General features: G+C 67.3%; 42 protein-coding genes and 1 tRNA gene (2 of these 43 only partly in view). 27 read left to right on the top strand and 16 right to left on the bottom strand.

Annotation, left to right across the window (positions count from 1 at the left end; all coding sequences use genetic code 11):
* Positions 1-621: the 3' portion of a M23 family metallopeptidase gene (locus ASG07_RS11660; RefSeq protein WP_236694654.1), read on the top strand. Its footprint begins 174 nt before the window's first position; the window shows 621 of its 795 coding nt (coding positions 175-795); its start codon lies off the left edge, out of view; its stop codon occupies positions 619-621.
* 257 nt (positions 622-878) lie between these two features.
* Complete coding sequence (locus tag ASG07_RS11655) at positions 879-4109, top strand: TonB-dependent receptor (protein WP_055846448.1); 3231 nt, start codon at positions 879-881, stop codon at positions 4107-4109.
* 86 nt (positions 4110-4195) lie between these two features.
* On the opposite strand, the gene ygfZ is transcribed toward ASG07_RS11655, so the two are convergent.
* On the bottom strand, positions 4196-4891 hold the full coding sequence (gene ygfZ, locus ASG07_RS11650) for a CAF17-like 4Fe-4S cluster assembly/insertion protein YgfZ (protein ID WP_055846445.1): 696 nt from the start codon (positions 4889-4891) through the stop codon (positions 4196-4198).
* A gap of 56 nt (positions 4892-4947) precedes the next feature.
* Between ygfZ and ASG07_RS11645 the strand changes: the two genes are divergently transcribed.
* Entirely contained in the window at positions 4948-6300 is a 1353-nt protein-coding gene (locus tag ASG07_RS11645; protein ID WP_055846442.1) for a dihydroorotase, read from the top strand.
* Positions 6301-6644: 344 nt separating this feature from the next.
* On the opposite strand, the gene ASG07_RS11640 is transcribed toward ASG07_RS11645, so the two are convergent.
* Together ASG07_RS11640 and ASG07_RS11635 are read right to left on the bottom strand one after the other, a co-directional pair.
* Positions 6645-7373, bottom strand: a complete 729-nt coding sequence (locus tag ASG07_RS11640; protein ID WP_055846439.1) for a ParA family protein — start codon at positions 7371-7373, stop codon at positions 6645-6647.
* Positions 7374-7451: 78 nt separating this feature from the next.
* On the bottom strand, positions 7452-8207 hold the full coding sequence (locus ASG07_RS11635) for a DUF1134 domain-containing protein (RefSeq protein ID WP_156361858.1): 756 nt from the start codon (positions 8205-8207) through the stop codon (positions 7452-7454).
* 137 nt (positions 8208-8344) lie between these two features.
* Here ASG07_RS11635 and ASG07_RS11630 point away from each other — a divergent pair.
* Positions 8345-8434: transfer RNA gene (locus ASG07_RS11630), tRNA-Ser, on the top strand.
* Positions 8435-8592: 158 nt separating this feature from the next.
* Positions 8593-8787, top strand: a complete 195-nt coding sequence (locus ASG07_RS11625) for a hypothetical protein (protein WP_055846432.1) — start codon at positions 8593-8595, stop codon at positions 8785-8787.
* 3 nt (positions 8788-8790) lie between these two features.
* Here ASG07_RS11625 and ASG07_RS11620 read toward each other — a convergent pair whose 3' ends face one another.
* The 4 genes from ASG07_RS11620 to ASG07_RS11605 form a co-directional block, all read right to left on the bottom strand.
* Complete coding sequence (locus ASG07_RS11620) at positions 8791-9141, bottom strand: response regulator (protein WP_055846427.1); 351 nt, start codon at positions 9139-9141, stop codon at positions 8791-8793.
* A gap of 90 nt (positions 9142-9231) precedes the next feature.
* Entirely contained in the window at positions 9232-10641 is a 1410-nt protein-coding gene (locus tag ASG07_RS11615) for an HWE histidine kinase domain-containing protein (RefSeq protein ID WP_236694653.1), read from the bottom strand.
* Positions 10642-10835: 194 nt separating this feature from the next.
* Complete coding sequence (locus tag ASG07_RS11610) at positions 10836-11288, bottom strand: response regulator (protein ID WP_055846421.1); 453 nt, start codon at positions 11286-11288, stop codon at positions 10836-10838.
* Positions 11288-12388, bottom strand: coding sequence for a histidine kinase dimerization/phosphoacceptor domain -containing protein (locus ASG07_RS11605; protein WP_055846418.1), 1101 nt, complete (start codon positions 12386-12388; stop codon positions 11288-11290). The genes ASG07_RS11610 and ASG07_RS11605 overlap by 1 nt, the downstream gene beginning before the upstream one ends.
* Positions 12389-12659: 271 nt before the next feature.
* Between ASG07_RS11605 and ASG07_RS11600 the strand changes: the two genes are divergently transcribed.
* The 8 genes from ASG07_RS11600 (at position 12660) to ASG07_RS17890 (ending at position 21531) form a co-directional block, all read left to right on the top strand.
* Positions 12660-14663 carry an HAD-IIB family hydrolase gene (locus ASG07_RS11600; protein WP_236694673.1) on the top strand — a complete coding sequence of 668 codons (2004 nt, stop codon included), beginning with the start codon at positions 12660-12662 and terminating at the stop codon, positions 14661-14663.
* On the top strand, positions 14660-15808 hold the full coding sequence (locus ASG07_RS11595) for a glycosyltransferase (RefSeq protein WP_055846412.1): 1149 nt from the start codon (positions 14660-14662) through the stop codon (positions 15806-15808). The genes ASG07_RS11600 and ASG07_RS11595 overlap by 4 nt, the downstream gene beginning before the upstream one ends.
* A gap of 13 nt (positions 15809-15821) precedes the next feature.
* Positions 15822-16742, top strand: coding sequence for a galactosyltransferase-related protein (locus ASG07_RS11590; RefSeq protein ID WP_055846409.1), 921 nt, complete (start codon positions 15822-15824; stop codon positions 16740-16742).
* A complete protein-coding gene (locus ASG07_RS11585) occupies positions 16739-17809 on the top strand; it encodes a glycosyltransferase (RefSeq protein ID WP_055846406.1) in 1071 nt (356 codons plus the stop codon). Before ASG07_RS11590 ends, ASG07_RS11585 begins: the two co-directional genes overlap by 4 nt.
* The gene (locus ASG07_RS11580) at positions 17806-18711 is read left to right on the top strand and encodes a polysaccharide pyruvyl transferase family protein (protein ID WP_055846403.1); all 906 of its coding nucleotides are present in this window, start codon (positions 17806-17808) and stop codon (positions 18709-18711) included. The genes ASG07_RS11585 and ASG07_RS11580 overlap by 4 nt, the downstream gene beginning before the upstream one ends.
* Positions 18708-19619, top strand: coding sequence for a glycosyltransferase family 2 protein (locus ASG07_RS11575; RefSeq protein ID WP_055846400.1), 912 nt, complete (start codon positions 18708-18710; stop codon positions 19617-19619). The genes ASG07_RS11580 and ASG07_RS11575 overlap by 4 nt, the downstream gene beginning before the upstream one ends.
* A 218-nt stretch (positions 19620-19837) precedes the next feature.
* Positions 19838-20527 (top strand): hypothetical protein, encoded by a 690-nt coding sequence (locus tag ASG07_RS11570; RefSeq protein WP_055846397.1) that lies wholly within the window; start codon positions 19838-19840, stop codon positions 20525-20527.
* Positions 20528-20895: 368 nt separating this feature from the next.
* Positions 20896-21531: a PEPxxWA-CTERM sorting domain-containing protein gene (locus ASG07_RS17890; protein WP_236694652.1), complete on the top strand. Its 636-nt coding sequence runs from the start codon at positions 20896-20898 to the stop codon at positions 21529-21531.
* 67 nt (positions 21532-21598) lie between these two features.
* Here the strand turns inward: ASG07_RS17890 and ASG07_RS11560 are convergent, their stop codons facing one another.
* On the bottom strand, positions 21599-22774 hold the full coding sequence (locus tag ASG07_RS11560; RefSeq protein ID WP_055847034.1) for an alpha-hydroxy acid oxidase: 1176 nt from the start codon (positions 22772-22774) through the stop codon (positions 21599-21601).
* A gap of 135 nt (positions 22775-22909) precedes the next feature.
* Here ASG07_RS11560 and ASG07_RS11555 point away from each other — a divergent pair, with 135 nt between their 5' ends.
* Genes ASG07_RS11555 through ASG07_RS11545 form a run of 3 tightly spaced genes read left to right on the top strand, consistent with a single transcriptional unit; the run spans position 22910 to position 25490 of the window.
* Positions 22910-24643, top strand: coding sequence for a tryptophan-rich sensory protein (locus tag ASG07_RS11555; RefSeq protein ID WP_082474758.1), 1734 nt, complete (start codon positions 22910-22912; stop codon positions 24641-24643).
* The gene (locus ASG07_RS11550) at positions 24640-24999 is read left to right on the top strand and encodes a thiol-disulfide oxidoreductase DCC family protein (RefSeq protein WP_055846389.1); all 360 of its coding nucleotides are present in this window, start codon (positions 24640-24642) and stop codon (positions 24997-24999) included. The genes ASG07_RS11555 and ASG07_RS11550 overlap by 4 nt, the downstream gene beginning before the upstream one ends.
* Positions 24996-25490, top strand: a complete 495-nt coding sequence (locus tag ASG07_RS11545; protein ID WP_055846386.1) for a DUF427 domain-containing protein — start codon at positions 24996-24998, stop codon at positions 25488-25490. Before ASG07_RS11550 ends, ASG07_RS11545 begins: the two co-directional genes overlap by 4 nt.
* A gap of 146 nt (positions 25491-25636) precedes the next feature.
* Here the strand turns inward: ASG07_RS11545 and ASG07_RS11540 are convergent, their stop codons facing one another.
* Positions 25637-28432, bottom strand: a complete 2796-nt coding sequence (locus tag ASG07_RS11540) for a TonB-dependent receptor (protein ID WP_082474757.1) — start codon at positions 28430-28432, stop codon at positions 25637-25639.
* Positions 28433-28664: 232 nt separating this feature from the next.
* Between ASG07_RS11540 and ASG07_RS11535 the strand changes: the two genes are divergently transcribed.
* The gene (locus ASG07_RS11535) at positions 28665-29567 is read left to right on the top strand and encodes a glycoside hydrolase (RefSeq protein ID WP_236694651.1); all 903 of its coding nucleotides are present in this window, start codon (positions 28665-28667) and stop codon (positions 29565-29567) included.
* A 113-nt stretch (positions 29568-29680) separates the two neighbouring features.
* On the opposite strand, the gene ASG07_RS11530 is transcribed toward ASG07_RS11535, so the two are convergent.
* A complete protein-coding gene (locus tag ASG07_RS11530) occupies positions 29681-31231 on the bottom strand; it encodes a family 43 glycosylhydrolase (protein WP_055846376.1) in 1551 nt (516 codons plus the stop codon).
* Positions 31228-33582: a glycoside hydrolase family 127 protein gene (locus tag ASG07_RS11525; protein ID WP_236694650.1), complete on the bottom strand. Its 2355-nt coding sequence runs from the start codon at positions 33580-33582 to the stop codon at positions 31228-31230. Before ASG07_RS11525 ends, ASG07_RS11530 begins: the two co-directional genes overlap by 4 nt.
* Before the next feature lie 177 nt (positions 33583-33759).
* Between ASG07_RS11525 and ASG07_RS11520 the strand changes: the two genes are divergently transcribed.
* Positions 33760-36606, top strand: a complete 2847-nt coding sequence (locus ASG07_RS11520; RefSeq protein ID WP_055846370.1) for a glycoside hydrolase family 127 protein — start codon at positions 33760-33762, stop codon at positions 36604-36606.
* 163 nt (positions 36607-36769) lie between these two features.
* Here ASG07_RS11520 and ASG07_RS11515 read toward each other — a convergent pair whose 3' ends face one another.
* From ASG07_RS11515 to ASG07_RS11500, 4 genes are all read right to left on the bottom strand, one after another.
* Positions 36770-38380 carry an FAD-dependent oxidoreductase gene (locus ASG07_RS11515; RefSeq protein WP_055847030.1) on the bottom strand — a complete coding sequence of 537 codons (1611 nt, stop codon included), beginning with the start codon at positions 38378-38380 and terminating at the stop codon, positions 36770-36772.
* 124 nt (positions 38381-38504) lie between these two features.
* Complete coding sequence (locus ASG07_RS11510; protein WP_201781014.1) at positions 38505-40148, bottom strand: Na+/H+ antiporter; 1644 nt, start codon at positions 40146-40148, stop codon at positions 38505-38507.
* Positions 40149-40184: 36 nt separating this feature from the next.
* The gene (locus ASG07_RS11505) at positions 40185-41186 is read right to left on the bottom strand and encodes a lysylphosphatidylglycerol synthase domain-containing protein (protein ID WP_055846367.1); all 1002 of its coding nucleotides are present in this window, start codon (positions 41184-41186) and stop codon (positions 40185-40187) included.
* 117 nt (positions 41187-41303) lie between these two features.
* The gene (locus ASG07_RS11500) at positions 41304-42041 is read right to left on the bottom strand and encodes a FadR/GntR family transcriptional regulator (RefSeq protein WP_082474784.1); all 738 of its coding nucleotides are present in this window, start codon (positions 42039-42041) and stop codon (positions 41304-41306) included.
* Between the two features lie 176 nt (positions 42042-42217).
* Here ASG07_RS11500 and ASG07_RS11495 point away from each other — a divergent pair, with 176 nt between their 5' ends.
* The 6 genes from ASG07_RS11495 (at position 42218) to pcaF (ending at position 51418) form a co-directional block, all read left to right on the top strand.
* On the top strand, positions 42218-44956 hold the full coding sequence (locus ASG07_RS11495; RefSeq protein ID WP_082474755.1) for a TonB-dependent receptor: 2739 nt from the start codon (positions 42218-42220) through the stop codon (positions 44954-44956).
* A gap of 26 nt (positions 44957-44982) precedes the next feature.
* Positions 44983-46677, top strand: coding sequence for a GH39 family glycosyl hydrolase (locus tag ASG07_RS11490; RefSeq protein WP_055846365.1), 1695 nt, complete (start codon positions 44983-44985; stop codon positions 46675-46677).
* Entirely contained in the window at positions 46667-47968 is a 1302-nt protein-coding gene (locus tag ASG07_RS11485; RefSeq protein ID WP_082474754.1) for an MFS transporter, read from the top strand. Before ASG07_RS11490 ends, ASG07_RS11485 begins: the two co-directional genes overlap by 11 nt.
* Entirely contained in the window at positions 47965-49143 is a 1179-nt protein-coding gene (locus tag ASG07_RS11480; protein WP_055846362.1) for an L-rhamnonate dehydratase, read from the top strand. The genes ASG07_RS11485 and ASG07_RS11480 overlap by 4 nt, the downstream gene beginning before the upstream one ends.
* Positions 49143-50078 (top strand): NAD(P)-dependent oxidoreductase, encoded by a 936-nt coding sequence (locus ASG07_RS11475; RefSeq protein WP_082474783.1) that lies wholly within the window; start codon positions 49143-49145, stop codon positions 50076-50078. Before ASG07_RS11480 ends, ASG07_RS11475 begins: the two co-directional genes overlap by 1 nt.
* Positions 50079-50209: 131 nt before the next feature.
* The gene (pcaF, locus tag ASG07_RS11470; protein ID WP_055846359.1) at positions 50210-51418 is read left to right on the top strand and encodes a 3-oxoadipyl-CoA thiolase; all 1209 of its coding nucleotides are present in this window, start codon (positions 50210-50212) and stop codon (positions 51416-51418) included.
* A 12-nt stretch (positions 51419-51430) separates the two neighbouring features.
* Here pcaF and ASG07_RS11465 read toward each other — a convergent pair whose 3' ends face one another.
* Positions 51431-52342: an NADP-dependent oxidoreductase gene (locus ASG07_RS11465; protein ID WP_055847014.1), complete on the bottom strand. Its 912-nt coding sequence runs from the start codon at positions 52340-52342 to the stop codon at positions 51431-51433.
* A 146-nt stretch (positions 52343-52488) separates the two neighbouring features.
* Between ASG07_RS11465 and ASG07_RS11460 the strand changes: the two genes are divergently transcribed.
* From ASG07_RS11460 to argF, 3 genes are all read left to right on the top strand, one after another.
* Positions 52489-55923 carry an amidohydrolase family protein gene (locus ASG07_RS11460; protein WP_055846355.1) on the top strand — a complete coding sequence of 1145 codons (3435 nt, stop codon included), beginning with the start codon at positions 52489-52491 and terminating at the stop codon, positions 55921-55923.
* 313 nt (positions 55924-56236) lie between these two features.
* Positions 56237-57427: an aspartate aminotransferase family protein gene (locus ASG07_RS11455; RefSeq protein WP_055847011.1), complete on the top strand. Its 1191-nt coding sequence runs from the start codon at positions 56237-56239 to the stop codon at positions 57425-57427.
* Between the two features lie 129 nt (positions 57428-57556).
* Positions 57557-57671: the 5' portion of an ornithine carbamoyltransferase gene (argF, locus tag ASG07_RS11450; protein ID WP_055846352.1), read on the top strand. The gene runs 803 nt beyond the window's last position; 115 of the gene's 918 nt are visible here — the first part of the coding sequence; the start codon lies at positions 57557-57559; its stop codon lies off the right edge, out of view.

Raw genomic sequence — 57671 nt, 5'->3', positions numbered from 1 at the left:
GGACCCTCGGCTCTGCTGGTCCTGACCGCATCCAACGGCACGCGCGCCGAGCGGCCGTTGGCCGTCGCCCCGCGCGACTGGCCGATCGAGCGTGTCGATGCCCCGTACCGGGCCGGCAAGACCGATGCCGAGTTCGCCGCGCTGCGTCCCGCCGAACTCGCGCAGATCGTCGCGGCGCGGGCGAAGGTCAGCGATGCGGCCGGCTGGCGGCAGGACCTGCGCTGGCCCGCCGTGGGGCGGCTGTCCGGCCGGTTCGGAGCGCAGCGCGTGTATCAGGGCAAGCCCGGCAGCTATCACTCCGGCGCGGACGTCGCGGTGCCCACCGGCACCGTCGTCACCGCTCCTGCGGACGGCGTCGTGATCCTAGCAGCGGCGCGGCCCTTCACGCTGGAGGGAAATCTGTTGATGCTGGACCACGGGGGCGGGCTGAACAGCGCGCTGCTGCATCTGTCGCGCATCGACGTGGTCGTCGGGCAACATGTCCGCCAGGGCCAGCCGATCGCCCTGTCCGGGGCGACCGGCCGGGCGACCGGTCCGCACGTCCACTGGAGCCTGCAATGGCAGGGCGCGAAGCTCGATCCACTGCTGGTCGCTGGTGTGCCTGTAGAAAATGCCCGTTGAACGGGCACAATGTTTTCCGATGATCGCGGCATAGGCAGGGAACCAGCCCCTTTGACGGGTGTTTGTGGCTTTCGCGTTACACCCGATCCTAATCTTGAACCTCTTATGAATGCCGACCTTTACAGGCGGCATACCGCCCCGCATTGCTATCGCCATGCCCTAATTCATGCCGTTGATGCACGGCTGAGGAGGGGCGCTCAGGGATGACCCGGACTGTAAAGCAGCCGTTGTCGTCGCAGCTAAGGGGATGGCTTCACGTGACCAACAGCTTAAATTTCGCGCGCAAGATGCTGCGCGGCGGCACGGCGCTTCACGCGCTGGCGCTGCTCGGTGCCGGTGTCGGCGCGATGGGTTTCGTCGCTCCGGCGGCGGCGCAGGACTTCACGAACGTTAATGCAACCGGTCGCGTTCAGGGTACGAATGGTCAGCCGATCGCCGGCGCCACGGTGACGGTCACGTCCAACGATCAGGGTTTCACGCGCAACGTCACGACAAGCAACGACGGCAGCTTTCGCGTCGCCGCGTTGCCGCAGGGCACGTACACGTTCACGATCGAGGCCCCCGGCTTCGACACGCTGAACGACAACAGCGTCGTGCTGACGCAGGGCAACTCCGCCAACCAGTTCACGCTGGCGGTCGAGGGTGCCTCGGCCGGCGGCGACATCGTCGTCACCGCGGGTCGCGTGCAGACGTCGGACTTCGATCGTAACACGGTCGGCGCGGTCATCCCCATCGGTGAGCTCGCCACGCGCGTTCCCGTCGCCCGTGACCTGACCTCGGTCGTGCTGCTGGCACCCGGCGCCCTTGCCGGCGATACCACTTTCGGCAACCTGCCTTCGGTCGCTGGCTCGTCGGTGTCGGAAAACGCGTTCTTCATCAACGGTCTGAACGTCACCAACCAGCGCAACGGCCTCGGCGCCGCGCTGGTGCCGTTCGAATTCTACAACACCGTTGAAACGAAGATCGGTTCGATCCCGGCTGAATATGGCCGCTTCACCGGTGCGTTTATCAACGCAACGACGAAGTCGGGCGGTAACGAATTCCACGGCGGCATGCTCTTTAACTGGGAGAATGACGACCTGCGCGAAGACGAGAGGAACACGCTGTACGCGTGGAACGCTGACGACGTTCGCGATCGCAAGCAGTCGGTGTTCTACCTGTCGGGTCCGATCATCAAGGATCACCTGTTCTTCTATGGTTTCTACCAGACGAACAACTACAAGACTGCCGACACCGGTCTCGCCGCCAACGCCAACACCATCCTGACGATCCGCAACGCATCGGGCGCGATCACCGGGACGCAGGCTGTGCCGCCGTTCAGCACTGGTACGTTCCGCACGGTAACCACGAACAACTCGCCCTTCTACGGAGGCAAGGTGGACGCGGTGATCGTCGATGGGCAGCGTCTGGAGTTCACCTACTTCAATACGAACGACCGCACCGTCACGAACCGCTTCAACGTCGTCGACGCTCAGGGCGGCGGGTATGACAGCCGCGTCGATCCAGCCGGTCCGCGTACCGGCAGCTTCGCCGGACAGGGCGTCGGGCTTGGCGGCGGTGAGAGCTATGTCGGTCGTTACACGGGTCAGTTCACCGACTGGCTGACGTTGTCGGGCGCGTACGGCAAGACCAAGACGCGGGACATCGGCCTGCCGGCGGACACTGTCAACCCGGGCATCAGCGATCAGAGCGGCAACTTCACGCCAGTGCTGATCGGCAATCCGAACACAACGATCAACAACAATACCGACACGCGCGAATTCTACCGCGCCGATGCCGATATCTACGTCAACCTGCTCGGCCAGCATCACTTTCGCGGTGGTTACGATCGGGAGAATCTGAAAACCGTCGCACAGACGAACTACACTGGCGACGTGTTCTGGACGTACAACAACTCTGGTCCGGCGGGCGATGCACGCGTCAGCACGCCGAACACGCTGTACGTGGCCGGTCGTACGTACATCACCGGTGGTTCGTTCAAGTCGATGAACGAGGCTTTCTATGTGCAGGACGCATGGTCGCTGTTCAGCAATCGCCTGAACATGAACTTGGGCGTTCGTAACGATCGTTTCACGAACGACAACATCAATGGCGTCACCTACTACAAGACCGGCAACCAGTGGGCGCCGCGTCTTAGCGTGTCGTTCGATCCGATCGGCGATCAGCGTACCAAGGTTTACGGCTTCTTCGGTCGCTACTACCTGCCGGTGCCGACCAACACGAACATCCGCCTCGCGGGTGCCGAGCTCGATTACACCGCCTATTATCTTGTGAATGGTACGCAGGCCAACAATGCGCCGATCCTCGGCGCGCCGGTGATCTTCAGCGGCAGCATCGCGTGTCCCGGACCGACGCCGGGTTCGACCGGCACGACCAACAACTGCGAAGTCAACGCAGATGGTGTCGCCGCTTCGACCGAGTCCACGGTGGCGAAGAACCTGAAATCGCAGTCGATGGATGAGTACGTCGTGGGCTACGAGCAGCGGATTGGTAGCCGCTGGCGCGTTGGCGCTTTCGGCATCTACCGTAAGCTGAACGAATCGCTGGAAGACATCGCGATCGATGCGGCGGTGAACACCTATTGTGCCCAGAACAATCTGGACTGCACCAAGGCGACGCCGACGACCGCCAACCCGAACCTGCGCGGTCCGATCTGGGATGGCTTCCACCAGTATGTGCTGGCCAATCCGGGCTCGAATTCGACGATCACGCTGTCCGACCCGGTCAATGGCGAGTCGACGGCGCGCACCATCGACTTCACGGGCGCACAGCTTGGCTATCCGAAGGCAGAGCGCATCTACAAGGCGGTGACGCTGACGGTCGATCGCGAGTTTGACGGTGTGTGGAGCTTCAGCGGCAACTACACCTACGCCAAGAGCTACGGTAACATCGAAGGCGGTGTCCGCTCGGACAACGGCCAGACCGACTCCGGCCTGACCACCTCGTTCGATCAGCCGGGCCTAGTCAACGGTCAGTACGGGTATCTGCCAAACGATCGTCGTCACAACATCAAGGCGTACGGTTCGTATCAGGTCAACGACTGGTTCACGTTCGGTGCGAACTTCGCCGCTTCGTCGCCGCGTCGTTATGGCTGTATCGGCCGCGTTCCGAGCCGGGTCGATGTGTTCGCGGGCGGATACGGCGCAGCCGGCGCTTACTGTAACGTCGTCAATGGCCAGATCATCAGCGATCCGACCGCCGGCACCGGAACCCCGGCGCAGAGCAACCTGCAGCTCGTCCGTCGTGGTACGGCGTTCAAGTCCGACTGGGTTACGCAGACGAACATCAGCCTCGTCTTCCGCGTCCCTGCCGACACGTTCAGCGGAACGCTTCGCCTCGACGTGTTCAACCTGTTCAAGGAAAGCGCGGAGACCGACTTTAACGAGACGGGTACGCAGGCAAATGGCAACCCGCGCGGCGACTATGGCTATGTGTCGCAGTATCAGCAGCCGCGGTACATTCGTCTTCAGCTCGGCTTCGACTTCTAGGTCGACCGACTTGTACTTCAGGAGGGGTCGGGAAACCGGCCCCTCTTTTTTTGCGTCGAAGGCTCGACCTTTGTGGATCGGCTCCGTTATCCGGACGTGGCATCCGCCTCCACTCGCCGATGCTCCACCATCCAGCACAAGTCGGCATACACCGCCCGCGTCCGCTCCCCGGCCTCGCTCAGCGGCACCACCACCAGATGCCGGTTCACCTTGCCCCGATGGTGCATCCGCGCGGTATTCTCCTGACCGACATAGCAGCCCTTGGTGAAGCTCACGCCGTTCCGTTCGCGGGCGTTGCATTCCAGCCATAATGTCTCGCCGTTACCGAGTTCGGCGACGCCCTCCGTCACGCCCAGCGCGAGGCGATGCGCGTGCCAACCTTTCGCCGGCCCGCCCGGTTCATCCAGCCAGCGGCCACCCAGTGCCGCCAGCCGCGGATCGGGTACGCCGCGGTCGCCGTCCAACGACCACCACACCGCCAGCGGCGAGCGTTCGATCGTGATCGCCCGGCGCAACCGGTACATGGTCAGGCGCTTCGCCAGCGCATCCGCCTGCGCCGCCTCGCAGTCGATCAGCACCGACCCGTCATTGCCGCCATCCCACAGGATGAAATCGAACAGCGCCTTGCCCTGCGGCGTCAGCAGGCCTGCCCAGACCGGTCGATCTGGCGCGAGCGCCGCGACGTCGTTCGTCACCAGCCCCTGCAAAAAGCCGCGCACATCTTCGCCGGCGATGCGCAGCACGACGCGATCCTCCAGCATCCCCGGGGTGGTGTCTGTCATGTCCCCAAGGTAGGAAGCCGGCACCGCAAGCGAAACACCCGAAGGAGCCTGCCGCGATGGCGACGATCGACCTGAAGCTGTCCGGTGGCACCGTCCATCTGCCCGGTGGCCCCGCACGGGTCGATGTCGGCGTGACCGATGGGCGCATCGTCGCGATCGGCAGCATCGGCGACGCGGGCCGCACGATCGACTGTACCGGGCTGGACGTGCTGCCCGGCGTGATCGACACGCAGGTCCATTTCCGCGAGCCCGGGCTGACGCACAAGGAGGACCTTGCGAGCGGCAGCCGCGCGGCAGTGCTGGGCGGCGTGACTGCGGTGTTCGAGATGCCGAACACCAAGCCCAATACCGACAGCGCGGCGGCGATCGCCGACAAGCTGGCGCGTGCGGCCGGTGCGCCGGGCTCCGGGTCGGTCGGCGGCGCAATGTGGTGCGATCATGCTTTCTATGTCGGCGCGACGAACGCCAATGCGGCCGATCTGGCGGAGCTGGAGCGGCTGCCCGGCACCGCGGGCGTCAAGATCTTCATGGGCGCATCGACGGGCGACCTGCTGGTCTCCGAAGACGCGTCGCTGGCGGACGTGCTGGCATCCGGCCACCGTCGCGTGGCGATCCATGCCGAGGACGAGGCGCGGATGCAGGCGCGCATCGATCAGCGGGTGACGGGCGATGCCTCGTCGCACCCGGTTTGGCGCGACGACGAAAGCGCGTTGCTGGCGACGCGGCGCATTCTGGCGCTGGCGCGGGCCGCGCGGCGGCGCATCCATGTTCTGCATGTGACGACGCCCGCCGAACTCGCGTTGCTCGGCCAGAACAAGGACATCGCGACGTGCGAGGTCACGCCGCAGCATCTGACGATGGCGGGCGAGGAGGTCTATCCGCGGCTCGGCACGCTGGCGCAGATGAACCCGCCGATCCGGTCGGGCGCGCACCGCGACGGGCTGTGGGCGTGGTTGAACCAGGGCGTGCCCGATGTGATCGGATCCGATCATGCGCCGCACACGCTGGAGGAGAAGGCGAACGAATATCCCAACTCGCCCAGCGGCATGCCCGGCGTGCAGACGCTGTTGCCGCTGCTGCTGGATCATGTCGCGGCGGGGCGGATGACGCTGCAACGCCTGATCGAGCTGACCAGCGCGGGCGCGCAGCGCGTGTTCGGCATCACCGGCAAGGGGCGGATCGTGGTCGGCTATGACGCCGACTTCACCGTGGTCGACCTGAAGAAGCAGTGGACGGTCGAGGAGCCGTGGCTGGCGTCGAAGGCGGGCTGGTCGCCGTTCACGGGCATGACGCTGACCGGCAAGCCCGTCGGCACGATCGTCCGTGGCGAAACGGCGATGTGGGAGGACGAACTGGGCGCGGCCCCCGCCGGCAAGCCGATCCGGTTCGATGCGGTCGAGTTCGGCTGAACGCAACGGTCCCGTTGGTCAGGCTGTCACATCGGACGGCAGGGTGAGTGATCTGCGAGCAGGCGCGACCGCCGGCTCGCTTCGGCGCAAACGGCATATCACCGGACCAGGTGGCATCGGCGCGGTGTCGAAACACGTTCGTTTTCGGCCTCACCGGATCGGAAGGTCAGGCCAGGGCTAGTCCAACGACGCTGTTAAGGCAGGCGAGCACCTTCGGCATCGTTGGTCGGGCGATACGAAGAGCAGCTCGGGTGAACATCGGTCCGGTCGGACGGGTCGAAGCCTTTGACAGGTGCGCCGTGTAGAACAGCGGCCGTCGCATTTTGTCGGGCGCTTGTAGCGCGTTACGCCGCCAGCCGTCGCTCGATCGCGGTCCAGAGATTCGCTACCGCGCGTGCGGGCGGGCTGGACGGTGCGAACGCGCCCAGCGGCTGGCGACGGGTCGCCATCGCCTCGACCATGCTCGCCATCGGGATGACGGGCCAGTCGGGATCGGCGGCGATCGCTGCATTGTGGACGCTGCGGCGACGATCGGCCATGCCGAACACCGGCAGCATCGCCGGCCGTCGCCCGCCGCCGCGATCCAGATGGCGCACCATCTCGTCGAACGCGCGCCGCGACAGGGGGGAGGGGATGACCGGCGCGATGATGAGGGCGGCGGCGCGCACCACCTGCTCCGCGGTTTCCGTCAAACCCGGCGGGCAGTCGAGGATCACCCGGTCGTACCGATCTGCCAGCGCCTCCAGCAACCGGTTCAGCCGCCTGCGTTTTCCCAGCCCGTGCAACAGCAGATCGAGGCCACGCAGCGACGTATCCGCCGGCAGCAGATCGAGCCGATCGATCCCCGTCGCGACGATCAGCTTGTCCGCCGCCACGTCGCGTGCGAACACCGCGCGCGCCTGTCCATCCAGCGCACGGTCATGGCCGAGCAGGAAGGTCGACGCACCCTGCGGATCGAGGTCCCACAACAGGGTCCGTCGCGCCGACAGCGTCGCTGCGCACCATGCCAGGTTGACCGACAAGGTGGTCTTTCCCACGCCGCCCTTGGGGCTGTAGACCGCGATCGCCTGCATCGCGGCAAGCCTAGCCCGACGGAGCGTGCTCCGCCAGTGTCATGACGGCAGCGTCACGACCTTCGCGACCGCGACGCGTTAGAAGGGCAGCCAGCGGCTCTTGTGCGTGAAGTTCATGTAGCCGACGTTGACGCCCGCGCGCCAGCCGACGCCCAGCCGGATCGGGATCAGTACGACGTTGCCGCGCCGCAGGTACGTCGCTGCGAATCCCCCCACCAGATAGAGCCGTCCCTCCGCGCCGGGGAAGCGATGGAACAGCTCTTCGGTGTCGTAGAGATTGTAGACGAGCACGAAGACCTTGTTCGCGTCGCCGCCGACATCGAAGCCGACCGACGGGCCGGTCCAGTAGACGGGCTGTTGCCCCTCCACCTTGTGCGTCATCACGCCCGAGCCATAGCGGACGCCGACGACGAACGCGCCGGAGGCTTCGCGTCCGGCGATATAGGCGTTGGGCCGCCCCTGGTCCTTCAGGACCTTCTCCAGGATCCCCGCCAGCCCCTCCGCTCCCTTGCCGAACACGCCTTCGCCGGCGGCGAGCAGGTCGTCGCGCTCATAGGTGTCGGCGGCGCGCGTCGTCGCCTCCTTGCGCGCTTCCGCGGCGACCTGGGCGTCCGCCGGGATGGCGGGTGACGCGGACTGAACGGGGGTGGGGGCCGGGCTCGCCGGTCGGACGGGCGAGGGACGCGATGCGGCGGGGGCGCCGGGCGCGCCGGGGGCGAGGTCGCTGTCGATCGCGCTGTTCGGATCGATCGTCCGCACCTGCGCCGCGACGGGCCCCGCCCCCAGCGACAGCGCCGCCGCCACCGCCGCCATGATGATCCCGCCGCCCCGCATAACCCGAACCCCTGTCGCCATAGCGGCCACGTTAACCAACCCGCGGCTTGCCACGCAATGAACGAGTCGCCGAACCGATGCGCCAAACGGTTGATCGCCGCCGCGACGCTGGCTATAGCCACCCGACTGCCGCATCCGGAGACGTGGGTGAGTGGCTGAAACCAACGCTTTGCTAAAGCGTCGTACGGGAAACCGTACCGAGGGTTCGAATCCCTCCGTCTCCGCCAGCAGAGTTTCTCATGCCGGACTGCCCAGTATCAGGGGCACCGTCTTGCGAGACATTTGAGGCGCTTCCGCGTCCCATCCTGTCGCAGCGTGTTTCATCCAACCGGAACTCCTCCGGGGGGTATATGGGGGCACCCGGCTTCATCGGGTGTGGGCACTGATGCCGGATGAAGCAGAGCGGGAAACGCGCGACGAAGGCGCTGGAAAAGTACGGGATCGTCCCCGCACGAACTATCCGCAGGTTCCGCCCTGGGTCGAACAGTCGTTGAGCGGCATCGGTCTGGCGCTCAGCCCCTCGATCGAAGCCCTGATCGACCGGGCCTTCATGCGGCGTCAGGCCGAGGGTAGCGGCTGACCGTCAATGCGGTGCCAGGCGGCGAAAGGTGTCGATCAGCAGACGTTCGTTGATCGGCTTTTCGAGGATCACCATCGGCGCATGGCAGGGGTGGCACGCACCGGGGGTTCCCGTCACGAAGATCACCGGCATCGCGCCCTGTTCGGCGATGATCGCGCGCACCGCATGCGGGCCCGTGCCGGCGCTTAACGTGACGTCGGACATGATGAAGGCGGGGGGGCGCAAACGGGCTTCCGCGATCGCCTCGTCCTGTGATCCCGCCTGCGCGAACGACGTCGCGCCAGCCGTTTCGATCAACTGGATGATGTGATCGGCGATGAGGAAATCATCCTCGATGACGAGCACATGACACATGATGTTGATCCCGGTTAAGTCGCTTCAACCAGCGACAGGGACCGATGGGTCCATCAGCAACCGTAATTGGTATGGAAATCCGGATCGAGGTCAGATCGGCGCCTTGATTTCGAAGCGCACACCTTCGGGCAAATAACTGATCTCGGCCTTGCCTCTCACGTGCCGTGACAACACGCGCTCGATCATCCGCGTACCGAACCCGACGCGGGTCGGCGGCACTACCGCGGGACCGCCGAGTTCGGCCCAGGAGAAGCTGAACCGACGCTGCGCTTCGCCGCCTTCGACAGCCCACCGGATCGTCACCTGACCGTCCGGCACGGACAGCGCGCCGTACTTGATCGCATTGGTGGCGAGTTCGTGCAGCGCCATGGAGAGTGCCAGCGTCACTTCCGGGGTAAGCCGGACCGTCGGACCGTTCGCCGAAAAGCGTGTTCCGCCGCTGTCCATGAAAGGGTCCAGCACGCGTTTGACGATGTCTCCGATCGCGGCGCCCTCTATCTCGTCCTTCAGCAGCAATTCGTGCGCGGATGCCAGGCTGGCGATTCGCCCGGACACCGCCTTACGCGCGGCATCCAGCGATGCCGCGTCGCGCAGGGTCTGACTGACCACAGCACCGACCGTCGCGAGCGTGTTCTTCACGCGGTGGGTCAGTTCCTGTGCCAGCACCCCCCGTTGTTCCTCCGCGAACTTGCGCGCCGAAATATTGCTGGAGAACCCCGAGATCGCCAACGGTGATCCATCCGCCCGGCGTTGCAGCGACCCTTGCGAGTGGATCCAGCGCTGTTCTCCCGCTGGTGTCAGGATGCGATACTCGATGTCATATCGAACATCCTGCTCGATCGCAGCATTCAGCGATGCCGTCACCAGCTCCCGGTCGCTCGGGTGGACGCATGCCAGCATGCCCTCCATCGACAGGACCTCACCGGCCGGTCGCCCGAAATTGACGAGACTGCTCGGCGAATAGCTGAGCCGCCATGCGGGCAGGTCGATCGTCCAGGTCCCGAGGCCGCCGGCTTCCAGCGCCAGCGCCAGCCGCGCTTCCCGTTCCGCCAGCGCCACCTCCCGCCTGGCGACTTCGGCGCTCAGGCTGTCGCGGTCGCGTTCCAGTTGCTGCAGCCGGTGGCGCTCCAGCGTGACGTCAAGTTGCGACGCGACGAAATAGCGCAATTCACCGGCGCGGTCGAACACCGGTGCGACCATCAGCCGGTTCCAGAACGGGGTGCCGTCGCGGTGATGATTGAGCAGATCGACGTCGATCCGCTCCCGACGCGCGATAGCAAGACGCATCCTGTCCACATCGGCCTTCTCGGTCAGGGGGCCCTGCATGAAGCGACAGTTGCGGCCGACCACATCCGCCGACGAGAAGCCGGTCAATCGCTCGAACGCCTGATTGACGTACACCAGGGGATTGTCGGGAAGCGTGGGATCGCTGACGACCATCGGCGTGATGCAATGATCGAATGCGGCGACGAACGGATCACTGTCGTCCAGATCGCGCACGAACGCTTCCACCGCTCGTTGCACGACAGGCGGTGCGACAAATGGCCTGCTCGGCGCGAAGGGGAGTGACTTCCGGTCCAAATCGGGAACGGGCCTAGCGGTAAGTCGTTGATCGGGCAACACGACACCGCAGCTCCGGCGGACCGGCAGGTGCGGAACCCGGATGCCGTCCGTCGCCGTCGGATATCACCGGATCACGACCATGACGCGGCAAAGGCGGGGGCGGCGATGAAGCTGGCCGGTTGCGGCGACAGCGGCGGGGGGTCGCAAACGCCCTCCTCGATGAAGCGCATCGCGGACATCAGACCGTTGCGGGAAAACGGCTTGGGGATCACCCCGTGCCCGCCGGCGAAGTCGGCAGGAATCTTGAGCGGATTGGCGGTAACGAACACGACGATCGCGTCCGTCCAGCGTCGCCGGATCACCGCGCAAACGTCCAGTCCGCTGGTGCCCTTTGCAAGCTGGATATCCACGAACGCCAGATCGGGACGGAGGTGTCCGGGCAACCCCTCGACATCGTAGAGCGACGCCGCTTCGCCGACGACCCGGTGCCCCGCATCCTCGACCATCGCCTCGATATCCATGGCAAGCAGCGCCTCATCCTCGACGATCAGGACGCTGAGGGGCGCATGCGGATGGTTCGACATCAGTCTGTCACCGGGAAGGAGACGGTCACGCGCGCGCCGGGGACAGCGTCCGACCAGCGGACATCGGCGGTGACCTGCCTTGCCAGCCGGGCGATCAGCGTCTTGCCCATTCCATCCGGCCTGGCTTGCTCCGACGCCAGACCATGACCATCGTCGCTGATTTCGACGACGGCATCGCACCCTTGCAGGCTGGCCCGGATCGTGATCGTCCCGGCCCTTCCGTCGACGAAGGCGTGCTTGATCGCGTTGGTCGTGATTTCATTGAGGATCAGACCCAATGCCGCGGCCTTGCTGGACGGCACCTCGATCGGGGTGACGTCGGTTTCGATCGCGATGTCCGTGCGGCCGCTGGCACCGACGACATCCGAAACGAGGTTCTCCACGAACGCGCCGAGGTCGAACCGGGTGACGTCTTCGGATTGATACAGGCGGCGGTGTACCGTGGCCAGCGCATCGACGCGTTCGAGCATGGTCTCCAGCTTCGACGTGATCGCAGGATCGGCGATGCTGCGCGCCTGAAGGCGGAGCAACGACCCGATCATCGTCAGGTTGTTCTTGACCCGATGATCCACCTCGTGGAGCAGCAGCGTCTTGGCTTCGAGGGCCGCTTTCAGGTCGGCCGTCCGCGCCTCGACCTCGCGCTCCACGGCCGTTTTCTCACCGGCGATCGTGATCTGCGCCTGAACCCGCTCGGTAACGTCGAGCTGTGACGCAAAGAAGAATACGACGTCCCCGGCATCGTTGCGCACCGGGCTGAGATACAGGGCGTTCCAGAAGGTGGAGCCATCCTTGCGATAGTTCAGCAAGTCGACGGCGATGTCCGCCTGCGCTGCTACCGCTGTACGCACCCTCGCGACGTCATCCCGGCTCGTGTCGGGCCCCTGCAGAAAGCGGCAATTGCGCCCGATGATCTCGTCGCGATCATAACCGGTCAGCTTCTGGAACGCTTCGTTGCAGAACACGATCGGGTTGTCGGGCTCCGAAGGGTCGGTGATGACCATCGGCATGCGGGTCGCCCGGACAGCGGCTGCAAACGGGTCGGCGCGCCCATGCTCGTAGTCGAGCGCCTCCGTCAGGTGCCAATCGTCTCGCTGGTTCATTCACGCCTCCCCGGAGACGTGCTGGTAAGCCGAACTCCCGTCCGCAACCTAAACTATGACATGGGTCGCCGTGTTCCCCGCCTGCCGCTTCGGCGTCGGACGTCGGGTCTTGGTAGCCCCGGGCCGCTGCCGATCGCTTGGAAAGGCAGCCGGGACTGATAGCCGGACAAAATCACATAGATTAAAAAACGTGCGAAATCAGCGGAAACATGCCCGATCCGGATCGTTACGGCTCGCTAACGGTCACGGGGGCAGCTTGTTCATATTGCACATGGCGCTGGGCGGATGTCTGAAGGCACCGCCGCTGGATTTCGGCATTACCGCCGATTCCGGAGGGCACCTGGCCTATGTAATGGAAGCCGCACAGGCCCAGGCCGAAATTTCAGAATCGTCGCACGTGACCATCGTCACCCGCCGGTTCGCCGAGGCGCATCTGCCGGCGAACCACGATCTCGATCGGGAGCAGGTCGGCGACCGCGTGGTGATCCACCGGATCGCGACATCCAGCAGCCGCTACCTCGAAAAGGAAGCACTCGCGGCGGAAATACCGGATTTCACCCGCACCTTCTGCCGTTATCTGGCATCGCTCGCGACGCTGCCCGATGTCATCCACGCGCACTTCGCCGACGCAGTGCAGGTTGCGATCGAGGCCCGGCGCCGGTTCGGCATCCCCTTCGTCTACACCCCGCATGCGCTGGGCATCGACAAGCGGGATCAGGGGCTCGATGACGGCGCACTCGATGCGCGGATCGTCGCGGAGTGCGCGGCCATTGCGGAGGCGGACGCGTTGATCGTCTCGACCCGCGACGAAGCGGACCGGCAGGTGCGGGCATATGGTGTCGAGGCGAGCGACCGCATCCACTGCATCGCGCCCGGCGTGCCGCAGCGTCGGTGTGATCTCACCGCACGCAGCCTCGTCGATCGCCTCGGCGAGGTACTGGATCGGCCGGACCTGCCGATCGTTCTGGCGATCGCCCGCCCCGTCGCCAAGAAGAACCTGGCGGGGCTGGTGCGTGCGTTTGCCGCGCATCCCCGTTTGTACGAACACGCCAATCTGGTGATCCTGGCCGGACAGGACGACGGCCGGTCTTCTCCGGAAGAAGACGCCGTGCGCCGGGAATTGCGCGACCTGTGCGATACGCCGTCGCTGCGCCGGCGCGTCGCGTTGCCCCCGCATCATGACGCGGGCGATGTCGCCGCGCTGTACCGGCGCGCGGCGCTCGGTGGCGTGTTCGTGAATCCCGCTCTGCACGAACCGTTCGGGTTGACCCTGATCGAGGCGGCGGAGGCAGGCGTGCCCGTCGTGGCGACGCGGCACGGCGGCCCCACCGAAATCGTTGCGGCGATCGGCCACGGCATCCTGATCGATCCGCGCGACCCGTCGGCCATCGCGGACGCATGCAGCGCGGTGATCGAAGATGCCGCGCTCCACGCCCGGTTCCAGGCCGCGGCCCGCGCGCACCACGGCCAGTACGACTGGACCCGCTATGCGAGGCGCTCCATCGCCGTTTATGCGGGATTGGACAGGGGGATGCGCCGTCGACCGGCACTGCTCGCATGCGATATCGATCACACGCTGACCGGCTGTATCCGCGGGGCCGAGGCATTCTTGCGGTGGCGTCGCTCCGGGAACATGCCCTTCGTCGTTGCGACCGGTCGCTCCTTCGCCGATGCCCGCCGGGTGCTGGTCCAGTGGCGACTTCCGGAGCCGGACGCGTTCATCACCGATGTCGGCACCCGGATCATGCGCCGCGATGCGAGCGGTGACTGGGGGGCCTGCGCGGATTTTGCCGCCACGCTGGACATCGGCTGGGATCTGGCCGCCGTTCGTGCGGCGCTCGCGCCGCTCGACGTCGTATCGCAACCCGACGCTACCGCCGGGCTGCACAAGCTTAGCTTCTTCGGCACGGCCCGGGATGCCGAGGCGATCCGCGATACGTTGCGCATCGCAGGTCTGTCCGCGCATGTGATCTTTTCGCACGGGCGACTGATCGACGTTCTGGCTCCCGGCGGCGGCAAGGCGGCGGCGATCGATGCCTATGCGCGCAGCATCGGGCTGACGCTGGCCGATTGCGTCGCGGCCGGCGACAGCGGCAACGATCTGGACATGCTCGAACGGTGCGGCGCGGCGATCGTGGTCGGCAATGCCGGTTCCGAACTCGCGGCGCTGACGCCCCGGCCCGGCCTCTATCGTGCCGGGCGACACCATGCGGCGGGCGTGCTGGAGGGGCTGGAACGGCTGGGGATCACGACCGACACGAAGATCGCGGCATGACGCGCCCCTTCGGCTATTTCGTGCATCATCAGGGGCGTGGTCACGCGGAACGCTGCGCCGCGATCGCCCATGCGCTGCCGGTCGATCGGCCGCTGACGATCTTCTCCGCGCGGGACGACATTTTCCCGACGCTGCCGGCCCGCGCCACCGTCGTGCGCATTCCATCGTTGTTCGAGCCGTCCGGGAATGAAGCCACGACGGCGGACTGGGTGCCGACACCCTCCACGCTCCACTGCGCGCCCCTGGGTTGGCCCGGCATTCGGATGGCGATGGCAACGATGACGCGGTGGTTCGCGGACGCGGACCCGGCCCTGATGATCTGCGACGTTTCGGCGGAGGTCGCACAGCTCGCCCGCATCTGCAGCGTTCCGCACGTCAAAATCCTGCAACATGGCGATCGGAGCGATGCCGGCCACCGGGCCGCCTATGACGGCGCGGCGGGACTGCTCGCCCCCTTTCACGCCGATCTGGCGCAGCCCGAATGGGACGGCGCGATGCTGTCGCGGACCTGTTTCGCGGGTGGTCTGGGGGTCGACACCCGCATCCCGGAACGGGAGCTTGCGCGCCAACGGATCGGCGTCGCGGCGGATGAGGAGATGATCCTGGTCATGGCCGGCGGTGGCGGCAGCGGCTTCGCGCAGGCACCGCTCGGCGTCGGTGCGCGCAGCCGTCCCGCCGCGCGCTGGATCACGATCGGACCGGTCGTGCGCGACTGGCACGCGACCGAGCCCGCCAACATCGAACATCGCGGCTGGGTGGACGATGCCGCCGACTATGTCGCGGCCGCGGATCTGGTGATCGCCTCCACCGGCAACACGACCTGCCAGCAGATCCTCGCCGCGGCACGCCCCTGGCTGGCGGTGCCGGAGTGGCGGTATTTCGACGAGCAGCATCGCAAAGCACAGGCTTTGGCCGCGGCGGGCGTCGCCTGCGTTCGGCCGCATCTGCCGTCGTCCGCCGACGCCTGGATGCAGGCGATCGGCGAGGCCCTCGCGATGCACCGGCCCGCTCGCCAGCGGGCGATGATCGCCGATGCGCCCGCCACCGAGGCCGCGTTATGGCTGGAAGAGCTGGCGGCGCGACTATGGCCGCCGATACCCGTCGCCGCCGATCCGGTTGCGACCGATCCGTTTCCATCGATCTGACCGGAGCCTGCCCATGACAATTTCCGTCGTTACGCTGGCCGGCGGCCGGCCCGATCACCTTCGCAATCTGGTCATCGGCCTGACCCGCCAGACCCTTTTGCCGGTCGAACTGATCGTCGCGGTGATGCAGGACACCGTCTATGATCTGCCGGCGGCACCGTTCCCGGTGCGCCAGTTGATGATCGCCGGCGCGGACCTGCCGCTCGCGATGGCGCGCAACGCCGCCGCGCGTGACGCGACCGGCGATCAGCTCGTCTTTCTGGACATGGATTGCATTCCGGCCCCGTCACTGATCGCCGATTATGCGCGCCGCCTGCAGGAACTCGACGGGCTATTGATGGGCGAAGTCCTGTACCTGCCCGGCGGCGCCAACACCGGCGACTGGCGCAGCGAGGATTTCGACGCCGTCGCCGTCCGTCATTCGGACCGGCGCGGCCCGCCCGCCGATGGTATCGAACTTTGTAACGACTATCGCTGCTTCTGGTCGCTCAACTTCGCGATGACCCGCGCCACCTTCGCCGCCGTGGGCGGCTTCCACGAAGGGTATCGCGGATATGGGGGAGAGGATACCGATTTCGGCAAGGTCCTTGACACGGCCGGCGTGCCGATCGCGTGGATCAAGGGCGGACTGGCGCATCACCAATATCACCCGCACCATATGCCACCGGTGCATCACCTCGACAGCGTCGTCCGCAACGCCGAGCTGTTCGAGGCGCGCTGGGGCTACCGGACGATGGGGCATTGGCTGTACGCCTTTCGCCTGATGGGCCTGATCGACGATACTGAGGGTCTTCCCATCCGGATCCTGCGCCGGCCCGATGCCGGGGACTTCGCGCTGACGGGGCAGCAGAGCCATCAACCCTATGCCAACACCGCCAGCGTCATTCGCGTGCTGGAGGCGCGACCGGCGTCGTCGGAGCGTGTCGCCGCGTGAGGATCGCGCTGCTCGCCCATGTCCGCCAGCGTATCGCGCAACCGTTCATGGGCGGCATGGAGTCGCACAGCTGGTATCTCGCCGACGGCCTCATGGCCCGCGGACACGAGGTCGTGCTGTTCGCGTCGGGCGACAGCGATCGGCGCTTCACGCTCGATCCGGTCCTCGACGAACATTACGAGCGCACCTTTCCGTGGGCGGAGCATCGCGGGTCGGCACCGCTGATCGCGCATGTCGACGCCGGCTACGCCGCCGCGTGCGACCGGATCGCGCGCGGCGGCTTCGACGTCGTTCACAACAACAGCCTGCATCGTTTTCCGATCGAGCCGGCCCGCACCGCACGCGTTCCGACCGTCACCTCGCTGCACGTCCCGCCCTATGACGCGCTGCACTGGTTCGTGAAGGCCAGCCCGACGTCGACACACCGGCTGACCGTGACGTCGCACACCCAGTTGCGGGCCTGGTTTCCGGACGGTGCGCCGCCGCAGGTGTCGGTGCTGCATAACGGGATCGATCCCGCGGCATGGCCCTTTGGCGACGGTGGCGGCGGCGCGATCTGGTGCGGCCGGATCACCCCGAACAAGGGCACGCACCTTGCCGCGAAGGCGGCGTTGCGCGCCGGCGTGCCGCTCCTGCTGTTCGGTTCGATCGAGGATCGCGATTACTGGGCCGCGGAAGTCGAGCCGCTGCTCGGGCCGACGATCGTCTATGGCGGTCACCTGCAGGGGGAGGCACTGGCCGCCGAACTCGGTCGGGCGGCGGTGTTCCTCTTCACGCCGTGCTGGGACGAGCCCTTCGGTCTCGTGGCGATCGAGGCGATGGCCTGCGGCCTGCCCGTCGCCGCGTTCGATCGCGGCGCAGCGCGGGAGGTCGTGGGCGACGCCGGCCGTTTCGCGCCTCCGGACGAATGGGAAGCGCTAGCCGACGTCATCGCCGACGCCGTGGCGATACCGCGAACCGTGCCACGGAACCGGATGGAGCGGCTGTTCACCCGCGACCGGTGGCTCGACCGTTGCGAAGATCTCTACCGGGAGGTCGGTTCCACCCGCACCGCCTCCGCGGCATGAGCGGAACCGACGTCGTCGCGACGCAGCAGGCTGCCCTGCTGGCCCTGTATCGCCGTCATGTGGGGCTCGGCGATCGCTATGCGCTGATCGACTTTCCGGATCATGCCAACGTCGGTGACAGTGCGATCTGGCTCGGCGAGATGCGGATGCTGCGCACGGTCACCGGCCGCGATCCGGATTACGTCGCGACCTGGGACGGATTCGATCCGGACGCGTTCCGGGCGGCCAGCCCCGCGGGGGTGCTGTTCCTGCATGGCGGTGGCAATCTCGGCGACATCTGGCCCCATCACCAGCGCTTCCGCGAACGCGTGCTGCGCGATGTCCGCGACCGGAGCATCGTGCAACTTCCGCAGTCGATCCACTTTCGGGCCCCGGACGGGGTTGCGGCCTTCGCAGAGGTCGTTGCCGCGCACCCCGACTTCCACCTCTATGTTCGTGATCGACCGAGCCTGACTATCGCCCAGGGTCACTGGCGCTGCCCGACCGATCTCGCGCCGGACAGCGCCTTCGCGCTAGGGCCACAGTCGCGGATGGAGGCGGACTGCGACGTGCTGATGCTGATGCGGACGGACGATGAACGGGTGACGCACGACCCTGCGACTGTTGGCGACTGCGACGATCGGGTGGTCGTCGACTGGCTCGACGACGGAGTGCTGCCGCTTGCCCGAGCGGGAGAAACGCGCTCCGACCATTACCGCGCCATGGCTATCGCCAGGGTCGAGCGCGGTCTGGCGACCCTGTCGAGGGGGCGTCGTATCGTGACCGATCGCCTGCACGCTCACATTCTCGCGATCCTGCTCGATATCCCGCACGTCGCGCTCGACAACGAATACGGGAAACTGTCCGCCTATATCGACGCGTGGACCGCGGAAGCGCCGCAGTTGATGCGCGGAGTGCGATGATCCGCGTCAGCCTGCTCGTCTGTACGCGGGATCGCGGCGCATCGCTGGACCGCACGCTGGCTTCGATCACGCGGGCGGCGGCCGGGTTCAATGTCCTCGAAGTGATCGTCGTCGACAACGGATCGTCCGACGACACGCCCCTGCGACTGGCGACGTGGCGATCCCGGCAGGCTTTTCCGGTGACGGTCGTCGACGAACCTCAAGCCGGACTGGCACGCGCCCGCAATGCCGGATTGTCGCGCGCGCGCGGAGACATCGTCGCGATGACGGACGACGACTGCGTGCTCGACGCAGGGTACTTCGCGATGCTGGTCGCGCGTTTCGCCTTGAACCCGGCGCCGGTCGTTATCGGCGGCCGTATCCTGCTCGGCGATCCGGACGACCTCCCCGTGACGATCAAGCTGGAGGATCACGTCATGGATGCCCCGCACGACAGCTTTCCGCATGGCTTCGTGATGGGTGCGAACCTCGCCTTCACGCGTGACGTCGTGGATCGCATCGGCCGTTTCGACGAGCGCTTCGGCGCAGGTGCACGCTTCCGGGCCGCGGAGGACACGGACTTCGTCCTGCGCGCCTTGGACTGTCAGATACCGGTGCGCTACGATCCCTATATCGTGGTCTCGCATCATCATGGGCGACGATCTGCCGACACGCTCCGCCGGTTGCTGGCCGGTTATGCGTTCGGTGACGGCGCCCTCTATGCCAAGCATCTGTTTGGAGGTTCCCGCATCGCCAGAGCGATATGGCGCGACGTTTGCGACGCGATCGCGGAATGCGGCGGCGGCGAAAGGCCATTCGCGTCCATCCGCTTCTTCCATGCCTTCCGCCTCGGGGGGGTGGTCAAAGGTTTCGCGAAGTTCGCGTTGACGGCTCGCCTCAAAAACCAGTCCGGCTGGCGCGGCAGGTAAATATATCGGGATAGATTGTCATTCTATTACAGCATCATAACTGATAATCGACGCGTTTCCCCTGTCTGTCGACTATCGGGCAGGATGGGTATGGCTGGTGAAAGCCGGCGGCTTCGCTAAAGCGGGTTGCGATCAAATCGCTGGATTGGTCTTCTATTCGAGGGGCTTGGCCAAGCGTCCTTGGTGCTGATCCACCAGCAGGCGCAAAGGACTTTCCCGTGCACGGACTCAACACCAGTTTCGCCACCGATCCCGCGAGCTTTCTCGCCGCCCGCCCGGTGAATGTGTCCGCCATCCTGCCGCGCACGATCGCGGCTGGCGGCGCCGTCTCGACCTCGCCGATGATCGACACCATCAAATATGGCGCGTTCGACCTCAGCGCGGACGGCGGTCAGGCGTGGTTGCGGGAGGCGTCGCTCACCGCCGCGACCGGTGGCGATCAGGCGCTCGTCGCCTATTGGTGCCCGTTCGCCCAATCCAACGGGAAAGCCGGCTTCGTCGATATCCCGAAGACCAAGCCGACGACGGATTACGTCTTCACCGCGGCGATGAACGGTTGCTCGCTGATCGTGACGGCGTCCGACAAGCCCGACTGCTTCCGCCTGCACCATCATCAGCATCCCAGCGGCGTGTCGCGCGCGATCGTCAACGCCGCGAGCGGGATCACGGAACGCGCGATCGTCTTCGAATTCGCGGAGGTGGATTATAACACCCCGGCCACCGCCGGGACCTTCTTCCAGACGTTCAACTTCCTCCGGTTCGAGGCGGGGAAGTGGAAACTCTATTCGCAATATACCAAGCTGACGCTGGCAGCCGGCGGCACCACAAAGGTGCGTACCGTCATCTCCACGGCGTTGCTCGACCCCGCGCATCCGCTGATCGTGCGTGACGTGCCGATGCCCGGCTGACCCATCTTCGGAATGACGGATACCGCCAAAGCCTGAGGATCTGTGCGGGAGCCGTCGCTCGGCGGCTCCTGCATCCGCACTGATGCGTCGCCTTCGCCACGAACGTCGATCGCCCTCCAAACCGCTGCCCGTCGCGGCCGCTGCCGACGGCCCCGCTCCGGTCTGGCGACATCGCGCCCGCGTGCCGGCCCGCGCTCCCTTCGCCGCGGCCGCCGAACGGATTGACAAGCCACTGAATTAGAACGAGCTTTGTCCCAGATTTCACGGCTGCGGATTTGCGGGCGACCGCCGCGTGGCACGATGAAGACTCGGCGGAGAGGATGGTTGTTGGCGTGATGTCACCCGTTCTCCGGACGAGAGGAACAATGATGATCGAAAAGATTTCGCTGGCCGTTGCGACCGCCCTTCTGACGACATCGGCGCAGGCGGAAACCATCGACTTCGAGGCTGAGGCCGGGGGCTATTATTACTTCCCCTACAGCTTCGTCGAAGATGGCTTCCGGGTCCGCTACGAACCGATCAGTCCGTTCGGTTTCACCCTGATCGACGATCCGGCGGACAATCTCGGCCAGTGCAATCCCCGGTGCGCGTCCAACGGAACGATCGCCCTCTACGCGTTCAACGAGAGCAGCGTGACGTTCGATCTGGAGAATGGCGGCCTGTTCTCGTTGACCTCCCTCGACGCCGCGCAGACGCTGACGGGCAACGACCGGCCCCTGACCCTGACGTTGACCGGATCGGGAACCGGTGGCGTCGTGACCACCACGATCGTCGTCGGTGCGCAGGAGGCGGAGAGTTTCACGAACTTCACGTTCGCGGACTTCACGAACCTGTCGTCTCTGACGATCACGGGCGGACCGGAGTTTCCGGAGTTCGCGATCGACAACGTCGTCTTGTCGGCGACGGCGGTTCCGGAACCAGCGTCCTGGGCGATGCTGATCGCCGGGTTCGGCGCTGTCGGCGGCGTGGTCCGCCGTCGGCGGGCGACGGTCCGCCTCGCCTGACGAAGGAGCCCGGCCGGCGGCGGCGGCCGGGCTGCGTATCGCCGCGGCGTTCGCTCGCGCGGGGCGATTACCCTGCACGATCCGACCGTCCTGGCCGATGGCGGACGTGGCGGCGCGACACGGCTGCGACATCGTTGATCCCCGCCAGCGTCAGCGTGCGCTCGAACTCCTCGCGGAGCAGCGTCAGGAGACGATCGACGCCCGCTTCGCCACCCGCCGCCAGCCCATAGAGATACGGCCTTCCGATCGAGCAGGCGGTCGCCCCCAGCGCCAGCGCCTTAACCACGTCCGACCCGCGCCGGATGCCGCCGTCGCAGATCACATCCGGGCCATCGCCGACCGCGTTCCGCACCGCCTCGATCTGATCGACGGGGGCGGGGGCGCCGTCCAGCTGTCGCCCGCCATGGTTGGAGATCATGACCCCGGTCGCACCCGACCCGATCGATCGGCGGGCGTCCTCCGGGGTCATTACGCCCTTGATCGCGAGTGGCCCGTTCCATTCGCGGGCGAGCCATTCGACATCGCGCCAGCCGACCGAACGGTCGAACTGGCCGCCGATATAGTCGAACAGGCTCATCGGCCCGGATGCCAGCGCATCGACCTTGTGGCTGACATTGGCGAGATCGAACTTCGATCCCGTTAGCGCGGGCAGGGACCACGAAGGATGAAGCGCGAAGCTGAGCAGCGACCGGAGCGTCAGCTTCGGCGGCAGCGAGAGGCCGCTGACCCGGTCGCGCTCCCGGTTGCCCGCGACCGGCGTGTCGACCGTCAGGGCGAGGCCGTGAAAGCCGGCTTCCCGGCACCGCGCCACGAATTCGGCGGTCAGGCCGCGATCCTTGAAGATGTAGATCTGGAAGACCTTCGGTCCGGCGAACGCCTGCGCGAGATCCTCCAGCCGCGTCGTGCCCATGGTCGACAGGCTGTAGAGAAGCCCGTGTCGCGCCGCCGCGCGGGCCACGGCGAGTTCGGCCTCGCCATGGAACATCCGCGTCAGGCCGGTCGGCGACAGCATCAGCGGCCAGCGCGACGATTGCCCGAAGATCCGGGTTTCCGTCCGGATGTCCGACACGTCGTTGAGGACGTCGGGGACCAGCTCATAGTCGGCGAACGCGGCGGTATTCCGGCGCAGCGACACTTCGTCGTCCGCCCCGCCGTCGATATAGTCGAAGATCGGCCGCGGCAGCGTGCTGCGCGCCATCAGACGCAGGTCGGCCACGTTGTTCGCACGTTCTAGTCGCGTCATCATGCCTGTGTACCGGCAAGCCCGAAGCCCGTCGACGTTCCTCGATCGGGCGGGATCGCGACGGAGACGTCATCGACAGCCGGCCGGCGACCTTCCGCCCCATCAATCGTTGGACGACGCGAGGAGAGTGTTTCCATGTCCCGTCATATCCTGATTACCGGGGCCAGCGTCGCCGGCAATACCGCCGCGTGGTGGCTCGGCCGCGCCGGCTTCGCCGTGACCGTCGTGGAGCGTGCGCCCGCCTTTCGTGACGGCGGCCAGAATATCGACGTGCGCGGAGCGGGGCGCGAGGTGCTGCGGCGCATGGGTCTGGAACAGGCGGCGCTGGATCAGGGTACCGGCGAGGAAGGAACGGCGTGGGTCGATGAGGCCGGGCGGGTCGCCGCCCAGTTCCTGACCGCCGACCAGACGACCGACGGACCGACGGCCGAGATGGAGATCCTGCGCGGCGATCTCGCCCGCCTTCTCTACGAACCCGCCGCGCAGCGCGTGACCTATCGGTTCGGGGACAGCGTCGCGACGATCGTCGACGATGGCGATGCCGCGAATGTCACGTTCGCGAGCGGGACGACCGGACGCTATGATGCGGTCATCGTCGCCGAGGGCGTCGGCTCCGCCACCCGCGCGCTGGTCTTCCCGGAAGAGAACGCGCCACGCTGGATGGACCTGACGATCGCTTACTTCACGATCCCGCGAACCGCGGACGACGACCGGCTGTGGCGCTGGTACAATGCCCCGGACGGACGCAGCGTATCGTTGCGGCCCGATCGTCACGGCACGACGCGCGCCATGCTGTCCGTGCAGCAGCCGCCCGGCGGCGAGCAGGACTGGGACGTGGATCGGCAGAAGGCTTGGCTGCGCGAGCGGTTCGCCGACGCCGGCTGGCAGTCTGCGCGCGTGCTGGACGGGATGGACGATACCGACGACTTCTATTTCGACGTGCTGCGACAGGTGCGGATGCCGCGCTGGTCGAAGGGCAGGGTGGTGCTGACCGGCGACGCGGCGTGGTGCGCGACGCCGATCGCCGGCCTCGGCACGACGCTCGCGGTCACGGGTGCCTATGTGCTCGCGGCCGAACTGGCGCGCACGGACGATAGCGCGACCGCCTTCGCAGCCTATGAGGAGGCGATGCGCCCGATGGTCGAGGATGCGCAGGGCGTGCCGAAGATCGCGCCCCGGCTGATGAACCCGCACAGCCGGCTGGGCATCCGCCTGCTCCACGGCGCACTCGGCATCGCGAGCCGGCCCGCCGTTCGCAAGATTACGGGCACGCTGTTCGGCGGCGGCGGGAAAGAACCCGACCTGTCGCGCTACGACGGCACCGTTGGAAACACGGCGGCCGGATTGCGGGAGGAGGCACCGAAGCCGGGCGGGCTGTCGCCGCTACTGGCGCTGGGCGCGGTCGCGGCGGTGCTGGGCGCAAGCGCGATCGTCGGGCGGCGCAACGCCCCCGATCCGTCGCATCCCGCCATCCGCCGCTGGTATCGCCGGCTCGAAAAACCAGGGTTCACCCCGCCCGATGCGGCGTTCGGCGCGGTCTGGCCGGTGCTGGAAACCGGCCTCGCCGTCGGTGGCTACCGCCTGCTGCGTCGGCCACCGGGGGCGGCGCGCAACACCGCGGTCGGATTGTGGCTGCTCAACTCGGCGATGGTCGGCGGCTGGACGCAGTTGTTCTTCCGGGAGCGGAAACTCGGTGCGAGCGCGGCGGCATCGGCGGCGATGGTCGTATCGGGCAGCGCCTATGTCGCGGCGGCTGCGCGCGTCGACAGACCGGCGGCGGCGGTCGGTGTGCCGTTCGCCGCGTGGCTCGGCTTCGCGACCCTGCTCGCGGAACGCATCCGGCGCGACAATCCGGCCGGGGGGCGATGAGCCGCGTCACGGTCTGGCATGACGGGAATTGCCCGCTGTGCCGGCGCGAAATCTCGCTGATGCGGCGGCTGGACCGCCGTGGCCGGATCGACTTCGTGGATGCGACCGGCCCCGTCGACTGTCCGGTCGATCGTGCCGCATTGCTGGCGCGTTTCCACGCGATGGAAGACGGCCGGATGCTGTCCGGCGCGGCGGCCTTCGCCGCGATGTGGCGCGCGATCCCGCTGCTGAGGCCGATCGGCCTGCTGGCCCGGTATCGTCCCGTATTGACCCTGCTGGAACGCGCCTATCTCCGCTTCCTTACGATGCGGCCAACCCTGCAACGATGGCTCGCCCGACGGGAGAGACACGCATGAAGCCACGGCCCGATACCCCCGCGCCCGGTCAGGAAAGCGTCTGGGACTATCCCCGGCCCCCGATCGCCGAACGGAGCGATCGTCGCATCCGGATCGTGCATGCCGGGATCGTGGTCGCCGACACCGGCGCGGCGGTGCGGACGATCGAAACCAGCCATCCACCCGGTTGGTACATTCCGCCGGACGCGATCGCACCCGGACTGTTGCGCCCGTCGACCCGCCACTCGTTCTGCGAATGGAAGGGCGAGGCGCGCTACTGGCATCTGGAGGTCAGTGGACAGATTTTGCGCGACGTCGGGTGGAGCTATCCCGATCCCACGCCCGCATTCGCGATCCTGCGCGACCACATCGCCTTCTATGCCGCACCCTTCGACCTGTGCTCCGTCGATGGCGAGCCGGTCCGTCCGCAGCCCGGCGGTTTCTATGGCGGCTGGATCACCTCTGACCTCGCCGGCCCGTTCAAGGGCGTAGCGGGCAGCATGGGATGGTGAATGCGTGGTCCGAGCGAGTTCGACGGTGATCCCCACGAACGTGGCGGCGGGCGATTACGAAAACCGCTGTCAGTAATTTCGTGCCGGTCCGGCCGGCAGGCGGGATGTAGCATCGCCGCGGACGCTACATCCCGTCGCCGTGCCGCCTAGAAGCGGAACCGGGCGCTGGCCTGAACCGTCCGCGCGAGGGTGCGGACGCCGAGGGGGAGCAGATTCTGCTTGCCGAAATACCGGTAGACGTCGTTGCCCAGCAGGTTGGTCCCCTCGACCGACAGCGTCATGAACTTGACCGGCGTGTAGTTGACGGCGGCGTCCAGGCGATAGGTATCGTCATTGAAGAAGGAGTATTCCGGGTTGGCCTCCCAGATGAAGAAGCGGAAGGCCGATCGGTAGTTGAACGCCACGCGCGTGCTGAACGTGGGGGTGTCATAGAACAAGGCGGCGTTGGCGGTCCACTTGGACGTGTTGACGGAGTCGTAAGCGCCGGGGAAGGTCTCCGGGAACGGATATTCGACCCGCGCCTTCAGGATGTAGCTGGCGTTGAGGCTGACGCCGAAATTGCGCCAGAACCCGGGCAGTATGTCGAAAAACGTCTGCGCGGTCGCTTCCAGGCCGGCAAATGTACCATCACCGGCATTGCGTTGCTGCTCGATGAAACCACTTTGCCCGGGCAGTCCATATTCGGCGAGATCGCCTGCCTCCTCGCGACTGTAAAACAGGAATCCCGTCGCCTTCTTGTAGTAGCCGGCAAACGACAACTGTCCGCCACGTCCGAAGTAATATTCTGCGCTGGCATCGAACGCCTGATCGCGCTGCGCTTTCAGCTTGGGGTTGCCCGCGTAGATGACCGGCGGCACGGCCCGTGTATCAGCGAAGTAGAACGGACGCAGATCGTAGAAGCTCGGACGCTGGACGTTCGTCGTGTACGATAGGCGGAGCTGCGTCTTCGGCGTGAAATGGATCGTGGCGGTCGCGTTCGGCAGGACGTCGACATAATTTCCCCGTGCCGGCGTGTATTGGACGATATCCTGACCACCAGTGGCCTCATTGCCGGGGCGGAAATTATAGCTGTTCGATCCCCCCCATGTGTTGGTGTATCGCACGCCGATCAGGCCATCGACAGGGATGGGGAGGTCGAAGGCATAGCCAATCTGGGCATAATAGGAGAGGCGGTTTTCCCGCCCGGTGTAGGTTTGCCCGCGATCTGACGGGATCTCTTCTGTCGCAAAGCGTTCTGCGCTGCCGGGATCATTGGCCTGAATGTAGTTGCGGATGGCCGGGCGGTTCGCGAACACCACCTTGCCCGGTATGCGATACCAGCTCTGCGCTCCCGGCAGGTCGGGGCCGACCAGCTCCGCCTGATCGCCACCTGGAAATTGCGACAGCGGCGTGAACTGGCCGCCGCTCCTGGGAAACCCGTCGCGATAGCCATAGAAATTGCTCGGATCGCGCCGGTTGAAGCGAACGCCCGTCTGTATCGTCCGAAGCAGCCCTGATTCGCTCGCGACGATCGTCAGGTCGGTTTGCGTCGCGAACTCACGGTTTTTCGATCCCCCCGCCAGATCCTGATAGCGCTCTACGCCATAGCTGCTCACGGCGCCCAGGTTCGCGCCGGGAAAGGTGATCGACGGTACCGGCTTTGAATAGATGTCAGATGCGAAATCGACATTGGCGGTGGTCAGGCCATAGGGCCGGGTCAGATGTTCGACCTGAACATTGCTTTCCTTGCTCCAGTTATACTGAACGCTGGTGTTCAATTGTGCACGTTCGGTCCGCCAGTGCATTTCGAAGTTGGTCGTGTAGAGATCGGATTTGAATTCGTTGTAGATCGAATCGATGCCTGCGGGCAGCGCGCTCCGCCCGGTGGCGGTCAGGGGCACAGTGACGGTCAACGACTTCGCAGTGCGCCCATCCGGCTGCAGGACGACATTGCTGTACTGCGATCCGAATTCGCGGGTCAGCAGGAACAGGCGATCGGAGGTGTTCTGCGCCCGCGATCCCAGATACCCGCCTTCGAAAACGAAATCGAGATTGTCGTTGGCACGCCATTGCAGCGACGCACTGATCGAGGGGCGGTCGACGCGGCCCTGTTCCAGCCCGTAATAGGCGCGGTACGGGATGACAGTGTTCTCCAGCCCGGCGGGCAGTCCGGCACGAGGCGTACCGGGTTCGTCGCTGCTGCCGAACGGCACATCGGGAGACTCGCTCTCGATGTAGTTCTCCTTGTATTTCGTCCGGGTCCATGACGCGTTCACCAGCAGGCCGATCTCGCCGATGCCCGTGTCGCGGCGATTCGCCACCAACAGGCTGCCATACGGACTGACGTTCTTGGCGATGTCGTCATAGCTGCCCTTGATGCTGCCCGCGACGGTCCAGCCCTTGGGCAGGTCCAGCGGACGGCGCAGTTCGACGTTCACCGTGCCCGCGATGCTGCCTTCGACTTGATCCGCCGTGCGCGTCTTGTAGACGTCGACGGACTTCAGCAACTCGGCCGGAATGTCGGAAAGATCGAGCGATCGGCCATCGCCAAGGCTCGTGTCGTTGCCATTGATCGTCGTCTGCACGCCGGACAGGCCACGGATCGCGACGCTCTGTCCCTGGCCGCGCGAACGCTCGATCTGCACGCCGGTGACGCGCGACAAGGCTTCGACGACGTTGTTGTCGGGCAACTTGCCTGCATCTTCCGATACGACCGAGTCGACGATCTGCTTGGAGTTTTTCTTCTTGTTGGCGGCAGACGCGACGGAGCCGCGGATGCCTACCACGACGATGTCGGTCTTTTGCGGGGTGTCCGACGTGCCGGTGGGATCGACGATGTCGGTGCGATCCTGTTGCGGATCACCCTCCTGTGCCGTGGAGATCGTCGTTGTCTGCGCCCATGCACCGGTCGACACCAGTGATGCTGCGGCAATTAACGGACCGAACCGGAATCTCATCAGCATGTGAACCACCCCTATGTTTATGTATATCGTATACTTGAATTAGTAGGAGCAGTTGTCAACGACCAGGATAGTCTGTGTCGTTGTAATTTTGCCACATACGGTAGAAATCATCTTTCATCACGGGGTGGCGCCGTTGGTTGCCCGCGGTGCGACGGACGAAGATTTTTTGCTCACCCTTTACTCCGCCCCGCGGCACCAGTTATACGGTATACGAATTTGAGAGGGGTATTTGATGTCGCAGATGTCTGTCGTGGCTTTGCTGCTGGCATTGGGCGCTCCGGCGGCCGAAGCGCAGCAGGCACCATCGCCATCCTATTCAAGCGTAATGATCGGAACGCCGCCGGCGGCATTGAAGCTCGACCCCTTCTACCGACGCTATATCGATGCCGGGGGTATTCCGATCGCCTCGTCGGCGGCGGTGCCGGACACCGCGCTGCTGCTGGCGCGCGACATCGCGGTGGCGATGCTCGCGGAGCGGCCGGACCTGCGCCGCGCGATGATCGCGTCCGGCTTCCGCGTCGCCATCATGGCCACGAAGGAGGGCACGGTCGACCTTCCCGAACAACGCGACTGGAAGAAGCCGGCCATCGACGATCCGCGTCTGACGATCTGCGAACGCAAGCTCTATCCTGAGCGGATCGGCAAGCTCAGCGATGCCGAATACTGGAACGCGCGCGCGCGCGGCATGGGTGGTTCGCTGACCAGCGCGGCGACGGAGAACCTGCTCGGCGTTCCGGGGACGCGCTATTACGGAGAGAATATCTTCGTTCACGAATTCTCGCACGCCATTCTGGAGGCGGCGCGAACGACCGATCCCGGCCTCTACGCACGGGTCGAGCGCGCCTATGCCTCGGCGATGGCGCGCAAGATGTGGACGGGCGAATATGCCGCGGTCACGGTCGACGAATATTGGGCGGAGGGAACGCAGACCTGGTTCAATTCGAACAAGCTGGCAGTCGTCGACGGCCGCCGCATCCTGTCGGATGCGGATCTCGCCGCCTATGACGTGGCATTGTTCAATGTCCTGAGCGAGGTCTACGGTACCAGCCACCGCGTGCCCGGCGACGCCTATTACATGCACCCCGCCCGCGTGCCCCCCGGCCCCCCGCCGACCTCCACCGCGGAGGTGTGCTGAAGCCCGGGAGTCATCGACGCAGGTCGGCATGGACCGCCGTACCTCGTTCGTCACCCCGGATCGGTCCGGGGTGACGGAGCTGCGTCGCCAGCGGTCGCTCTAGACCCGACCCCCTAACCGCACGCTGGCAACGGACCCTCCGGCGCCACCACCGGTGGCGCAGTTTGCGGAGCGAGCGCTTCCCACTCCGACACCGCGACCCCGGCACGGCGCGTGCCGCGTCCCGACGCGTCGAAGACCGCGCGCAGGCAACGGGTCGTGATCGCCGGAAAACGCACCGCCTGCCACACATCCGGCGCGGTGGCATAGGCGCCGGCACCCGGCACCCGCTTCCACGCGCCGTCCCAATATTCCAGATGCCACGCCGCCGGCGGCGCGACTCCCTCGTCCGCACCGGCGGGATGATCCGCCCAGAAACGGATCCGGCTACCGTCCAGCGTCACCGGCTGCGGCCAGCGATACTCGATCCACTGCTGCGGTGGATTGGACGGGGACCAGCTTCCCCAAAGGTCGGGGGGCAAGGGCGCGTCCCTGACGATGCCGTCGTTCAGCGCCTTGATCCAGTATTGCACCGGTACCGGCTCGTTCGAGGCGTGCGCCTGTGCCGCCGCCGCGACGTTGCGGGTCGGGGCGGGGGATGGCGCCGGCCTGCGCGTCGTCACGACCGGCCGGATCGCGGCGGGCGAGACGCTGTCGTCCCACTCCATCCGGTCGACCGCGACGCTGCGGCGGAAATGCCCGCCGCCGGCCGCATCGGCGGTGTGATAGGCGAGATACCACTGACCCTTGAACTCGACCGCGCCGGGATGGCTGGTGGTCGAACTCACCGGCTTCAGCACCGTACCGCGATAGGTCCACGGGCCGAGCGGGGACGCCGCCGTGCCATAGGCGATACAGGCGTGATAGACGGCCGGCGTGCAGGCGGAGTCCGGCCCGGCATTGTTGCCGGCATAGAGCATGTAATAGGTGCCGCGCCGCTTCATCAGCCACGGTGCTTCGAAGAAGCCGGTCAGCGATCGAACGGCTACGGGTGCACCCCTGGTCGTAACCATATCCGGGGCCAGCTCGATGCCGCGCAATTGGCCGAACGTGCCCCAGTACAGATACACGCGGCCATCGTCGTCGATCAGCACGGTGGGATCGATGTTCTGGATGTCGTTCGCGACCGGGGTGGTCTGCGACACGATCGGACCGGCGGGATGCGCATCGCGCCACGGGCCGGTGATCCGGTCCGCGACCGCGACACCGATCGCGAACCTGTCCTCCGCCGGGCTCTTCCGCTGGAGCACGGGTGCGTAGAGGTAGAAGCGGCCGTCCGGCCCCTTGACGATCTGTCCGGCATAGGCACGGCCGGGTTCCGCCCAGGCGAACACCGCCTCCGGCGTGGCGATCGCCGGATAATGCGTCCAGCGGCCCGATGCCGGGTCGTTCGTCGACAGCAACTGCCATTCGTTCATGATGAAGTCGTTGACGCCAGCCCTGGCTTCGTCGCGGCCGGCGAGAATCCACAGCGTGTCGCCATCCACGATCGGAGCCGGATCGGTCGAGTAATAGCGGCCGTCCGACAGGATCGGATTGCCCGGCGCGGCGACCGGCGCGCCCGTCTGCGCGATCGACGGCCCGGCCAGCAACAGCGCGGCGGCTGTGGTGATTGCGCTCCTCACTTCACCGCTCCTGCGTCGGCGGAGAGCAGGCGTGCGCCGAAGACCGGCCCCGCCGTCCCCCCCTCATGCGGAACGAACCGCACGCGCACGCTCGCCTTGCCGCGCGTTAGCGCCGGCGGCAGCGGATAATCGACGTCGACGAACTTGCCGGGCGCGTCGCCCGTCCGTTGCTCGCTGGCGACCTTCACATCGTCGACCAGAATGTCGAAGTCACGGTTCTTGTCCTCGCCCCAATAGGTCGCCTGCAACACCAGCGGGCCGGGCCGCGTCTTCAGCGTGAACGCCATATAGCCGCCCGACCGGACGTCGCGGCCGTTGCGTCCGCGATAGCTGACCGGCCACGATTGTTCGCTTTCCAGATTGTGGTCGCGTTCCGGCTGCATCTCGCCGAAATACATGATGTCGATGGAGCGGGCGGCGACATCGTTCTGCCGGGCCAGCTCGGCCTTGAACGCGACCTCTTCCTGCTGCCACTGGCCTTGCGTGAACTGGCGGAAATACACCGCGCTACGCCGGTCGAACTGGCTGTAGAAGGGCACGAACGTCAGGTCGCCCGGTCGGCCCACGCCGCGCGCGGTGAAGGTCGAGACTTTCGTCGCCACTGGAGCGAAGGCGCTCAGCACGTCGTCGCCGACCAGCGCGGGTTCCATTCCCGTCCACTTCGTGTCCGCCGGGCCGAGATCGGCAGCCATCACCAGCGGACCGCGCATGATCGCGATCGGCCCGCCGCCCTGTGCAGCCTCGGTGCGCAACTCCAGCGGCAACGTGATCGCCACGGTGTCGCCCGCCTTCCAGCGGCGCTCGACGATCGCATAGCCGGCGATGCGCGAAACCGGCACGGCCTGTCCGTTGACCGTCACCGCCTCCTTGCCCGCCGCCCAGCCGGGCACGCGCAGCGCGACGCGGAAGCGGCCGGCCTTGCCCAATGTCGCGAAGGTCAGCCGCGCCTCCGGGTCGTGCGGATAGCCCGTCTCCAGCGCCACCGTCGCCTTCCGCGCCGCCCAGCTCGCGTCCGCCGGGATGTAGAGGTTGACCATCAGCATCCGGTCCCCTTCCCAGAATACCGAGTCGCCGTGTTTCGCGTGGGCCTCCATCCCGCTGCCGCCGCAGCAGACGAAGCCCTCCTCGCCCGCCGGCGCATATTCGCGCGCCGCCCCCGACAGCATCGGCGTGAAATAGGAGAAGCCGGCATTGCGCGGGTTCAGCTGCGACAGCGTGTGGTTGACGTGCGCGCGCTCGTAATAATCGAACAGCGCGCCGTCCGGCTCCCACGCGAACAACTGCCGCGTCAGCTTCAGCATGTTGTACGTATTACAATGCTCGCACGTCGCCTCGCTCAGCGATTGCGCGATGCGATCCGGTCCGAAGAAGTATTCGCGATCCGCATTGCCGCCGATCGCGTAGCTATGATGCTGCGTCACCCTTTCCCAGAAGAAGCGCGCGGCGGTGCGATACCGCTCCTCCCCGGTCAGGTCGTACAGGCGCGCCAGCCCGACCAGTTTCGGCACCTGCGTATTGGCGTGAAAGCCGGCCAGCTTGTCCTCCCGCGCGGCGAGCGGGTCGAGGACGCGGCGATCGTAGATACGCTGCGCGACCTTCAGCCAGCGGGCATCCTTCGTGCGTGCGTAGAGCTCGGCGTAGCTTTCGTTCAGGCCGCCATATTCGCACCCCAGGACCTCCTGCATCTGCGCATCGTCCAGCGCGGCGAACACGCGCTCGAAATAGGTGGCGAGACCGATCAGCACCGTCAGCGCCTGCGCGTTGCCCCATGCCTCGTGGACGTCGAGCAGGCCCGCGAACAGCTTGTGGACGGTGTAGAGCGGCGACCATGATCCATTGAGGTCGAATCCGCCCGACTTGATCTCGCCCTTCATGATCTCCGGGAAGATCTCCTCGCCGTCGACGATGGCGCTCTCGCCCTTTCGCTTGCGGCCGAGCGCGCCGACATAGCCGGTGCCGCGCTTCGCCTGCGCCTCGGCCAGCTCGGCGACGATATAATCGGCGCGACGGCGACATTCGGCGTCGCCGGTCTGCGCGTTCATCAGCACCAGCGCCGTCAGGTAATGGCCCAGCGTATGGCCCGCGAGCGAGTCGCTCTCCCACCCGCCGTATATCTCCGCCTTCGGTTCAAGCCCGGCATATTTGCGAAAATTGTGCAGTAGCCGGTCGGCGCTCAGGCCGAGCAGATAGCGATGGTTGACCGCCACCGCGGTCGCGAAATCCGATGGCTTCAGCCGAACCGCCGTTAGCGGCAGCGACTTCAGCTTCGGCAGCATCTGCGACTCGCGTGCAGCCGCCTCAAGCGGCCCGGCCGCCAGCGTGACCGCCGCAAGTGCCGAACCCTGCTGCATTAAAGCTCGTCTGGTGATCGCTGACATGTAAAATGACCCTCCCGTTGCAGCGGCTATAGTCAGACAAGACGGTTTCGTATACCATATCAGTATCGATCGTGAGCGGATGGCGAGCTGTCCCTCGATCCATCGACCGCGAACCGCGCGGGGGTGAGGACATAGGCCGGGAGAAGACGCATGTGCGCAGACAAGATGGTTTCGAACGATGCGCAGGCATCACCGCTGGCCGGCCTTCCCCGTCGCCACATCCTGACCGGCGCGGCCGGGGTAGTCGCCCTGTCGCTGGCCGAGCGCGGCTTTGCCCTCCCCGCACAGGATGACGGGCCGGTGAACCTCGCCAGGGCGGCGACGCCCGCGGGCCTTTACGTGTCGGGCGACACCAGCCTGTCGGCGCTGAACAGCGGTGCGGAACCGACGCATTCGAACGACGCCGCCCAAGGTGCCTATGGGACGTGGCCGCGGGTTGATCGGCAGTGGGTGTCGTACGAATGGTCACAACCGGTCTCCACCGGCAGTGTCGATATCTACTGGTGGCAGGACGGACGCGGGATCGCCGCCCCGAAATCGGCGCGGCTGCTCTACTGGACCGGCAGCGCGTTCGTGCCCGTGCGCAGCCGCCGCGACGCCGGGGTGCTGGCGAACCGGTATAACCGGATCGCGTTCGACCCGGTCGTCACCACCCGCCTGAAGCTGGAATTCGAAGGCGACGGCGAGAAGTCGGCGGGCATCCTCCAGTGGAAGGTCTACAATTCCGGCGCGGTGCCCGCCTTCGCGCCCACCGTCGCGGCCGGGATCGACCGGTCGATGGTGATCGGCGCGCAGACCTTTCTGGCGGGCAAGGCGGACTGGCTCCAGCGCCGGTCCGGCGACGCGGCGCGCTGGACCAAGGTCAGTGGTCCCGGCGAGGTCGTCTTCGCCGATGCCGCCGCACCCTCGACACGCGCAACGGTCAGCGCGCCGGGCGACTACGTCCTGCAACTCGCAGCGAACGCGGGGAGCAAGGATGCCAGCGCCACGCTGAACCTGCGCGTCGTCGCGCCGCCGCCGGCGAAGCGGCTCGACGTCGTCTATACGACGCCGTACGCGATCGACAGCCCGCTGTGGACCGCGCGCGCCAAGGCGCTGATCGTCAACTGGATTCCGCACTGCATCGCCTATTGCGAGCGCACCGACCTGAAGGACGGGCAGGGCGGCCTCGACAATTTCGTCGAGGCGGCGAAGGCGTTGCGGGGGCAATCGCACGCGAGGCACAAGGGCTATGTGTTCTCCAACGCATGGGTCCACCAGACGATGGAATCGATGTGCATCGCGCTGATGGTCGATCCGCAAGGCGACAAGGAGATGGCGACCGCGCAGGCGCATATGCGCGAGACGCTGGAACGCTGGATCCCGATCGTTCTCGCCGCGCAGGAATCGGACGGCTATCTCCACACCGCCTATACGCTCGCGGACCGGGGTGAGTGGCCCGAACGCTGGTCGCCCGAACATCGGGGCGATCACGAGGGCTATGTCGCCGGCTACTTCATCGAGTCCGCGATCAACCACCACACGCTGACCGGCGGTCGCGACCTGCGCCTGTACGATGCCGCCAAGAAGCTGGCCGATTGCTGGGTGGCGAACATCGGCCCCGGCAGGAAGGCATGGTTCGACGGGCATCAGGAAATGGAGCAGGCGCTGGTCCGCTTCGGCCGGTTCGTCAACGACATGGAAGGCGGCGGGCGCGGCGACGCATATATCAGGCTCGCGCGCTTCCTGCTCGACTCGCGCGAAGGCGGATCCGAATACGACCAGAGCCACCTGCCACCCGAACAGCAATACGAAGCGGTCGGACATGCCGTCCGTGCCGTCTATTTCTACTCGGGAATGGCCGACATCGCCGCGGAAACCGGCGACCGCGACTATCAAAGCGCCACCATGTCGTTGTGGGACAATATGGTGAACCGCAAATACTACGTCACCGGCGGCGTCGGCAGCGGCGATACGTCGGAAGGGTTCGGCGGCAATTACGCGCTGCGCAACGACGCGTACTGCGAATCCTGTTCCAGCTGCGGCCTGATCTTCTTCCAGTACAAGCTCAACCTGTCGTACCACGACGCGAAATACGCCGATCTGTACGAGGAGACGATGTACAACGCGCTGCTCGGCGCGACCGATCTCGGCGGCAAAAGCTTCTGCTACACCAACCCGCTGGTCGATACCGAGCGCGCCAAGTGGCACACCTGCCCGTGCTGCGTCGGCAACATCCCGCGCACGCTGCTGATGATGCCGACCTGGACGTATGTGAAGGATGCGGGCGGCGTCTACGTCAACCTGTTCGTCGGCAGCCGGATCGACGTGGGCGATGTGGCGGGAACGCAGGTCCAGATGGTGCAGAAGACCAACTACCCCTGGGAAGGCGCGGTGGCGATCACCGTCAACCCGAAGGAGACGAAGCGCTTCGCCGTGCGCGTGCGCGTACCGCAGCGCAAGACCAGCGCGCTGTATTCCGCCCGGCCGGAGGTGCAGGGGCTGACGCGCCTCGCGGTCAACGGCAAGGCGGTGACGCCGCAGATCGAGAACGGTTATGCGGTCATCACGCGCGAATGGCGGCGCGGCGACACGATCGAACTCGAACTGCCGATGGCCGTGCAGCGCGTCAGCGCCGACGACCGGATCGATGCGACGCGCGGCAAGGTCGCGGTGCGGTACGGCCCGCTGATCTACAATGTCGAAACCGTCGACCAGCCCCGTATCGACCAGCCGCTGTCGCCCGCACCGCTGGAGACGGAATGGCGACCGGACCTGCTGGGCGGGGTGATGGTGGTGCGCGGGACGTGGGCGGACGGTTCGCCGATGCTCGCCATCCCGAATTTTGCCCGGGCGAACCGGGACGGCGGACCCATAAAGGAGTTCCCCGGCCGCGGATCGGTCGAATATGCGCCGGGCGCATCGCAGCCCGAAGGGGCGTCGGCCGCCGCCGGGGGAGCGGAACCCGCACGCCGTCATCAGGGGCCGAAATCGCAGGTCTGGCTGAACGCCGTCTGAGGTTCGCGACGGGGGCCGGGCACCGATCGATCGGTGCCCGGCCTGACCGACCCTTTTCGAACGGCCGCGGGGAATGGGCCACGCAGGTCGGAAGCCTTCCAGGCTTCGGCGCCCGGGGCCGGATGGCCGCCATGATGTTCGCGGAGGGAGGCGCTGCCGATCGCTAACCGCGCACGTGGTCCCAGACGCTCGCGATGACCACCGATCCTTCGCCCACGGACGACGCCACGCGCTTGGTCGATCCCGCCCGCACGTCGCCGACCGCATAGATGCCCGGTCGCGATGTGGCATAGGTCGACGTCGCACCCGCGGCCTCGCCCGTCAGCACGAAGCCCTTGTCGTCCAGCGCGACGAGATCGGACAGCCAGGCGGTATTGGGGGCCGCGCCGACCATGACGAACATGGCGCAGGTGTCGACCGTCCGGTCGCCGGCGGCATCGCGGATCGTCACCGCCCGAAGCGCATCGTCGCCATGAAGTTCGGCGACATGCGCGCCGTATTCGATCGTGATCGCGGGATCGGCCTCCAGCCGGCTGGAGAGGTAATGCGACATCGACGTCGCCAGGGTCGGACCACGCACCAGCAGGCGCACGCGGCGGGCGACGCGGCTGAGGAACATGGCGGCCTGACCCGCCGAATTGCCGCCGCCGATCACCACGACCTCACCGTGCCGGCAGAAGCGCGCCTCGTTCTCGGTCGCGGCATAGTAGATGCCTGAACCCTCCAGATCGGCGAGGCGCCGGAGCGGCAGTCGCCGGTACTGGACGCCGGTCGCGACCACCACCGCGGCGGTGCGGATGCGCTGTCCGTTGGCGAAGGTCGCGCAATAGTCGCCCTCCGGCAGCTGTTCGAGCGCAGCGACCCGGCGCGGCATCACGAAGCGCGTCCCGAACTTCATCGCCTGTATCTCGCCGCGCCAGACGAGGTCGGCACCCGATATGCCGGTCGGGAAACCCATATAATTCTCGATCCGGCTCGACGTACCCGCCTGTCCGCCGATCGCGATGTCGTCGACGACCAGCGCCTTCAGTCCCTCGGCCCCGGCATAGACCCCGGCGGCCACGCCGGCCGGTCCCGCGCCGACGATCAGCACATCGAACGCGTCATCCTCCGGCAGGTCCTGATCCAGCCCCAGCAGGCGTGCGACCTTTTCCGGCGTGGGATCGGCCACCACCAGATCCCGACCGAACACGACCACGGGTGCGTCGGGGCCGGTGCCGCAACTCGTGGACACGTCGGCGGCCTCCTCGCTGCCGATCGCGTAGGAACGATAGGGTATGCGGTTACGCGCCGCGAACTCGGCGATCCGCCGGATCGCCCGGTCGCTCTCCTCACCCACCAGCACGAGCATGCCGTCGCCGGATTCGAGCTGCCGCCGCCGCCGCGCCGCCAGCACGGTGATGATGATGTCGGACATCTCGGGCACCGCGGCCATGAGTTCGAGCATTGCCGGCCGCGGCACCTCCACGACGGTGGTATCGGCCGCCGCGCGCATCGGCATCGACCAGCTGCCGCCGGACAACAGCGACACTTCCGCCATGAACTGCCCGGGGCCCAGCGTCGACGGCACCAGGCGGTCCCCGGTGAACGGATCGACGACCTCGATCTCGCCGTGCTCGACATAGAAGAACCGGTCCGCCGGAGCACCGATCTCCGCGAGATATGCGCCTCGTGCGTACTGCCGCGTCGTGCCCGCATTGCGGATCGCCGCGATATGGTCCGGCCCGAGAGGGATGCGCTGCATCTCGCGCAGGTCGCGCCCGATCGTTTCCATCGTCATCTCCCGCTTGCTGCCCAGCTAGCGTGACGCGCCGACCCCCGCAACCGGGCGGGGTGGCAAGACGGGTCGGCAAGGCGGGGCAGTAACTCGGCCGGTCGGCATCTGCACGGGGGCATCGCTATCCCCGCGTCCGGACCTCTTGCAGATCGAGTTCGCGGATCAGTTTCTGCGCGGTCGTGCTGCCGATCCGGCGATCGCGCGCGGTGTCGATGATCGCCTTGCGCTCCGCCTTCAGGCCGCGGAGGCGCAGGTCGCGCTCCAGCCGGTCCTGCAACCGCGCCTCCGCCGAAATGCGCGCTCCCTGGCTGCGGCTTTCGATCCGGTCGCGGTAGAGGTCCATCACCCGGCTGCCCGCGGCGGAATAGAAATCGGCATTGCCGTGCTGCTCCGCCAGTTCGTGCTGGGCATGTTCGATCTCGCGGATCGCGGCTTCGCAGGCGATCACCCGCGCGGCATCCTCCTCCGCCTGCAACGACGGTTCCGGCGGCAGCGTCAGGCCGTTGAGCAGCACCGGCAGCAACAGGCTGGCGATGACCAGCGACAGGATGATGACGCCCGCCGCCAGGAAGATCGCGAGGTCGCGCGCCGGGAACGGCGATCCGTCGTCGAGCGCCAGCGGCAGCGTCAGCACGCCCGCCAGCGTGATCGCGCCCCGCACGCCCGCGAACGACATCGCCGCCACCAGCCGCCATTCGGGACTGCGCAGCGTGCCGTCGGGCGCATCCCGCCGCTGGCGCAGCAGCGTCAGGCGCAGCGACACCCAGACCCAGCCGAAGCGCAACGCCGCCAGCCCGGCGACGATCGCGAGGACGTAGCCGCCCAGCCATAGCGGATTGCCGTGCCCGGTGATCCGCACCGTCTGCGCCGCGCCCGCCAGCACGCCGGGCAGTTGCTCGCCCAGCAGCACGAAGATGATGCCGTTCAATGCGAACTGGATCGTGTCCCACACCGAATTGCGCCGCATCCGCGTGGCGGCCATCGCCTGCCGCGAGATTTCGGCGAAGGTCATCGTCACGCCCGCCGCGACCGCGGCGAGGATGCCGGATGCGTGGAGGTGTTCCGCCAGCAGGTACGACCCGAACGGGATCAGCAGGCTGACGAGGATCTGCGATCCCGTCTCCTCCCCGTAACGGCGCGATACCCACGCCTTGGCGCGCGTGGCGGCGATCGTCACGAGCACGCCGATCGCGATCCCCGCGCCCGCCACCCACGCGAAGTTCGCGGCGGCGGCGGCGGGCGAGAAGCTGCCGGTCAGCGCGGCGGCGATGGCGAAGCGCAGGCAGACGAGGCCCGACGCGTCGTTGAGCAGCGATTCCCCCTCCAGTATGTGCATCATCCGCCGGGGGATCGGCACGCGCGCGGCGATCGCCGAGACGGCGATCGGGTCGGTCGGCGACACCACCGCCGCCAGCGCGAACGCGACCGCCAGCGGCATCGCCGGGATCATCCAGTGGATCAGGAACCCCATCCCGACCACCGTCAGCAACACCAGCCCGAGCGCGAGTTCGAGGACGACCGGCAGATCCTTCAGCAGCTCGTCCTTCGGAATGCGCCACCCGTCGAGGAACAGCAGCGGCGGCAGGAACAGCAGCAGGAACAGTTCCGGGTCCAGCTCGACCCGATAGGAGGTCGACAGGCCGATCAGTCCGCCCAGCACGATCTGCACCAGCGGCGTCGGGATCGGCAGCGGCAGCATCCGCGACACGGAGCCGCTGACGACGACCGCCAGCAGCAGGAACAGGACGATCGAGATGACTTCCAAGGCGTAACTCCGCTGGCCGGGCGCGACCCGCCGGCTTTAGGCGGTCGTGCGGATCATGGCGACCGCCGGCGTCGTCGGTTCGTCGGCCGCACCATCACGCGGATGGCAGCGGCTGTGCAGTTCGTGCGCGGCGAAGACGAGGATGCCGATCGCCAGCGGGATCAGGTAATAGATCAGGCGGAACAGCAGCAGCGCCGCGAACAGCGCGGACCGGTCGACGTCGGGCAGGGCGAGCAGCATCACCGCCTCGAACACGCCGACACCCCCGGGCGCATGCGCGAGCAGCCCGGACAGGAAGGCGAGCAGGTATCCGACCAGCATCACCGGAAACACCGCGATCGACAGGCCGGGCACCAGCACGAACAGGGCCGCCGTCGCCAGCGTCAGGTCGACGGCGGCGAGGAGGAACTGCACCGCCGCGATCCGGGGGGAGGGCAGGACCAGCGTCCATCCGAACAGGGTCAGCGCCTGGCCCGCGCGCCGGTGCAGGATCGCGACATAGCCGGCCAGCGCGGCGAGGATCAGCAATCCGATGCCCGCCTGATAGCCGTGGCCGATCCCCCAGCCGCCGATCGCGAGCGCGTCCGGAACCGTGACGAAGCCGATGCCGAGCAGCAGCAGGACGCCCATCCAGAAGGTGACGCCGGTCATCGCCATGATCTGCGCGACCTCCCCCAGGGTCAGCCCGTGGCGGCGATAGATGCGCAGCCGCGCCGCGCCGCCCGTCAGGACCGCAAAGCCGAAATTATGGCTGAAGATATAGCTGGTGAACGACGCCAGCGCCGCGGTGCGATACGGCACCGGCCGCCGGATGATCCGCAGCGACACGACGTCGTACCCGGTCAGCACGATATAGCTGGCGACGGTCAGCCCCACCGACAGCGCGATGCGACCGGGCGGGATGCGCGCCAGCTCGCCGCGGATGTCTGCCCAGCTCAGCCCCGACAGGATCTGCCGCAGCGCGCCGATCGCCACGACGACGACGACCAGCATCAGCAGCGCCGCGCCGACGGTGCGGACGCGAGGCGAAGCCGCCAACCTCCCGATCCGGGTGTCGCGGTGGGGAAACCAGCGTCGTGCCATCACCCGCTCAACGCGCCGACCGGGGCGGACGGTCCACCCCCGTATCCCGACCCGACCGGTGGGTGTCGGCGATCAGGCGCGGCGCGGAGACAGGCCCGCATCCTCCGACGCGTTCCGGACCAGCTTCGCCATCTGCGACCGCGCTTCCTCCGGATCGCTGCGGACGAGGGCCGCATAGACGGCGTGATGATCCGGCATGGGATCCCGCATCTGATGCGGCGTCTGGCGCGCGAACGCGGTGGTCCATTCGACGGCGGCGGCGATCGACGTGGACAGCGTCATCAGCGGCTCGTTCCGCGTCGCCTTCAGAATCAGATAATGAAACGCCTCGTCGGCGGCGCGGCCGACCGGATCGGCGAGCCCGTGATGCGCCATCTCCTCCAGCGCATGCCCCATCCGCGCCAGTTCACGCTCGTCGCGCCGTTCCGCCGCCAGTTCGGCCGCGGCCGGTTCGACGATACGGCGCAGTTCGAAGATGTCGCGGATCAGTTGCGGCGTCGGCCCGGCTTCGAACATCCACGCCAGCACGTCGAGGTCGAGCATGTTCCACCGCTCGCGCGGGCTGACCCGCGTCCCGCTTTTCGTGCGGCTGTAGACGAGGCCCTTTGCGGCGAGAATGCGGATCGCCTCGCGATAGGCGGTGCGCGAGACATTGTTGTCGGCGCTGAACCGCTCCTCCCCGGACAGGACGTCGCCGGGCAGGTGGACGCCGCTGACGATGGCGATCCCCAGATCGTGCGCGATCCCGCTGTGGATACCCTTGGGCCGCTCGGCACCGAACCGCATGCGTCCGAACGGGGCCTCGATCATCTCCATCGGGCGAGGTGGAACGTATCCACCGGCCTCGTCAAGCCTGCCGCTGGCCCGCCGCGTCAATCTAGTACGAGAATATCGACGATCGAGGCTTTACAAACCATTCAAGCTCCATCAATCTAGTACGAGAAATAGAAAACACCGTTGCTAAAGACGGTCGGGAGGAGGATGTCATGATCTACGGGATCGTCTATGCCGGCGCGTCCGCGCTGGCGCTTGCGACGGGGCAGGTACAAACCGATGCGGCGCCGGCTGCCGCCGCGCCGGCCGTTCAGGCGGAAACGCCGCCGTCGGTCACGGACTCGCTCGGTCGCGAGGGCGGGGGCGATCAGGCGGCCGGCGACGACATCGTCGTGACCGGCGTCCGCGCCAGCCTTTCCTCGGCGCAGGCGATCAAGCGCAACGCGCGTCAGATCGTCGATTCCGTCGTTGCCGAGGACATCGGCAAGCTGCCCGACAACAATGTGGTGGAGGCGTTGCAGCGCGTCCCCGGCGTGCAGGTATCGCCCCGCGCGCGCGGCGAATCCGCGACCGTGCTGATCCGCGGCCTGCCGGACGTCGTCACCGTCGTGAACGGGCGCAACATCTTCAGCACGACCGGACGCTCGCTCTCGCTCGCCGACGTTCCGGCCGATCTGGTCGCGGGCGTCGACGTCTACAAATCGCGCTCCGCCGACCAGATCGAGGGCGGCATCGCCGGCCTCATCAACGTCCGCACGCGGCGGCCCTTCGATTTCAAGGGCGCGCAGTTCGCGGTGGCGGCGCGGCAGGTGTATAGCGAGCAGCCGGACACGATCGATCCGTATGCCAGCATCCTGCTGTCGAACCGCTGGTCGACCGGCATCGGCGAGATCGGCGCGCTCATCAGCGGGTCGTTCCACCAGACCCGCTACCGGGACGAGACGATCTACGGCGGCGGCTTCTTCGGCTATAATCTCGACAACAGCCGTGCGCCCTACACGCCTGGCGTTCCGCTCGATCCGCGCGGCACCAGCGCGACCGATCCCCGCGTATTCCGCACCGATGTGATCGGCGGCATCGACCGGATCGGGGAACGGCAGCGGCCGGCGGTCAATGCGACGCTGCAATGGGCACCGAGCAGCGACTTGACGATCTTCGCCGACGGCCTGTTCTACGGCTTTCGCGACCGCGGCAACGCGCACCAGAACTTCACGTCGATGAACGGCACGCTGCTCGCGCCGCTGACCTTCTTCGGCGACACCAAGCTGGTCGACCGCGTCAGCATCGCCAATGGCCGCGTCGCCAATTTCGGCGCCGCCTACGTCAACAACGCCGACCGCTGGCAGGGGGCGCTGGGCGGCGAGTGGACGGCGGGTGCGTGGTCGATCTTTTCCGAAGGGTCGTACACCCGTTCGGAGGCGACCGATCTCGCCACCAACCTGGATATCGACTTCACCGCGCGGCGCACCGACGGAGCCTTCAATTTCGAGGGGAGCGGCACGCCGACCTTCACCCTGCCGTTCGACGATATCGCCGATCCGTCGCGCTATTTCCTGTCCCGGCTCAGCACCAGCCGGACGGAGGCGCTGGGCGAGGAATATACGTGGCGCGGCGACGTGAAGTACAAGGATCCGTTGTGGATCTTCACCGAACTGGCCGCCGGTGCGCGGCTCAACCGGCGCACGGCCAATTCGGATTCGTTCACGCAGATCGTCAATTGCTCCGCCACCGGCGCGGTCCGTTGCCTGAGCGTGCGTGCGAACTCGATTCCCGGCCTGATGACCACGACGCCGGGTGGTTTCTTCAAGGGGGTGCGCCCCTATGTCCGGCAATGGGCGACGCCCGCGACCGAGGCGCTGCTCGACGGGACCGGTGCGTTGCGCCAGCGCTTCGGACTGCCGGCGGGCGACCCGGCGTTCCAGGACACGCAGCATTTCGACATCCGTGAGAACAGCTATGCCGGCTATGGTCAGGCGAGCTTCGAGATCGGCCGGTTCGACGGACAGGCCGGCGCGCGCGTCATCCAGACGGACATCACGTCGAACGCCTTTCTCGTCCTGCGCGGCGCGACTACGCCCGTCACGATCGAGAACAGGAGCACCGACGTGCTGCCCAGCCTCGCGGCGCGCTACCGGATCACCGACACCGTCTTCCTGCGCGGTTCGGCGAGCCGCACGATCACCCGGCCCAGCTTCGCGCAGCTGAATCCGGCGCTGACGCTGACGCCGCCGGTACCCGGACAGCAGCCGTTCGGCCGCGGCACCAGCGGCAATGCGGAACTGAAACCGGTCCGCTCGACCAATTACGACGTCGCGCTGGAATGGTACATCGATCGCACCAGTTCGATCACCGCCACCTTCTTCCACCGCAAGGTCAGCGGCTTCATCCAGTCGGTGACCAGCAATTTCGATATCGACTATCTCGGCGCCGACAACGGCACATACCAGATCACCCGGCCCGAGAACTCCGGATCGGGCAAGCTGACCGGAATCGAGGGCGGGATCACGCTCTTCCCCAAATTCCTCGACGGCTTCGGCATCAGCGCCAACGGCACGTATATCGACGGCAAGAACAAGGCGTTCTCGCCATTGCCGGGTGTCACCGGTTTCCTGACGATCCCGTTCCAGAACGTGTCGAAATATTCGGCGACGGGGACGCTGATCTACGAAAAGGACGGGCTGTCGGCGCGGGCCTCCTATGTCTGGCGCGACGAATACAATGCCGGGCTGCACTTCACCGGCGTCAATCCGAACGGCATCACCAACGGCGCGATCAACAATCTCGACGTGTCGATCGCCTACGACATCAATCCGCAATTCACGGTGGTGTTCGACGCGACGAACATCCTGCGCGACCTGTACCAGACGTCGTTCACCGACCCGGCGCTCTATCCGCGTGATACGGTGCTCTACACACGGACGTTCGCGGTCGGCTTCCGGGCGCGGCTGTGATCCACCCCTTTGGAAAGGATATCCCGATGAAGCATCTGTGGACGGCCACCGCGACCGTCGCCGCGATCTGGACGATGCCGGCCATGGCGCAGGGGGATGCGCCGCCGCGGCCGGTCGCGGTGACGGTGCAGGCGGACCGGCCGGCGGGCACGCTGCCGCCGGTGTGGCGCTTCTTCGGCGCGGACGAGCCGAACTATGCGACGATGAAGGACGGGCGGAAGCTGCTGGTCGAACTCGGCAAGCTGAAATCGGGCGAGGTGTTCTTCCGCGCGCACAATCTGCTCAGCACCGGCGACGGTACGCCCGCATTCAAATGGGGCAGCACCAACGCCTATACCGAGACCCGGGACGGCAAGCCCGTCTACGACTGGACGGTCGTGGACGGGATCATCGACGCCTATCTGGCGCGCGGCGTGCGGCCCTATCTCCAGATCGGGTTCATGCCGGAGGCGATGTCGACCGCGCCCCCCGGCATGCCGTACCAGCATCTGTGGCGGCCCGGTTTCGACTACAAGCTGATCGCGACGGGTTGGACCTATCCACCCAAAAGCTACGAGAAATGGGCGGAGCTGGTCTATCGCTGGACGCAGCACAACGTCGAACGCTACGGCCGGGCGGAGGTCGAGCGCTGGTATTTCGAGGTCTGGAACGAGCCCAATTCCAACTTCTACTGGCAGGGCAGCCCCGACGAATTCTACAAGCTGCACGACTTCGCGATCGACGCGGTGCGGCGCGCGCTGCCGACCGCGAAGGTCGGCGGGCCGGACGTCGCGGGCGCGGGCGGCAGTTTCATGGACGGGTTCCTGAAGCACGTGTCGTCGGGCAAAAACTACGTCACCGGCCAGACGGGGACGCCGACCGATTTCCTGTCCTTCCACGCCAAGGGCCAGCCGAGCTTCGTCGACGACCACGTCCGGATGGGCATCTCCACGCACCTGAAGGAGGCGGACCGCGGCTTCGTGAAGGTCACCGCGATCCCGTCGCTCGCGACCAAGCCGGTGGTGATCGGCGAAAGCGATCCGGAGGGGTGCGCCGCCTGTCCGGGCCGGTCCAACGACTATCGCAACGGCACGATGTATTCCAGCTACACGGCGGCCAGCTTCGCGCGCATCTGGGAACTGGCGGCGCGGCGGCGGGTGAATCTGGAGGGCGTGCTGTCCTGGTCCTTCGAGTTCGAGGATCAGCCGTGGTTCGCGGGCTATCGCCAGCTGTCGACCAACGGCGTCGACCTGCCGGTGCTGAACGTGTTCCGCCTGTTCGCCAGGCTCGGCACCGAGCGGCTGACCGCGACCAGCGACGCGCAACTGCCGCTGGACACAGTGATGACGGAGGGCGTGCGCGGGCCGGCGGACGTCGGCACGCTGGCGACGCGCACCAGCGACGGCAAGGTCGCGGTGCTGTTGTGGCATTATCACGACGACGACCTGCCCGGCCCAGACGCCGCGATCCGGCTGACGATCGACGGGCTGAAGCGGCGCGGCGGCAAGGGCGGCGGCGCGACCCTGTGGCGGATCGACGGCGACCACGCCAACTCCTTCGCCGAATGGAAGCGGCTGGGATCGGTGCAGTCGCCGAACCAGGACCTGTATGCCAAGCTGGAGGAAGCGTCGAAACTCCGGCCCGAAACGCTGACGCCGGTTCGCGGCGCGAAAGGCGCGACGACGCTCGACGTCCGTCTGGCGCGGCAGGGCGTGGCGCTGGTGGTGATCGATGGCCGCTGACGCCCGGAATGGCGGGGTCGGTCCGGCGTCCGGCGAGGGGCAGGTGCGCCACGCCGGACGCTGGGGGATCGCGCTGCTGATCGCGACGGCGATCGCGATCAGCTATCTCGATCGCCAGACGCTGCCCTGGGCGATCAAGCATATCGAGGCGGATATCCCGATCGGGAACCAGACCAAGGCGGCGCTGGATAGCGCGTTCCTCGCCACCTATGGCCTGATGTATCTGGGCGGCGGCTGGCTGCTCGACCGGGTCGGGACGCGGCGCGGCTTTCTGGGCATCATGATCTTCTGGTCGCTGGCCTGTGCCAGCCACGGTCTGGCCGGCGGGGTCGTCGCGCTGGCCGCCAGCCGGCTGCTGCTCGGCGTGGGCGAGGGCGGCGGCTTTCCCGCCGCGACCCGCGCCGTCGCCGAATGGTTCGCGCCGAAGGATCGCGCCGCCGCGATCGGCCTCATCAACGCCGGCACCGCAGTCGGTGCGGTGATCGCGCCGCCGCTGATCGCGCTGATCCTGCTGCACGGCGACTGGCTGGGTCTGGCGAGCTGGCGCTGGGTGTTCTTCGTCACCGGCGGCTTCGGCCTGGCATGGGCCGGCTGGTGGTTCGTCCGCTATCGCCTGCCGCCCGGCGTGCAGGTTGACACCGTAGTGGAGACAGGCCCCGCCCCGTCGCTCCGCGCGCTGCTGGCGCGGCGGGAAGTGCTGGGCGTCGTCGGGGCCAAGTTCCTGAGCGACGGAGCATGGTATTTCTACCTGTTCTGGCTGCCCAAATATCTGTTCGAGGCGCATGCCTTCGACCTGAAACAGGCCGCGACGATCGGCTGGATACCCTATGCCGCGGCGGGGATCGGCAGCCTGCTCGGCGGCTGGCTGTCGAGCCGGCTGATGGCGGGCGGGCGCTCCGTCAACGCCGCGCGCAAGATCGCGCTGGGCCTCAGCGCGGCGATGATGCCGTGGGTGATGTTCGTGCCCACGACACACGCCATCCCGGCGGTAATCGCGCTGTTCAGCCTCGCCTTCGCCGGTCAGCAGAGCTGGTCGACGCTCGTCATGACGCTGCCGACCGATCTGGTGCCGCGCGCGGTGCTGGGCCGCCTCGCCGGGCTGGTCGGCATGGGCGGCGCGTTCGGCGGCATCGTCATGGGGCAGGCCGCGGGCTGGGCGCTCGATGCCGGCCATGGCTACACCCCCGTGCTGATCGTCGCCGCCTCCCTCCACGTCGCGGCGTTCGCGCTGATCTGCGCGACGATCCCGACCATCCGCCAACTCGATTTCAGCCGAAAGGTCCGTCCGTGAAGATCACCGAAGTCCGTACCCGCGTCGTCCAGTGGCAGGGGGCCACGCAGGCGCTGCCGCCGCATTTCTGCACCAACCCGATGGACCTCGTGTCGCCGATGATGACGCGCGACACGATGGGCACCTTCACCTTCCACGGCTGGCTGATCGTCGAGATCTTCACCGACGCCGGGCTGGTCGGGATCGGCAACGCCGCGCTGTCGCCGCTCGTCACGAAGCAGGTGATCGACCAGTATCTGGCGCCGCTGCTGATCGGGCAGAACCCGTGGGACACGGAGTTCCTGTGGCAGCACATGTACCGCAAGACGATGGCCTTCGGGCGCAAGGGGGTGGCGATGGTCGCCATTTCCGCGGTCGACATCGCGCTGTGGGACCTGATGGGCAAGGCCGCGAAGCAGCCCTGTTATCGCCTGATGGGCGGGCGGACCAAGCCGCGCATCCCCGTCTATGCCAGCCGCCTCTATTCGATCGGGCTGGACGATCTCGCCGCCGAGGCGACGCGCTACAAGGCGCAAGGGTATGGCGCGATGAAGCTGCGGTTCGGCTGGGGACCGGTCGACGGGGCGGCGGGCATGGCGCGCAACATCGACCTCGTCCGCACGGTGCGTGAGGCGGTGGGCGACGAGATCGACGTGATGGCCGACGCCTATATGGGCTGGAGCCTCGATTACGCGAAGCGGATGATGCGCCTGCTGGAGCCGTTCAACCTGCGCTGGCTGGAAGAGGCGATCATCCCCGACGACATCCACGGCTATCACGAGCTGCGCCGGTTCGGCAGCACCCCGATCGCGGCGGGGGAGCATGAGTTCACCAGCTACGGTTTCCGCCAGCTGATCGAGGCGAAGGCGCTCGACTATATCCAGTTCGACACCAACCGCGTCGGCGGCATCACCGCCGCGCGCAAGATCCAGGCGCTGGCGGAGGCCTATTCCATTCCGGTCGTGCCGCACGCGGGGCAGATGCACAATTACCACGTCGTGATGGCCAGCCTGAATTCGCCGATCGCGGAATTCTTTCCGCCCGTCGATGTCGAGGTCGGGAACGAGCTGTTCTGGTATATCTTCAAGGGTGAGCCGATGGCCAGCGACGGCTATATCGACCTCGACGACGATGTCCCGGGTCTGGGGCTGGAGATCGACGAGGCGGCTTTGTCCAAATTCGAGGTGACCGGGTGATGACGACGACGAATGTTGCGGTGCTGGGACTGGGCATCATGGGGGCGGGCATGGCGCGCCGGCTGCTCGACAACGGTTTTCCGGTCACCGTGTGGAACCGCAATCCCGCCCGGTCGGCGGCGCTGGGCGATGCCGGCGCACGCGTCGCGACCGATCCCGCCGATGCCGTAAACGGGGCCGATGTCGTCATCGCCATGCTGTCGGACGACGACGCGTCGCGCGCCGTCTGGCTGGGGCAGGCCAGTCTGGGGCAGGCCAGTCTGGGGCAGGCCAGTCTGGGGCAGGGCAGTCTGGGGCAGGGCGGTGCGCTCGCGGCGATGCGGGCCGGCGCGGTCGGGATCGAATGCAGCACCCTGACCCGCGACTGGACCGTCGCGCTGGCCGGCGAGGCGCAGGCGCGGGGCGTTGGTTTCCTCGACGCGCCCGTCACCGGCAGCCGTATCCAGGCCGCGGGCGGCGCGTTGCGCTTCCTCGTCGGCGGCGATGCGGCGACGCTCGACCGGGCGCGGCCGGTGCTCGACGTGCTGGGCAGCGAAAGCTTTTTGCTCGGGCCGAGCGGCAGCGGCGCGACGCTGAAGCTCATCAACAACTTCCTCTGCGGCGTCCAGGTCGCCAGTCTGGCGGAGGCGATGGGCGCGATCGAGCGCAGCGGCCTCGACGTGAAGACCGCCGTCGGGCTGCTGACCAGCGGCGCACCCGGCAGCCCGATCGTCGGCGCGGTGTCGGGACGGATGGTCGACCGCGCCTATGATCCGCATTTCCTCGTCCCGCTGATGGCGAAGGACCTCGCCTATGCGGCGCAGGCACTCGAGGCGTTCGGCATCACCTCCGACCTGGCGGTCGCGGCGCGGGCGCGGTTCGACGCGGCGGCCGGGCAGGGGTTCGCCGACCACGACATCGCCGCCGTGGTCGAACCCCTCCGCAAGGTGGAGTGAGGACCCGGCATCGACCGGTACTCGCGCCGGGTCCGGCAAGGTTGCGGTCACCCGGTCGTCGCGGCCATAGTCGCCAGGGCGGCAACGCGCCGCACGGCCGACCGCGACGCCGCACCGGAGGGGACCACAGCATGACCCACGCCTTTATCTGCGATGCCGTCCGCACGCCGATCGGTCGCCTGAACGGCGCGCTCGCCACGATCCGTGCGGACGATCTCGCCGCGCTGCCGATCGCGGCGCTGATCGATCGCAATCCCGGCGTCGACTGGGCGGCGGTCGACGACTGTATCCTCGGCTGCGCCAATCAGGCGGGCGAGGACAATCGCAACGTCGCTCGCATGGCGGTGCTGCTCGCCGGGTTGCCGCCGCAGGTCCCGGGCGCGACCGTCAACCGTCTCTGCGCGTCCGGCCTCAACGCGGTCGGCATGGCCGCGCAGGCGATCCGCAGCGGCGATGCCGCGATGATGATCGCGGGCGGCGTCGAACAGATGACGCGCGCACCCTATGTGCTGGGCAAGGCCGCCAGCGCGTTCGACCGCGCGCAGGCGATCGAGGACACCACGCTCGGCTGGCGGTTCGTCAACCCGGCGATGCGCCACGCATACGGCGTCGACTCCATGCCGGAAACCGCGGAGAACGTCGCCGCGGAATGGCAGGTCAGCCGCGAGGATCAGGACGCCTTCGCCCTCGCCAGCCAGACCCGGGCCGCGGCCGCGCAGGCGAACGGCCGCTTCGCCGTCGAGATCGTGCCGGTCATGGTTCCGCAGAAGAAGGGCGATCCCGTCCGCATCGATCGGGATGAACATCCGCGCGCCACGAACGCGGAGGCGCTGGCGAAGCTCAGGCCCGTCGTCCATGCGGGCGGCACCGTGACCGCCGGCAACGCGTCCGGCCTGAACGACGGCGCGGCGGCGATGCTGGTCGCGTCGGAGGCGGCGGCGCGGGCGAACGGCCTGATCCCGCGGGCACGCGTGATCGCGATGGCATCGTCCGCCGTCGCGCCGCGCGTGATGGGCATCGGCCCGGTCGAGGCCGTGCGAAAGGTGCTGAGGCTCGGCGGCCTGACGCTCGACCGGATCGACGTCATCGAGCTGAACGAAGCCTTCGCCGCGCAGGCGATCGCCGTCCTGCGCGACCTGAACGTCGATCCCGCCGACCCCCGCGTCAACCCGAACGGCGGTGCCATCGCGCTCGGTCATCCGCTGGGCATGTCGGGCGCGCGCATCGCGATGACCGCGGTGGAGCAACTGCACGTCGTGGGTGGCCGCTATGCGATCGCCTGCATGTGCGTCGGCGTCGGGCAGGGGGTCGCCCTGCTGATCGAACGCGTGCCCGCCTGACGCCGTAACCGGCTAGGGGATCAGCACGATCTTGCCGCCGCCGCCCTGCTCCAGCCGCGCGTGCGCCGCGCGCACCTCGGCCAGCGGCAGGCGCTGGCTGACGGGCAGGACGAAGCGTCCGTCGCGGATGTCGTCGGCGAATTCGCGCAGCTTGGCGGCGTCGGGCTTCGCGAAGACGCGGCCGATCTCGACCCCTGCCGGCCTGGCCGCATCGTCCGGCAGGACGGAGGCATAGCCGAACCGGCCACCGGCCTTGACCTTGCCCAGCAAGGTCGCGGCGACCGCACCACCCACCGTGTCGGCGACGCCGTCGACCGGCTCCAGCGCATCGAGCGCCGCCGCATCGTCCAGCGCGACGGTGGCGTCGGCTCCCAGACCCTCCGCCTCCGCCAGTTGCCGGGCGCGGACGCCGGCGATGACCCTCGCGCCGAGTTTCTTCGCGCTGTGCACCGCCGCGCGGCCGACGCTGCCCAGCGCGCCGCTGACGAGGATCGTCTGTCCCGCCTGCGCCCGCACGACCAGCCGGACGAGTTGATCCCCCGTCAGCACGACGAGCGGAATGGCCGCGGCGTCGATCGGATCGACGCCGTCCGGCAGGTGCGTCACCAGCGCCTCCGGCACCGCCACCAGCTCCGCATAGGCGGCATCGGCCAGCGCGATCACCCGATCGCCCGGCCGGAAGGTCCGGACCTCCTGCCCGACCGCCTCGACGATCCCGCTCACGTCCCTCCCCAGGATCGCGGGCAGATCCAGCGGGAAGTCCTTCTGCCGCGCGCCGGACCGGATCTTCCAGTCGATCGGGTTCACGCTGGTCGCGACCGACCGGATCAGGACGGTGTCGGGACCGACCGCCGGTTCGGGCACCCCGTCGTCGTAATCGAGCACGTCGGCATCGCCATATCGATGGATTCGAACCGCTTTCATCATCTGTACTCCGCTTCGTCGAAGGCCCGATATAGGTATGGAATCGTCCGCCCCGAATACGGCGTCGCCGCTACAGCGCCAGATCGGGGCGTGACGGCGCGCGATCGGGCGTTAAAAGATGTCGCGGAACAAGGGGATCCGCCACAATGTACCGTGCCGCCACCGCCGTCGCCCTGTGCCTGTTCGCGGGCGAACTCACCGCCCAGATCGCTCCCGCCCCCGTCCGGAACCCCGTGGAGGCCACGCAGGCGCCCGAGGATCAGGCCATCCGCAAGGACGATCCCGGCGCGACGGTGGCGCCCCTGCCGGTGCCGCCGGCATCGCCCGCGCCATCCGCACCTGCACCCGCAGTCGACACGATCGCCAAAACCGACGCCAAGCCGCCGAAATGGGATGTCACCGCCCCCCGCGGCCTGCGTACGCGCGACGTGCGGATCGACGTCGAGGAGGGAAGCTGGATGAACGTCGACGTGTCGCCGGACGGGCGGCTGGTCGCGTTCGACCTGCTCGGCGACATCTACACGATGCCGGTCGCGGGCGGCACGCCGACCCGCATCGCCGACGGTCTGGCGTTCGAGCATCAGCCGCGCTTCTCGCCGGACGGAAGGCGCGTCGCCTTCACCTCCGATCGCGGCGGCGGCGACAATATCTGGGTGATGAACCTCGACGGCTCCGACAAGCGTCAGGTGACGAAGGAGGATTTCCGCCTGCTCGGCCAGCCGACATGGAGCCCGGACGGTCGCTTCATCGCCGCGCGCAAGCATTTCACCACCGGCCGCAGCCTCGGGACGGGCGAAGTGTGGCTGTACCACGCATCGGGCGGCGGCGGGGTGCAACTCGTCAAGCGCGCCAGCGAACAGTTGCAGAAGGAGCTGGGCGAACCCGTCTATGCGCCGGACGGCAAGAGCATCTATTATACGCGCAACGTCACGCCCGGCCCGGTGTTCGAATATGCGCAGAACTCGCGCACCGACCTGTTTGACATCGAACGCTACGACCTCGACACGGGCGAGGTGGAGACGGCGGTCTCCGGTGTCGGCGGATCGGTTCGCCCGACGCCCGCGCATGACGGCAAACGCATCGCTTTCGTCCGGCGACAGGACAACCGCACCAGATTGTGGGTCAAGGATTTCGCCACCGGGATCGAGCGCGTGATCTACGACGCGCTCGACCGCGACGTGCAGGAAACCTGGGCGATCACCGGCGTCTATCCGAACATGGCGTGGACGCCGGACGACCGGTCGGTCGTGTTCTGGGCGGGCGGCAAGCTGCGCCGCGTCGATGCCGACGGTTCGGGCGCGGCGGTGATCCCGTTCCACGTCGCCGACACGCGGGTGGTGATCGACGCGACGCATCCGGCGGTCGAGGTTTCCCCCGACCGCGTCGTCACGAAGATGCCGCGCTGGGCCGGCGTCTCCCCGGACGGCCGGCAGATCGTGTTCGAGACGCTCGGCAAGCTGTGGGTCCGGCCGGTGGCCGGCGGCGCGCCCCGGCGGCTGACGCGCGGGGCCGACGAGATGGAGTTGTGGCCGAGCTGGTCGCGCGACGGCCGGCAGATCGTGTTCGTCGGCTGGACCGACGCCGGTCTCGGCCAGATCAGGACCGTCCCCGCCGGCGGCGGCGCACCGCGCGCGGTGACGACGGTCGCCGGCCATTACCGCCGCCCGCGCTTCTCGCCCGACGCCCGGACGATCGTGTTCGAACAGGGGGAAAGCGACGGGCTGACGGCGGCGCGCGGCAATCCCGGCAACGGCGCATATCGGGTCGAGGCCGCGGGCGGCCCCCCGGTCCGGATCGCGAAGGACGCCGCCGAGCCGCAGTTCGCCAGCGACCCGGCCCGCGTCTTCCTGCTCAGGACCGACAAGAACAAGCGCCAGCTTATCAGCACCGACCTGAACGGTCAGGCGGAGCGCGTCCACGCCACCGGCGAACTGGTCAATGATTTCCAGGTCAGCCCGCGCGGCGATTACGTCGCGTTCCGCCAGAATTACGAGGCGTTCGTGGTCCCGCTGCTGCCCGGCAAACAGGCGGTGGAGATCGATCGCAAGGGCGGGCCGTTGCCCGTCACGCGCGTCAGTGCGGAGGGCGCGGACTTCATCAACTGGTCGCAGGGCGGCACCCGCATCCACTGGAGCATGGGGCCGACGCTCTATTCCGCCGACACCGCCGCGCTGTTCGCGGCGGCTCCGGTGGCGGAGGACGCGCCGAAATTCCCCGCGCCGCGCACCGGCATATCGCTGTCGATGGACGTGCCCGCCGCGCGTCCGACCGGCACCGTCGCGCTGGTCGGCGCGCGCGTCGTGACGATGGCGCGCGCCGACGGCGGCATCGTCGACGACGCGACGATCCTGATCCGCGGCGACCGCATCGTCGCGGTCGGGCCGCGCGCCGGCATCGCGATCCCCGCCGGCGCGACCACGGTGGACGTGACCGGCAAGACGATCATCCCCGGTCTGGTCGACGCGCACGCGCACGGGCCGCAGGGGGAGGACGATCTGATCCCGGAACAGAACTGGACCGCGATGGCGAACCTCGCTTTCGGGACGACGACGGTGCACGACCCGTCGTCGCGGTCGGCGGAGATCTTTCCGGCGGCGGAGATGCAGCGCGCCGGGCTCCGGCTCCAGCCGCGCACCTTCTCGACGGGCGAGGTGATCTACGGCGCGAAATCGCCCGACGTCTATGCGGAGATCGACCGTTACGAGGATGCGCTGGCCGATGTCCGCCGGCTGAAGGCGCAGGGCGCGCACTCGGTCAAGAACTACAACCAGCCGCGTCGCGAGCAACGCCAGATGGTCGTCGCGGCCGCGCAGGCGGAGGGGCTGGAGGTCGTGCCGGAGGGCGGCTCCCTGTTCACGATGGACGTCAGCCTGGTGCAGGACGGCAATTCGACCGTCGAGCACAACGTCCCGCTGGAGCATTTCTACGCCGATCTGGTGCAGCTCTGGTCGCAGACGAAGACGAACTACACGCCCACGCTGGTCGTCACCTATGGCGGCCCCGCGGGCGACCCGTACTGGCGCGCGCATACCGACGTCTGGCGGCATCCGCTATTGACCCGGCACGCACCCCCGGCGGCGCTCGCGGCGCAGAACGCCCGACGGGAGATCGCGCCGGAGGAGGATTATGTCGACGCGGCCAGCGCGCGCGAGGCGAAGAAGCTGGCGGACAAGGGCGTGCAGGTATCGATCGGCGCGCACGGGCAGCAGGCGGGGCTGGGCGCGCATTGGGAGATGTGGAGCTTCGTGCGCGGCGGCTGGTCCCCGGTCGAGGCGTTGCGCGCGGGCACGATCATGCCCGCGACCTCGCTCGGCTATGCGAAGGATGTCGGCTCGCTGGAGGTGGGCAAGCTGGCCGATCTCGTCGTGCTCGACGCCGACCCGACGGTCGACATCCGCAACAGCGACAAGGTGCGCCAGGTGATGCTGGGCGGCCGGCTGTACGACGCGGCGACGCTGAACGAGGTCGCGACGGGCAGCTTCCGGCGCAAACCCTATTGGTGGGAAGGCGCGGCGGGCGCGAACGGCAGCGGCATGAAGGCGACCATCGGCCATGGTCACGGCGACTGGGCCCAGGACTGATCCGGGCGCAACACTGATCCGGACGCAGCACTGATCCGGACGCAGGACTGATCCGGGGGCAGCACTGATCCGGGGGCGGGGTCGATCGAATCGACGGTCGGGCCTGTCCTACAGTACCCCGATCGCGCTACGCCGGGTCATGGTCGACGGGCCGGCGGGCGGGTGTCGGCGAAAGGTCCCGTCTTCACGCGATATCCCGTGACCTTCGGGACCATTCGCCACCTCCTGTTGACGGCCCGCCACCGCGTTCGGTATCGTCACGGCCGGGCGGTCCGGTTCGGGCCGCCCTTTGCTGTTTGAAGGAGTCGTCGTCGTGACCATCACCCCCCTGATGCCCGTCTATCCGCGGTGCGGGGTGCGTCCGGTCCGAGGCGAGGGCGTCTACCTGTACGGGGAGGACGGGCAGCAGTATCTCGACTTCGCCAGCGGCATCGCGGTCAACGCGCTCGGCCACGGCCACCCGCATCTGGTGAAGGCGATCGCGGATCAGGCGGCGACGCTGATGCACGTGTCGAATCTCTATGGCAGTCCGCAGGGGGAGCGGCTGGCGCAACGGCTGGTCGACACCACCTTCGCGGACACGGTATTCTTCACCAATTCGGGTGCCGAGGCGGTCGAGTGCGCGATCAAGACCGCGCGCCGCTATCATTTCGCGGGCGGCAATCCGGAGCGTCACACCCTCATCACCTTCAACAACGCGTTCCATGGCCGCACGCTGGGGACGATCTCCGCCACCAATCAGGCGAAGATGCGCGACGGGTTCGAGCCGCTGCTGCCCGGCTTCAAGTACGCGCCGTTCAACGATCTCGCCGCCGCGCTGGCACTGGTCGACGACAGCACTGCCGGCTTCCTGGTCGAGCCGATCCAGGGCGAAGGCGGCCTGATGGCGGGCAGCGAGGAGTTCCTGCGCGGCCTGCGCGCGGCCTGCGACGAGCACGGCCTGCTGCTGGTGCTGGACGAGGTGCAGTGCGGGTATGGCCGCACCGGCAAGTTCTTCGCGCACGAACTCTACGGCATCACGCCCGACATCATGGCCGTGGCCAAGGGTATCGGCGGCGGCTTCCCGCTCGGCGCATGTCTCGCCACCGAACAGGCGGCGCGCGGCATGGTCGCGGGCACGCACGGCTCCACCTATGGCGGCAACCCGCTGGCGATGGCGGCGGGCGAGGCGGTGCTGGACGTGATCCACGCCGACGGTTTCCTCGACCACGTCACGCAGATGGGCGAACGGCTGCGCGCCTCGCTCGAACAGATGATCCCCAACCACGATCACCTGTTTCAGGAGGTGCGCGGTCGCGGCCTGATGCTCGGGCTGAAGCTGAAGAGCGACAGCCGCCGCTTCGTCGCGCATTGCCGCGACCATCACGGGCTGCTGACGGTGGCGGCCGGCGACAACGTCGTCCGCGTCCTGCCGCCGCTGGTGATCGACGACAGCCATGTCGCCGAATTCACGCAGAAACTGTCGGATGCAGCGCGGGTATATGTCCCCGTCAGCGATGATTGAAACGCTCCTCCCCTGGAAGGGGAGGTGGCAGGCGCAGCCTGACGGAGGGGTGCCTCGCGTCGTAACGGAGGGTTTCACCCCTCCGTCGCGCTTCGCGCGCCACCTCCCCGTGCCGGGGAGGATTTGATAATGCCGCATTTCCTGAACTTGACCGATGCGGGCGCGGACGGCGTCGCGGCGATGCTGGCCGATGCGCTCGACCGCAAGGCCGCGCGCGCCGGCTGGCCGAAGGGCATGGTCGATG

Source organism: Sphingomonas sp. Leaf343 (genome assembly GCF_001423765.1).
Lineage (GTDB): Bacteria > Pseudomonadota > Alphaproteobacteria > Sphingomonadales > Sphingomonadaceae > Sphingomonas.
This window is presented reverse-complemented; position numbering and strand designations above follow the sequence as displayed.

What these genes read in the sequence shown, in the direction of transcription:
- ygfZ (WP_055846445.1), bottom strand. Translation starts at nt 4,891, where the DNA reads ATGACAGACACCACCCCGGGGATGCTGGAGGATCGCGTCGTGCTGCGC.
- ASG07_RS11645 (WP_055846442.1), top strand. Translation starts at nt 4,948, where the DNA reads ATGGCGACGATCGACCTGAAGCTGTCCGGTGGCACCGTCCATCTGCCC.
- ASG07_RS11640 (WP_055846439.1), bottom strand. Translation starts at nt 7,373, where the DNA reads ATGCAGGCGATCGCGGTCTACAGCCCCAAGGGCGGCGTGGGAAAGACC.
- ASG07_RS11635 (WP_156361858.1), bottom strand. Translation starts at nt 8,207, where the DNA reads ATGCGGGGCGGCGGGATCATCATGGCGGCGGTGGCGGCGGCGCTGTCG.
- ASG07_RS11625 (WP_055846432.1), top strand. Translation starts at nt 8,593, where the DNA reads ATGCCGGATGAAGCAGAGCGGGAAACGCGCGACGAAGGCGCTGGAAAA.
- ASG07_RS11620 (WP_055846427.1), bottom strand. Translation starts at nt 9,141, where the DNA reads ATGTGTCATGTGCTCGTCATCGAGGATGATTTCCTCATCGCCGATCAC.
- ASG07_RS11610 (WP_055846421.1), bottom strand. Translation starts at nt 11,288, where the DNA reads ATGTCGAACCATCCGCATGCGCCCCTCAGCGTCCTGATCGTCGAGGAT.
- ASG07_RS11605 (WP_055846418.1), bottom strand. Translation starts at nt 12,388, where the DNA reads ATGAACCAGCGAGACGATTGGCACCTGACGGAGGCGCTCGACTACGAG.
- ASG07_RS11600 (WP_236694673.1), top strand. Translation starts at nt 12,660, where the DNA reads ATGGCGCTGGGCGGATGTCTGAAGGCACCGCCGCTGGATTTCGGCATT.
- ASG07_RS11595 (WP_055846412.1), top strand. Translation starts at nt 14,660, where the DNA reads ATGACGCGCCCCTTCGGCTATTTCGTGCATCATCAGGGGCGTGGTCAC.
- ASG07_RS11590 (WP_055846409.1), top strand. Translation starts at nt 15,822, where the DNA reads ATGACAATTTCCGTCGTTACGCTGGCCGGCGGCCGGCCCGATCACCTT.
- ASG07_RS11580 (WP_055846403.1), top strand. Translation starts at nt 17,806, where the DNA reads ATGAGCGGAACCGACGTCGTCGCGACGCAGCAGGCTGCCCTGCTGGCC.
- ASG07_RS11575 (WP_055846400.1), top strand. Translation starts at nt 18,708, where the DNA reads ATGATCCGCGTCAGCCTGCTCGTCTGTACGCGGGATCGCGGCGCATCG.
- ASG07_RS17890 (WP_236694652.1), top strand. Translation starts at nt 20,896, where the DNA reads ATGATCGAAAAGATTTCGCTGGCCGTTGCGACCGCCCTTCTGACGACA.
- ASG07_RS11560 (WP_055847034.1), bottom strand. Translation starts at nt 22,774, where the DNA reads ATGACGCGACTAGAACGTGCGAACAACGTGGCCGACCTGCGTCTGATG.
- ASG07_RS11555 (WP_082474758.1), top strand. Translation starts at nt 22,910, where the DNA reads ATGTCCCGTCATATCCTGATTACCGGGGCCAGCGTCGCCGGCAATACC.
- ASG07_RS11550 (WP_055846389.1), top strand. Translation starts at nt 24,640, where the DNA reads ATGAGCCGCGTCACGGTCTGGCATGACGGGAATTGCCCGCTGTGCCGG.
- ASG07_RS11545 (WP_055846386.1), top strand. Translation starts at nt 24,996, where the DNA reads ATGAAGCCACGGCCCGATACCCCCGCGCCCGGTCAGGAAAGCGTCTGG.
- ASG07_RS11540 (WP_082474757.1), bottom strand. Translation starts at nt 28,432, where the DNA reads ATGCTGATGAGATTCCGGTTCGGTCCGTTAATTGCCGCAGCATCACTG.
- ASG07_RS11535 (WP_236694651.1), top strand. Translation starts at nt 28,665, where the DNA reads ATGTCGCAGATGTCTGTCGTGGCTTTGCTGCTGGCATTGGGCGCTCCG.
- ASG07_RS11525 (WP_236694650.1), bottom strand. Translation starts at nt 33,582, where the DNA reads ATGCAGCAGGGTTCGGCACTTGCGGCGGTCACGCTGGCGGCCGGGCCG.
- ASG07_RS11520 (WP_055846370.1), top strand. Translation starts at nt 33,760, where the DNA reads ATGTGCGCAGACAAGATGGTTTCGAACGATGCGCAGGCATCACCGCTG.
- ASG07_RS11515 (WP_055847030.1), bottom strand. Translation starts at nt 38,380, where the DNA reads ATGGAAACGATCGGGCGCGACCTGCGCGAGATGCAGCGCATCCCTCTC.
- ASG07_RS11500 (WP_082474784.1), bottom strand. Translation starts at nt 42,041, where the DNA reads ATGATCGAGGCCCCGTTCGGACGCATGCGGTTCGGTGCCGAGCGGCCC.
- ASG07_RS11495 (WP_082474755.1), top strand. Translation starts at nt 42,218, where the DNA reads ATGATCTACGGGATCGTCTATGCCGGCGCGTCCGCGCTGGCGCTTGCG.
- ASG07_RS11490 (WP_055846365.1), top strand. Translation starts at nt 44,983, where the DNA reads ATGAAGCATCTGTGGACGGCCACCGCGACCGTCGCCGCGATCTGGACG.
- ASG07_RS11485 (WP_082474754.1), top strand. Translation starts at nt 46,667, where the DNA reads ATGGCCGCTGACGCCCGGAATGGCGGGGTCGGTCCGGCGTCCGGCGAG.
- ASG07_RS11475 (WP_082474783.1), top strand. Translation starts at nt 49,143, where the DNA reads ATGACGACGACGAATGTTGCGGTGCTGGGACTGGGCATCATGGGGGCG.
- pcaF (WP_055846359.1), top strand. Translation starts at nt 50,210, where the DNA reads ATGACCCACGCCTTTATCTGCGATGCCGTCCGCACGCCGATCGGTCGC.
- ASG07_RS11465 (WP_055847014.1), bottom strand. Translation starts at nt 52,342, where the DNA reads ATGAAAGCGGTTCGAATCCATCGATATGGCGATGCCGACGTGCTCGAT.
- ASG07_RS11460 (WP_055846355.1), top strand. Translation starts at nt 52,489, where the DNA reads ATGTACCGTGCCGCCACCGCCGTCGCCCTGTGCCTGTTCGCGGGCGAA.